The sequence below is a fragment of the Arthrobacter sp. 179 genome, from assembly GCF_052379645.1.
Taxonomy (GTDB): domain Bacteria; phylum Actinomycetota; class Actinomycetes; order Actinomycetales; family Micrococcaceae; genus Arthrobacter_H.
In genome coordinates this window covers 1-56,630 of record NZ_JBQSYU010000010.1, presented here as the reverse complement: position 1 = coordinate 56,630, position 56,630 = coordinate 1, and the positions used below count along the sequence as shown (strand labels likewise).

At 67.5% G+C, this 56,630-nt stretch carries 49 protein-coding genes, 1 tRNA gene and 1 other RNA gene (1 of these 51 running past the window's edge); 20 read left to right on the top strand and 31 right to left on the bottom strand.

Going from position 1 to position 56,630, the window contains the following annotated elements; all coding sequences use genetic code 11:
* The 3 genes in view from ACT3UE_RS08170 to ACT3UE_RS08160 are tightly spaced (at most 17 nt apart) and all read right to left on the bottom strand, a layout consistent with a single transcriptional unit that may run on beyond the window.
* Positions 1 to 234, bottom strand: partial view of an NAD-dependent succinate-semialdehyde dehydrogenase gene (locus ACT3UE_RS08170; RefSeq protein ID WP_444554522.1) — the beginning only. Its footprint begins 1,257 nt before the window's first position; the window shows 234 of its 1,491 coding nt (coding positions 1-234); the start codon lies at positions 232 to 234; its stop codon lies off the left edge, out of view.
* Positions 231 to 3,269: an FAD-binding and (Fe-S)-binding domain-containing protein gene (locus tag ACT3UE_RS08165; RefSeq protein WP_444566511.1), complete on the bottom strand. Its 3,039-nt coding sequence runs from the start codon at positions 3,267 to 3,269 to the stop codon at positions 231 to 233. Before ACT3UE_RS08165 ends, ACT3UE_RS08170 begins: the two co-directional genes overlap by 4 nt.
* A gap of 17 nt (positions 3,270 to 3,286) precedes the next feature.
* Positions 3,287 to 4,558, bottom strand: a complete 1,272-nt coding sequence (locus tag ACT3UE_RS08160; protein WP_444554524.1) for an aspartate aminotransferase family protein — start codon at positions 4,556 to 4,558, stop codon at positions 3,287 to 3,289.
* 65 nt (positions 4,559 to 4,623) lie between these two features.
* Between ACT3UE_RS08160 and ACT3UE_RS08155 the strand changes: the two genes are divergently transcribed.
* Positions 4,624 to 5,622 (top strand): D-2-hydroxyacid dehydrogenase, encoded by a 999-nt coding sequence (locus ACT3UE_RS08155; protein WP_444554525.1) that lies wholly within the window; start codon positions 4,624 to 4,626, stop codon positions 5,620 to 5,622.
* Between the two features lie 931 nt (positions 5,623 to 6,553).
* On the opposite strand, the gene ACT3UE_RS08150 is transcribed toward ACT3UE_RS08155, so the two are convergent.
* Entirely contained in the window at positions 6,554 to 7,090 is a 537-nt protein-coding gene (locus ACT3UE_RS08150) for a nucleoside deaminase (protein ID WP_444554527.1), read from the bottom strand.
* A gap of 74 nt (positions 7,091 to 7,164) precedes the next feature.
* Positions 7,165 to 8,451 carry an aspartate kinase gene (locus ACT3UE_RS08145; protein ID WP_444554528.1) on the bottom strand — a complete coding sequence of 429 codons (1,287 nt, stop codon included), beginning with the start codon at positions 8,449 to 8,451 and terminating at the stop codon, positions 7,165 to 7,167.
* Positions 8,452 to 8,687: 236 nt separating this feature from the next.
* Here ACT3UE_RS08145 and ACT3UE_RS08140 point away from each other — a divergent pair, with 236 nt between their 5' ends.
* Positions 8,688 to 9,707 (top strand): ABC transporter ATP-binding protein, encoded by a 1,020-nt coding sequence (locus tag ACT3UE_RS08140; RefSeq protein WP_444554529.1) that lies wholly within the window; start codon positions 8,688 to 8,690, stop codon positions 9,705 to 9,707.
* Complete coding sequence (locus ACT3UE_RS08135) at positions 9,704 to 10,921, top strand: ABC transporter permease (protein WP_444554530.1); 1,218 nt, start codon at positions 9,704 to 9,706, stop codon at positions 10,919 to 10,921. Before ACT3UE_RS08140 ends, ACT3UE_RS08135 begins: the two co-directional genes overlap by 4 nt.
* Before the next feature lie 97 nt (positions 10,922 to 11,018).
* On the opposite strand, the gene ACT3UE_RS08130 is transcribed toward ACT3UE_RS08135, so the two are convergent.
* The 4 genes from ACT3UE_RS08130 to ehuB form a co-directional block, all read right to left on the bottom strand.
* The gene (locus ACT3UE_RS08130; RefSeq protein WP_444554562.1) at positions 11,019 to 11,804 is read right to left on the bottom strand and encodes an amino acid ABC transporter ATP-binding protein; all 786 of its coding nucleotides are present in this window, start codon (positions 11,802 to 11,804) and stop codon (positions 11,019 to 11,021) included.
* A 46-nt stretch (positions 11,805 to 11,850) separates the two neighbouring features.
* Complete coding sequence (locus ACT3UE_RS08125) at positions 11,851 to 12,519, bottom strand: amino acid ABC transporter permease (protein ID WP_444566510.1); 669 nt, start codon at positions 12,517 to 12,519, stop codon at positions 11,851 to 11,853.
* On the bottom strand, positions 12,516 to 13,244 hold the full coding sequence (gene ehuC / locus ACT3UE_RS08120) for an ectoine/hydroxyectoine ABC transporter permease subunit EhuC (RefSeq protein ID WP_444554532.1): 729 nt from the start codon (positions 13,242 to 13,244) through the stop codon (positions 12,516 to 12,518). Before ehuC ends, ACT3UE_RS08125 begins: the two co-directional genes overlap by 4 nt.
* 83 nt (positions 13,245 to 13,327) lie before the next feature.
* Positions 13,328 to 14,272 (bottom strand): ectoine/hydroxyectoine ABC transporter substrate-binding protein EhuB, encoded by a 945-nt coding sequence (ehuB, locus tag ACT3UE_RS08115; protein ID WP_444554533.1) that lies wholly within the window; start codon positions 14,270 to 14,272, stop codon positions 13,328 to 13,330.
* A gap of 388 nt (positions 14,273 to 14,660) precedes the next feature.
* Here ehuB and ACT3UE_RS08110 point away from each other — a divergent pair, with 388 nt between their 5' ends.
* Positions 14,661 to 15,398 carry a GntR family transcriptional regulator gene (locus ACT3UE_RS08110; RefSeq protein ID WP_444566509.1) on the top strand — a complete coding sequence of 246 codons (738 nt, stop codon included), beginning with the start codon at positions 14,661 to 14,663 and terminating at the stop codon, positions 15,396 to 15,398.
* Positions 15,399 to 15,539: 141 nt separating this feature from the next.
* Here the strand turns inward: ACT3UE_RS08110 and recR are convergent, their stop codons facing one another.
* The 5 genes from recR to ACT3UE_RS08085 form a co-directional block, all read right to left on the bottom strand.
* Positions 15,540 to 16,136: a recombination mediator RecR gene (gene recR / locus ACT3UE_RS08105; RefSeq protein WP_444554535.1), complete on the bottom strand. Its 597-nt coding sequence runs from the start codon at positions 16,134 to 16,136 to the stop codon at positions 15,540 to 15,542.
* A 42-nt stretch (positions 16,137 to 16,178) separates the two neighbouring features.
* On the bottom strand, positions 16,179 to 19,310 hold the full coding sequence (locus ACT3UE_RS08100) for a DNA polymerase III subunit gamma and tau (RefSeq protein WP_444566508.1): 3,132 nt from the start codon (positions 19,308 to 19,310) through the stop codon (positions 16,179 to 16,181).
* A gap of 28 nt (positions 19,311 to 19,338) precedes the next feature.
* A complete protein-coding gene (gene gluQRS / locus ACT3UE_RS08095) occupies positions 19,339 to 20,265 on the bottom strand; it encodes a tRNA glutamyl-Q(34) synthetase GluQRS (protein WP_444561450.1) in 927 nt (308 codons plus the stop codon).
* Between the two features lie 31 nt (positions 20,266 to 20,296).
* An RNA gene (gene ffs / locus ACT3UE_RS08090) (signal recognition particle sRNA small type) lies at positions 20,297 to 20,393 on the bottom strand.
* 39 nt (positions 20,394 to 20,432) lie between these two features.
* Complete coding sequence (locus tag ACT3UE_RS08085; protein WP_444561451.1) at positions 20,433 to 20,999, bottom strand: hypothetical protein; 567 nt, start codon at positions 20,997 to 20,999, stop codon at positions 20,433 to 20,435.
* Positions 21,000 to 21,176: 177 nt separating this feature from the next.
* Between ACT3UE_RS08085 and ACT3UE_RS08080 the strand changes: the two genes are divergently transcribed.
* Positions 21,177 to 21,261 (top strand) — tRNA-Ser (locus tag ACT3UE_RS08080).
* 152 nt (positions 21,262 to 21,413) lie between these two features.
* A complete protein-coding gene (locus tag ACT3UE_RS08075) occupies positions 21,414 to 23,378 on the top strand; it encodes an aconitate hydratase (RefSeq protein WP_444566507.1) in 1,965 nt (654 codons plus the stop codon).
* Positions 23,379 to 23,460: 82 nt separating this feature from the next.
* Here ACT3UE_RS08075 and ACT3UE_RS08070 read toward each other — a convergent pair whose 3' ends face one another.
* From ACT3UE_RS08070 to ACT3UE_RS08055, 4 genes are all read right to left on the bottom strand, one after another.
* A complete protein-coding gene (locus ACT3UE_RS08070; RefSeq protein ID WP_444554539.1) occupies positions 23,461 to 25,179 on the bottom strand; it encodes a dipeptide ABC transporter ATP-binding protein in 1,719 nt (572 codons plus the stop codon).
* Positions 25,176 to 26,192 (bottom strand): ABC transporter permease, encoded by a 1,017-nt coding sequence (locus tag ACT3UE_RS08065; protein WP_444554540.1) that lies wholly within the window; start codon positions 26,190 to 26,192, stop codon positions 25,176 to 25,178. Before ACT3UE_RS08065 ends, ACT3UE_RS08070 begins: the two co-directional genes overlap by 4 nt.
* Before the next feature lie 2 nt (positions 26,193 to 26,194).
* Entirely contained in the window at positions 26,195 to 27,280 is a 1,086-nt protein-coding gene (locus tag ACT3UE_RS08060; RefSeq protein ID WP_444554541.1) for an ABC transporter permease, read from the bottom strand.
* Positions 27,281 to 27,390: 110 nt separating this feature from the next.
* Positions 27,391 to 29,025: an ABC transporter substrate-binding protein gene (locus ACT3UE_RS08055; RefSeq protein WP_444554542.1), complete on the bottom strand. Its 1,635-nt coding sequence runs from the start codon at positions 29,023 to 29,025 to the stop codon at positions 27,391 to 27,393.
* A gap of 245 nt (positions 29,026 to 29,270) precedes the next feature.
* Here ACT3UE_RS08055 and ACT3UE_RS08050 point away from each other — a divergent pair, with 245 nt between their 5' ends.
* The 4 genes from ACT3UE_RS08050 to ACT3UE_RS08035 all read left to right on the top strand — a co-directional run bounded on the left by ACT3UE_RS08050 (position 29,271) and on the right by ACT3UE_RS08035 (position 32,885).
* Positions 29,271 to 30,839 carry a fatty acyl-CoA synthetase gene (locus ACT3UE_RS08050; RefSeq protein WP_444554543.1) on the top strand — a complete coding sequence of 523 codons (1,569 nt, stop codon included), beginning with the start codon at positions 29,271 to 29,273 and terminating at the stop codon, positions 30,837 to 30,839.
* Positions 30,836 to 31,624 (top strand): enoyl-CoA hydratase/isomerase family protein, encoded by a 789-nt coding sequence (locus ACT3UE_RS08045; RefSeq protein ID WP_444554544.1) that lies wholly within the window; start codon positions 30,836 to 30,838, stop codon positions 31,622 to 31,624. Before ACT3UE_RS08050 ends, ACT3UE_RS08045 begins: the two co-directional genes overlap by 4 nt.
* 65 nt (positions 31,625 to 31,689) lie before the next feature.
* The gene (locus ACT3UE_RS08040; protein WP_444554545.1) at positions 31,690 to 32,184 is read left to right on the top strand and encodes a glutathione peroxidase; all 495 of its coding nucleotides are present in this window, start codon (positions 31,690 to 31,692) and stop codon (positions 32,182 to 32,184) included.
* A 212-nt stretch (positions 32,185 to 32,396) separates the two neighbouring features.
* A complete protein-coding gene (locus ACT3UE_RS08035) occupies positions 32,397 to 32,885 on the top strand; it encodes a DUF4188 domain-containing protein (protein WP_444566506.1) in 489 nt (162 codons plus the stop codon).
* A gap of 168 nt (positions 32,886 to 33,053) precedes the next feature.
* Here ACT3UE_RS08035 and ACT3UE_RS08030 read toward each other — a convergent pair whose 3' ends face one another.
* Positions 33,054 to 34,070: an isopenicillin N synthase family dioxygenase gene (locus ACT3UE_RS08030; RefSeq protein WP_444554547.1), complete on the bottom strand. Its 1,017-nt coding sequence runs from the start codon at positions 34,068 to 34,070 to the stop codon at positions 33,054 to 33,056.
* Positions 34,071 to 34,217: 147 nt separating this feature from the next.
* Here ACT3UE_RS08030 and ACT3UE_RS08025 point away from each other — a divergent pair, with 147 nt between their 5' ends.
* Both ACT3UE_RS08025 and ACT3UE_RS08020 read left to right on the top strand, forming a co-directional pair.
* Positions 34,218 to 34,517, top strand: a complete 300-nt coding sequence (locus tag ACT3UE_RS08025) for a type II toxin-antitoxin system VapB family antitoxin (RefSeq protein ID WP_444554548.1) — start codon at positions 34,218 to 34,220, stop codon at positions 34,515 to 34,517.
* Between the two features lie 4 nt (positions 34,518 to 34,521).
* Positions 34,522 to 35,265 carry a LytR C-terminal domain-containing protein gene (locus ACT3UE_RS08020; RefSeq protein WP_444554549.1) on the top strand — a complete coding sequence of 248 codons (744 nt, stop codon included), beginning with the start codon at positions 34,522 to 34,524 and terminating at the stop codon, positions 35,263 to 35,265.
* A gap of 27 nt (positions 35,266 to 35,292) precedes the next feature.
* Here the strand turns inward: ACT3UE_RS08020 and ACT3UE_RS08015 are convergent, their stop codons facing one another.
* From ACT3UE_RS08015 to ACT3UE_RS07995, 5 genes are all read right to left on the bottom strand, one after another.
* A complete protein-coding gene (locus ACT3UE_RS08015) occupies positions 35,293 to 36,024 on the bottom strand; it encodes a DsbA family oxidoreductase (RefSeq protein WP_444566505.1) in 732 nt (243 codons plus the stop codon).
* Between the two features lie 52 nt (positions 36,025 to 36,076).
* On the bottom strand, positions 36,077 to 37,150 hold the full coding sequence (locus ACT3UE_RS08010; RefSeq protein WP_444554551.1) for an alkene reductase: 1,074 nt from the start codon (positions 37,148 to 37,150) through the stop codon (positions 36,077 to 36,079).
* A gap of 78 nt (positions 37,151 to 37,228) precedes the next feature.
* Positions 37,229 to 37,915, bottom strand: a complete 687-nt coding sequence (locus ACT3UE_RS08005; protein ID WP_444554552.1) for a BRCT domain-containing protein — start codon at positions 37,913 to 37,915, stop codon at positions 37,229 to 37,231.
* A 36-nt stretch (positions 37,916 to 37,951) separates the two neighbouring features.
* A complete protein-coding gene (locus ACT3UE_RS08000) occupies positions 37,952 to 38,884 on the bottom strand; it encodes an NAD(P)-dependent oxidoreductase (RefSeq protein ID WP_444554553.1) in 933 nt (310 codons plus the stop codon).
* A 114-nt stretch (positions 38,885 to 38,998) separates the two neighbouring features.
* Positions 38,999 to 39,607: a phosphatase PAP2 family protein gene (locus tag ACT3UE_RS07995; RefSeq protein WP_444554554.1), complete on the bottom strand. Its 609-nt coding sequence runs from the start codon at positions 39,605 to 39,607 to the stop codon at positions 38,999 to 39,001.
* Positions 39,608 to 39,727: 120 nt separating this feature from the next.
* Here ACT3UE_RS07995 and ACT3UE_RS07990 point away from each other — a divergent pair, with 120 nt between their 5' ends.
* On the top strand, positions 39,728 to 40,045 hold the full coding sequence (locus tag ACT3UE_RS07990) for an XRE family transcriptional regulator (protein ID WP_444554555.1): 318 nt from the start codon (positions 39,728 to 39,730) through the stop codon (positions 40,043 to 40,045).
* 129 nt (positions 40,046 to 40,174) lie between these two features.
* Here ACT3UE_RS07990 and aceB read toward each other — a convergent pair whose 3' ends face one another.
* Both aceB and aceA read right to left on the bottom strand, forming a co-directional pair.
* The gene (aceB, locus tag ACT3UE_RS07985; RefSeq protein ID WP_444554556.1) at positions 40,175 to 41,812 is read right to left on the bottom strand and encodes a malate synthase A; all 1,638 of its coding nucleotides are present in this window, start codon (positions 41,810 to 41,812) and stop codon (positions 40,175 to 40,177) included.
* A 78-nt stretch (positions 41,813 to 41,890) separates the two neighbouring features.
* Positions 41,891 to 43,195: an isocitrate lyase gene (aceA, locus tag ACT3UE_RS07980; RefSeq protein WP_444554557.1), complete on the bottom strand. Its 1,305-nt coding sequence runs from the start codon at positions 43,193 to 43,195 to the stop codon at positions 41,891 to 41,893.
* Positions 43,196 to 43,346: 151 nt separating this feature from the next.
* On the opposite strand from aceA, the gene ACT3UE_RS07975 reads away from it, so the two are divergent.
* Positions 43,347 to 44,870, top strand: coding sequence for a helix-turn-helix domain-containing protein (locus ACT3UE_RS07975; RefSeq protein ID WP_444554563.1), 1,524 nt, complete (start codon positions 43,347 to 43,349; stop codon positions 44,868 to 44,870).
* Between the two features lie 88 nt (positions 44,871 to 44,958).
* On the opposite strand, the gene ACT3UE_RS07970 is transcribed toward ACT3UE_RS07975, so the two are convergent.
* Entirely contained in the window at positions 44,959 to 46,383 is a 1,425-nt protein-coding gene (locus ACT3UE_RS07970) for a nucleobase:cation symporter-2 family protein (RefSeq protein WP_444554558.1), read from the bottom strand.
* A 463-nt stretch (positions 46,384 to 46,846) separates the two neighbouring features.
* On the opposite strand from ACT3UE_RS07970, the gene ACT3UE_RS07965 reads away from it, so the two are divergent.
* Positions 46,847 to 48,103, top strand: coding sequence for an NAD(P)/FAD-dependent oxidoreductase (locus tag ACT3UE_RS07965; protein ID WP_444554559.1), 1,257 nt, complete (start codon positions 46,847 to 46,849; stop codon positions 48,101 to 48,103).
* A gap of 142 nt (positions 48,104 to 48,245) precedes the next feature.
* The gene (locus tag ACT3UE_RS07960) at positions 48,246 to 48,461 is read left to right on the top strand and encodes a PLDc N-terminal domain-containing protein (RefSeq protein ID WP_443382036.1); all 216 of its coding nucleotides are present in this window, start codon (positions 48,246 to 48,248) and stop codon (positions 48,459 to 48,461) included.
* A 16-nt stretch (positions 48,462 to 48,477) separates the two neighbouring features.
* Here ACT3UE_RS07960 and ACT3UE_RS07955 read toward each other — a convergent pair whose 3' ends face one another.
* Positions 48,478 to 48,990: a metallophosphoesterase family protein gene (locus tag ACT3UE_RS07955; protein ID WP_443382038.1), complete on the bottom strand. Its 513-nt coding sequence runs from the start codon at positions 48,988 to 48,990 to the stop codon at positions 48,478 to 48,480.
* 149 nt (positions 48,991 to 49,139) lie between these two features.
* Between ACT3UE_RS07955 and ACT3UE_RS07950 the strand changes: the two genes are divergently transcribed.
* Together ACT3UE_RS07950 and ACT3UE_RS07945 are read left to right on the top strand one after the other, a co-directional pair.
* A complete protein-coding gene (locus ACT3UE_RS07950; protein WP_443382040.1) occupies positions 49,140 to 49,730 on the top strand; it encodes a TetR/AcrR family transcriptional regulator in 591 nt (196 codons plus the stop codon).
* A 95-nt stretch (positions 49,731 to 49,825) separates the two neighbouring features.
* Positions 49,826 to 50,773 carry an AraC-like ligand-binding domain-containing protein gene (locus ACT3UE_RS07945; protein WP_443382042.1) on the top strand — a complete coding sequence of 316 codons (948 nt, stop codon included), beginning with the start codon at positions 49,826 to 49,828 and terminating at the stop codon, positions 50,771 to 50,773.
* A gap of 94 nt (positions 50,774 to 50,867) precedes the next feature.
* Here ACT3UE_RS07945 and ACT3UE_RS07940 read toward each other — a convergent pair whose 3' ends face one another.
* Together ACT3UE_RS07940 and ACT3UE_RS07935 are read right to left on the bottom strand one after the other, a co-directional pair.
* Positions 50,868 to 52,214, bottom strand: a complete 1,347-nt coding sequence (locus ACT3UE_RS07940; RefSeq protein WP_443382044.1) for an NAD(P)/FAD-dependent oxidoreductase — start codon at positions 52,212 to 52,214, stop codon at positions 50,868 to 50,870.
* 247 nt (positions 52,215 to 52,461) lie between these two features.
* Positions 52,462 to 53,451, bottom strand: a complete 990-nt coding sequence (locus ACT3UE_RS07935; RefSeq protein ID WP_443382046.1) for a TIGR00730 family Rossman fold protein — start codon at positions 53,449 to 53,451, stop codon at positions 52,462 to 52,464.
* 145 nt (positions 53,452 to 53,596) lie between these two features.
* On the opposite strand from ACT3UE_RS07935, the gene ACT3UE_RS07930 reads away from it, so the two are divergent.
* Both ACT3UE_RS07930 and ACT3UE_RS07925 read left to right on the top strand, forming a co-directional pair.
* Positions 53,597 to 55,099 carry an APC family permease gene (locus ACT3UE_RS07930; protein ID WP_443382048.1) on the top strand — a complete coding sequence of 501 codons (1,503 nt, stop codon included), beginning with the start codon at positions 53,597 to 53,599 and terminating at the stop codon, positions 55,097 to 55,099.
* Between the two features lie 95 nt (positions 55,100 to 55,194).
* Positions 55,195 to 55,449 (top strand): hypothetical protein, encoded by a 255-nt coding sequence (locus tag ACT3UE_RS07925; protein WP_443382050.1) that lies wholly within the window; start codon positions 55,195 to 55,197, stop codon positions 55,447 to 55,449.
* Between the two features lie 96 nt (positions 55,450 to 55,545).
* Here ACT3UE_RS07925 and ACT3UE_RS07920 read toward each other — a convergent pair.
* Positions 55,546 to 56,630: AAA family ATPase (locus tag ACT3UE_RS07920; RefSeq protein ID WP_444566504.1), on the bottom strand; the 1,085-nt coding region annotated here is incomplete at its 5' end.

Here is a 56,630-nt window from a genome sequence, read left to right as displayed (position 1 = left end):
GGCGGCCCAGTCCTTCTGGGCGGCGCCGGCGGCCTCGATGGCCCGCCGGGCGTCATCGGCGTTGCCGTTGGCCACGGTGGTGATGACTTCCTCGGTGGCCGGGTTCACCACGTCGAAGCGCCGCCCGGAGGAGGATTCGACCCATTCACCGTTGATGAACAGGTCGGTGCTGATGCCCGAGACGGCACGACGGGCTGACTCGGCGACGGATGAGCTGGAGGTCTCGGTGGTCATGGGTGCTCCTTCGGGTGGGTGGTGGTACGTGCATGGTCGGTGGGTGGGGCGGGGTCGAGCAGTTCGGCCAGATGCAGGCCGCGGCGGCCGGCGTCGAGCTGGGCGACCTGCATGGTGCAGGAGAAGCCGTCGGCCAGGACCGGGACCTCCGCCGTGCTGTCGGCCATGGCAGGGGCCAAGGCCAGATCGGCGACCTTCATGCTGACCTCGTAGTGGTCGGCCTCGAAGCCGAAGTTCCCGGCGACCCCGCAACAGCCGGTGGCATCGGTGACCTCGGCGACGCCCAGGGCGGCCAGGGCCCGGCGTTGGACGGCGGCGCCGAAGACCGAGTATTCGTGGCAGTGGGTTTGCAGGACCACCGAGGCCGGGACGGGGGCCGCCGGCTCGGGGGTCCACCCGTCGGCGGCCAGGGCGGCGACATGTCCGGCGAAGCTCCGGATCCGGGCCGCGACCCGGCGGGCCGCCTCGGTGTGGACGAGTTCGGGCAGGTCCTTGGACAAGGCGGCGGCGCAGCTGGGCTCGATGACGACGATCGGGCGTTCGGTGCCGTCATCCAGGACGCGGGCCGCTTTGCTCAACAGGCGGCGGGCGGTGCCCAGCTGGCCGGTGGAGATATAGGTCAACCCACAGCAGGCCTCCGCCGAGCAGGTCACCGGCTCCCCGGTGCCGACCATCACGCGGGCCGCGGCCCCGGCGACCTCGGGGCGGAAGCCACGGGTGAAGGTGTCCACGAACAAGACGGCACCCGCGGTGCCCTGCCCGGCCCCGGCGTCGTTCCCCGCCGCGACCCGGGATCCCGGGGATCCGGAACCGGAGAGCGTGCGGGGCGGGCCGATGCGCCGGCGCGGTCCGGCGGCCAGGGCGGCGTCGACCTCGCGGCGCCAGGCCGCCCCGGAGGCGAAACGCGGCAGCGCCCGCTTGGTCGTCAGCCCGCCGGCGGCGGAGACGAGCTTGCCCAGCGGGGAGCCCATGACGGCGTTGACCAGCGGGGCGACCCGTCCGGTGATCTTGAGCCACCGCGGCAGCCAGCCCAGCGAGAAGTGCGAGAGCGGGCGCATCCGCCCGGGGTAGTAGTGGGAGAAGAACTCGGATTTATAGGTGGCCATGTCCACCCCGGTCGGGCAGTCGGTGGAGCAGGCCTTGCAGGACAGACACAGGTCCAGGACCTCGCGGACCTCCTTGGACTTCCAGCCCTCCTCGACGGTCTTCGCGCCGCGGACCATGTCCTGCAGCACGCGGGAACGGCCGCGGGTGGAGTCCTTTTCATCCCCGGTGGCCCGGTAGCTGGGGCACATCACCCCGCCGGTGGCCGAACGGCAGCGCCCGATCCCGATGCACCCCTGGACCGCGTGGACGAACGGATCGAGTCCGTCCCCGGTGGCGCCCGAGGCGGGGGTCAGATCGAAGCTGGTCCGCCACTGGCGTGCGGGCACCCCGGCCAGCAGCAGATTCTCGTCGAAGGCGTCGGGACTGGTCATCACCCCGGGGTTCAGCAGCCCCGTCGGATCCCAGATGGCCCGGAAGTCCTCGAAGGCGGTGAGCATTGCCGGGGAGTACATCAACGGCAGGAACTCCGAGCGGGCCCGCCCGTCACCGTGCTCGCCGGAGAGCGAACCACCATGGGAGACCACCAGCGCCGCGGCGGCCGCGGTGAATTCGCGGAAGACCTTCCGGCCGGCGTCGCTGCGCAGATCGTAGGTGATGCGCACGTGCATGCATCCGGCGCCGAAGTGCCCATACATGACCCCCTGGAGCCCGTGCTCGGCCAACAGATCACGGAAGTCGGAGAGGTAGTCTGCCAGGCGTTCGGGGGCGACGGCGGAGTCCTCCCAGCCGGGCCAGGATTCCCCGCCGGTGGACAGCCGGGCCGAGAGCCCGGCCCCGTCCTCACGGACCCGCCAGAGCGAGGCGCGTTCGGTGGTGTCGGGGACGACCCGGCCGTCGACCATCCGCCCGATGCCGCGCAGCCTTTCGAGCAGTTCGTCGGCCTGGGCCTGGACCGAGGCGGGGTCGGTGCCGTCCAGATCGATGTAGAGCCAGGCTTTGCCCTCGGGCAGCCCCGTGACGGAGTCCTCCCCGCGCCGTGACTTCATGGTGGCCACGATGGCGTCGTCGATGCCCTCGACGGCCGCCGGGGAGAACTCCAGGATCGTTTCGATGTCCCGGGCCGCCTCGACGACGTCCGGATAGCCGACACAGAGCAGCAGCGCGCTCGCCGGTTTCGGCACCAGGGCCATCCGGGCGCGGACGACCAGGGCGCAGGTGCCTTCCGACCCGACGAAGGCCCGGGCGATGTTGAAGCCCTTCTCCGGCAACAGGTGCTCCAGGTGGTAGCCGGAGACCTGGCGCTGGATCCGTCCCAGATCGGTGCGGAACCCGGCAAGGTTCTCCTGCGCCAGACCCTCCAGTGCTTCGGTCATCCCCGCAGCGCGACGCACCGCGGCGACGTCGTCCGCGTTCGTGGCGCGGATCCCGGTGGCGGTGGCCGTGAGCCGGATTCCCTCGACGGTGACCAGATCGATCTCCACGACGTGGTCGCTGGTGCGCCCGTAACGCACCGAGTGGTTCCCGCAGGCGTCGTTGCCGATGGCACCGCCGACGGTGGCCCGATTCTTCGAGGACGGGTCGGGGGCGAAGGTCAGCCGGCCGGAGGTGTGGGCCTCAATGCGGGTCGAGAGCGTGGCCAGCACCATCCCCGGTTCCACGTCGACCCACAGGTTCTCCTCGTCGATGGCCAGTAGGTCGTTGAAGTAGGGCGTGGTGTCCAGCACCAGACCCGGGCCCACCGCGTTGCCGGCCATCGAGGTGCCGCCGCCCCGCCCTGTGAGCGGAGTGCCGGTCCCGTGGCAGGCCTGGACGATCGCGGCCACCTGATCGGCGTCGTGCGGGAACACGACGCCGATCGGCTCCACCCGGTAGTTGGAGGCGTCATAGGAGTATTCGGACAAACGCCTCGGCGAGGTGTCGACCTCGATTCCCGCCTCGTGCAGGATGGCCGTCACGGCCGGGGGGCTCGGTGGTGCGATCTGGGTCACGGGGGGTGGATTCCTGTCTACGTCCGGCTTAGGGAGCGTTCGGTTACGGCGGAAAGTGCTGCCTCGAAGCGTTCCAGTCCGAGGGTGATCTCCTCGGCGGTGGCGACGAGGGCCGGGATCAGCCGCACGACGTTTCCGTGCGGGCCACAAGTCAGCGTGAGCAGACCGTGTGCGGTGGTCTCCTGCTGCAGGGCCGCCGCCGTCGCCGCGTCGGGGGCACGGTCGGCGGTGCTGAATTCGATGCCCTGCATCAGACCCAGTCCGCGCACGTCGCCGATCGCCGGGAACCGGGCCTGCAGATCCTTCAATCCGGCCTGCAGCTGGTCCCCGCGGATCCGGGAGTTCTCCACGAGCGACTCGTCCTCGACCACGGCCAGGGTCGCGACCCCGGCAGCGGCGGAGACCGCGTTGCCGCCGTAGGTTCCGCCCTGGGAACCGGGCCAGCCCTTGGACATCAGCTCGGTGGAGGCGGCGATGGCGGAGATCGGGAAGCCCGAGGCGATGCCCTTGGCGGTGATCAGGATGTCAGGGGTCGCGGTGGAGTGCTGGTGGCCCCAGAACTTTCCGGTGCGTCCGACGCCGGCCTGCACCTCGTCGATGATCAGCAGGATGCCGTGCTGGTCGGCCCGGGCGCGCAGACCCTCAAGGAAGCGCGGCGGGGTGGGCAGATAGCCGCCGTCGCCCAGCGCCGGTTCGATGATGAAGGCCGCGGTGTCGTTGGGCGCGGTACGGGTGGCCAGCAGGTAATCCAGTTCCTGCAGGGCGAAGTCGACGGCGGTGTCCACATCCCAACCGTAGCGGTAGGCATACGGGAAGGGGGCCATGTGGACCCCCGCCATCAGCGGGGCGAAGCCCGCGGAGAACCGGGTGCCGGCGCTCGTCAGCGAGGCCGCGGCCACGGTGCGTCCGTGGAAGCCGCCCTGGAAGGAGACGATGTTCGGCCGAGCGGTGGCCATGCGGGCCAGGCGGAGCGAGGCCTCGACCGCTTCGGCACCGGAGTTCGCGTAGAACACCGAGTCCAGTCCGGTCGGCAGCTTTTCGCCGAGTTTTTCGGTCAGTTCCAATAATGGCTGATGCATGACCGTGGTGTTCTGGGCGTGGATGATCTTGCCGCACTGTTCCTGGGCGGCGGCCACCACGCGCGGGTGGCAGTGGCCGGTGCTGGCCACCCCGATGCCGGTGGTGAAATCCAGGTACTCGTTCCCGTCCGTGCCGTAGATCCAGGAACCGAGGGCGTGGTCGACCACTACGGGGGTCGCTTGCTTCAACAGGGGGCTCAGTGAGGTCATATGCTCATCGTGGAGGCCCCCTCGGTAGATTGTCAACAATCTTTCGGGCCGGTAGCGTAGGTGACGTGAAACACGATGATTCCCCCCGTCCCCGCCTGGCACTGCTCACTGCCGCCGGCGTTCCCGAACCCCATAATCTGGCAGAGATCCGGGAGCGCGCCGACGTCGTCGTCACCGACGCCGATGGCCTGGCAGCGGCGCTCGAAGGCGCCGATGCCGTCCTGCTCTGGGACTTCTTCTCCTCCGCCCTCAGCGACGCCTGGCATGCCGCCGGCACGGTGGACTGGGTGCATGTCGCCGCAGCGGGCGTGGACGCCATGCTCTTCGACGGGCTGCGGAAGGCCCCGGTGACGCTGACCAACGCCCACGGGACGTTCTCCCAGCCAATCGCCGAGTTCGTGCTGGCGTCAGTGCTCGCCCACGATAAGCAGTTGCACCGCAGCAAGGCCCTGCAGCGCGAACGGACCTGGAAACACCGTGAACTCACCCGCACCGCAGGGTCCCGGGCCATTGTGGTGGGCACCGGGGGCATCGGGCGGGCCACCGCGCGGTTGCTGCGGGCCGTGGGACTACAGGTCGAAGGGGCCGGACGCAGACCACGGGACAACGACCCCGACTTCGGCACCGTGTACACCAGCGACCAGCTGGCGGACCGGGTGGGGGAGGCCGATCATCTGGTCATGGCCGCACCGCTGACCGAGGCCACCCGGGGTATCGTCAACGCCGAGGTGTTGGCCGCGATGAAACCCGGCGCCCATCTGGTGAACATCGGACGCGGGGCTTTGGTGGACGAACCGGCACTGATCGAGGCACTCCGGGCCGGGGAAATCGCCGCCGCGTCCCTGGACGTCGTCGCCGTGGAGCCGATGCCGGTGGACCACCCGTTCTGGGACATGGACCACGTGCACATCTCGGCTCATATGAGTGGGGACGTGCACGGATGGCGCGATGAACTGGCGGACCAGTTCCTGGCCAACCTCGATGCCTTTATCGCCGGCAGGGACTTGGCGAACGTGGTAGATAAGGACCGGGGCTACGTATCCACCGCGCCGGCGTCGTCCTAACGGCAGCCAGGAGCGATCCTGTGACCCATAGCAGCGCCCACTGGGCCAAGAAGAGTTCCGGCTAGTCCGCGAGCGGGGCCGGGGAAGGAGCTCGGCTCGCGGCGCACTGCGAAGCCGTGGGGGATGAGGTCGCGGGGCAGCTCGTCGGCCAGGCCTGTCAGGACGGTCCTGGACTTCTCTTGTCCAGTGTCCCGGTCGTAGCCGATGATGCGGAATTCGGAGCCATCGTTGTTATCCACCAGTTGGACGACTTCCGTGGGGGTGAACACCACCGTGGACGAGGCCGAGTCAGTGCTTTTCCCCTCTACGTCGAAACGGCGCGTCGTTTCTCCGGTTTCCAGGTCGGTGGAGAGTAGGGCGTTCTCCAGGAGTGTCTGCTGATACTCTCCGGTCTTCGCATCCCCACTGGATAGCACCGGTTTCGGTTCCCCCCAGGGCAGCTGAACCGACGTTGGAGATGAAGTAGACGTCGCCGTCCACGCAGGGTGCATCAGCGGCCACTGCGTTCTCGTTGGCGATGTTGCTGGTACCTGCTCCGTGCTCGGTGTGGTCCTTCGTTCCCGGTAACTGCGCGAGGATCATGGGCTCGGTTTCAGGGTCCCCGGTGGGTGAACAGGGGGCGGTGGCGCGGCTGGCCCCATAGACGATTTCGTCGCACTGGGCCGTTCCAGAAGAGGTGCCCCAGGTCCACGCCGTGGGTTCCTCCAAGATCCGTGCTCTATCGGCTGAGAGAGACCACGAACGTGGATTACCCGAGGTTGTCGACCTCAGTGGATGCCAAATCCTGTTTCGCCGAGCCGCCGACGCACCCGGTCATGGTCAGGGCCAGTGCGGTTCCCAGGGCGATGTTCCTGGCTCGAACTCGAGTCTTCCGGTGATGGTGCCGATCTCTTGGTGTGTGGGCGGCCGTAGCGGAGGACCGGGGGAATCGTTACTCGGCGATACCAACCAGCCGCGCCTGCAGGGAGCGGATCTCCGCGGTGAATTCAGGGACCGGGCCGATCACTTCAACGCCCGGGGCGACGGTGTTGATCGGCAACGGTGCCACCGGGCCGGCGGGAATGCCCCATTCGCGGTGCCAGGCGGTGAGTTGTTCGGAGCTGGAGGCCATCACGATGGTCCCCAACCCCACCCAGGCGTGGGCTGCGCTGCACATCGCGCAGTGTTCGCCCGAGGTGTAGACCACCGCCTCACGGCGTTCGGCCGGGCTGAGGTGATTTGCTGCCCACCGGGCGATGGCGATCTCGGGGTGGCGGGTGTCGTCGCCGTCCTTCACCCGGTTGCGGTCCTCGAAACGGACGGTGCCTGCCGCGTCGACCAGGACCGAGCCGAAGGGGTGGTCGCCGTCGTCCAGCGCCTCACGGGCCAGCTCCACGCAGCGGCGCAGATGGCCACGGGCGGTCTCATCCAGCCCGGGGTCATTGGTTCCGGTGCCGCGGTGGTTGCCAGCAGAAGTATTCGCGTCCATGCCGCCAACCTAACAGGAAAGGCCCGGCCTCCCTCGTGAGGGGGGGAGGCCGGGCCCGTGACCTGCGGGAGGCTTTAGCGGCCGGAACCGCCGTGGACCGTTGCCTCGGTCTCACCATCGAGTTCGAAGGCTCCGTGGACGGCGCGCACCGCGGTATCGAGCAGCTCGGCGTCGGTGACCACGGAAATACGGATCTCCGAGGTGGAGATCATGTCCACGTTCACTCCGGCCTGGTGCAGGGCCTCGAAGAAGCGGTAGGAGACGCCGGGGTTCGACCGCATGCCGGCACCGATCAGCGAGAGCTTGCCGACCTGGTCGTTATAGGAGATCTCCTCGAAGCCGATATCGGCTCGGGCCGCTTCCAGAGCGGCCATGGCTTCGGCGCCCTCGGCGCTGGGCAGGGTGAAGGAGATATCCGTCTTGCCGGTTTCGGCCTTGGAGATGTTCTGCACGATCATGTCGATGTTGACGTTGGCGCCGGCGATCACGCCGAAGATCTCAGCAGCGGAGCCGGGGACGTCGGGGACGCCGACCACAGTGATCTTGGCTTCTGAACGGTCGTGGGCCACGCCGGAGATGATGGGCTGTTCCATGGTGTCTCCCTCTTGGAGCTTGATGTTGTCTTCGGGGCTGGGCAGCACCCAGGTTCCCTCATGGTCATTGAAGGATGAGCGCACGTGCAGTGGCACCCCGAAACGGCGGGCGTACTCGACGCAGCGCAGATGCAGGATCTTGGCTCCGTTGGCCGCCATCTCCAACATCTCCTCGCTGGAGATCACATCGATCTTCTGGGCGGCATGCACGATCCGCGGATCCGAGGTGTAGATCCCGTCGACATCCGTGTAGATCTCACAGGAATCGGCACCGAGGGCGGCGGCCAGGGCCACCGCGGTGGTGTCGGAGCCGCCGCGGCCCATCGTGGTGATGTTGTTGGATTCGCGGCTCATGCCCTGGAACCCGGCCACGATGGAGATGTAGCCGCGGTCGATGGCCTGGCGCACGCGATGCGGGGAGACATCGATGATGCGGGCCTTGCCGTGCACCGCATCGGTGATCATGCCGGCCTGGCTGCCGGTGAAGGACACCGCCTGGCTGCCGGAGGAGTTGATCGCCATGGCCAGCAGGGCCATGGAGATGCGCTCACCGGCGGACAAGAGCATGTCCATTTCGCGGGCGGGGGGTGAATCGGTGAGCTGATTGGACAGATCAAGCAGCTCATCGGTGGTGTCACCCATGGCCGAAACCACGGCGACGACGTCGTTCCCGGCCTCCTTGGTGGCGAGGATCCGGGCCGCGACGCGTTTGATGCCTTCGGCATCAGCGACCGACGAACCGCCGAACTTTTGGACAATCAGGCTCATGCGTTTGCACACTCCACGGTGTTGGGGACAAGACGGCCGGCCGCCGAGCCGGCCGGGCACATTCTTAACCAGTGTAACGAGGCTGCGGCGTGGTGCCGTGTTCGAGTGACTGTGAACCGTCATGATTCGCCCCGGGATCATCCCGTGGGGTGACTGCCCCTGCCACGAACCAACGTAGGATGATCGGCACGATCACGGGGCAGAAGCCACCGTGGCGCAGTCTGTCAGGAGGGGTGATGGGCATCCAGGAAACCCAGTACGACGGCGGTGCTCCGGCACGGACACCGGAGGCCGGAACGGGGGTGGTTGCCATCGGCTTGGCCCGCTCCTTCGGAACCATCCGCGCGGTCGAGGCCATGGATTTCACGGCGCGGCCCGGGGAAGTCACCGCATTGATCGGCCCCAACGGTTCGGGCAAGACCACTTTGCTGCTCATGCTTTCCTCGCTGCTGGCCCCCGATTCCGGGAGCATCAGCATCTGCGGCATCAATCCGGTCGATGATCCGCGGGCGGCCAGGGCCCGGCTCGGCTGGATGCCGGACACCCTGGGTGTCTGGGAGGAGCTGACCGTCCACGAGATCCTGGCGATGATGGGCCGGCTCTACGGAGCGTCCAAGGCCGATGCCGCCGCCCGGGCCCATGAGTTGTTGAAGCTGGTGAAGCTTGACGAATTCGCCTCCCGACCGGCCCGCGTCCTCTCCCGGGGACAACAGCAGAAACTTTCCCTGGCCAGGGCGTTGGTCAATGATCCACAGGTCCTGCTGCTGGACGAACCCGCCTCCGGGCTGGACCCGGGAGCCAGGATCGAACTGCGCACCCTGCTGCGTGAGCTGGCCGGGCGGGGACGCACCGTGGTGGTGAGCTCCCATGTGCTGGCCGAACTCGACGAGATGGCCGACCGGGCGGTCTTCGTTGCGGCCGGCCGGACCGTCAGCGAACAACGCGTCGACGATGCGGGGACCAGAGGGCGCCGCTATGCCATCGAAGCCCTGGACCGCGAAGCGCTGACCGACGCCCTGGAGCACGCCGGGATCGAATTCACCCTTCCGGCAGGAACCCGGCGGGCAGCGGCCGTGGTCCTCCTCGGGTCGGAGGCGGAAGCCGCGGCCCTGTTGCGCCAACTCGTCGCCGCCGGGGTGGCCGTAGTGGCCTTCGCGCCCGCCGCGGGGATCCTGGAGGAGTCCTATCTGCGCGCCGTGACCACCTCCTCGGATCCTTCCACCCGTCCAACACCAGCAGAGGAGCCCCGGCCATGAGTACCTCGACGACCACGCGCCGCCCCGACGACGAGGGCCGGGGCGGAGAACGGCGCAGTGGATCCGCACTGGGCTTCTGGGCGGGAGCCGGCACCGTCTTCCAACTGGAAAGCCGGCAGCGGATGCGCTCACGCGGCTGGTACGTGATGCTGGCCGTCTGGTTCGTCGTCACGGCACTGGTCGCCGGGCTGGCCGCGTGGACCGCCGGATCCGAAGAGGGTTTCGGGCAGGTCATGTTCGAGCTGGTCATCGGGTTCGTGCTGTTCTTCGGTCTGCTGGTGGCCCCGGCACTGTCGGCCAATACGATCACCGGCGACCGCGCCGGCGGGACCCTGGCCATCCTGCAGAACACCCTGCTCACCCCGGGGCAGATCCTCTGTGGAAAATGGCTGGCGGCCTGGGTTTCCTCGCTGGCCTTCCTGCTGGTCTCGGTCCCGATGATCATCTGGGCGATGACCTATGGGGACGTCTACCTTCCCGCCGTTCCGGTGCTGGTGCTGCTGACCGCGGTGGAACTGGGCATCGCCTGCGCGATCGGGGTGGGTATTTCCGCCCGCTCGGCACGGCCGCTGTTCGCGATCGTCGCCAGCTATCTGGTGGTGGCCCTGCTGGGGCTGGGAACGGTGATCATCTACGGGTTGAGCTTCCAACTGGTCAAGGGAACGGCCATGGCCTCCGAACAGATCTGGCCCGACGACCCCTGGGATGACGTCCAGTACAACGACCAAGGCGAAGCGGTGGACGCCCACGGGGAGGTCATCGAGGACCAGGAAGCCTACTTCGCCGAGATCGAGGAGAAGGCGGTGATGAACTACGACGGACAGGACTTCACCTGTGGCAAGTCACTGTCCCGGATCACCGTCTACCACACCGAACGGAACACGTGGCTGCTGGCGGCCAACCCCTTCGTGGTGGTCGCCGACGCGGCCCCGGTGAAGCCCCGGGCAGCAGCCGACGATTATTACGGGGAAGGGCCGATGGAGGCCGTCAGTTCCATCGTCCGTCAATCACAGCGCGGCGCCGCGGCGATGGACCCTTGCCTCGACGGGGTGAAACAGCCGGTGGTTGATGAGACCGACCTGGCCGGTACCGCCCCGCTTTGGCCGCTGGGTCTGGGAGTCCAGGTCGTGCTGGCCGCGGGGTTGCTGGAGTCGGGCCGTCGCCGGCTGCGTACTCCGGTGAAGAAGCTCGCGCGGGGGAGCCGGCTGGCATGAGAACGGCCGGGCCCCGTGAGGGGCCCGGCCGCAATGCTGCCGCGTGGGCGGTGGTATGGACGCGGGTGTTCCCATCCCCCCGGGAACACCCGCGCGACTAGCGGGTGCCGATGGTGTCTTCGCCGTCGCCGAGCACGGCGTGCAGGAAGTCCTTCGTGCGCTGGTGCTTCGGATCGCTGAACATGACCGAAGGCGAGGCCTCTTCAACGATCTTTCCACCATCGAACATCAGCACCCGGTTGGAGACATCACGGGCGAACTGCATCTCGTGGGTGACGATGAGCATGGTGATATCGGTGGTTTCGGCGATATTGCGCAGGATGCCCAGCACATCGCCGACGATCTCCGGGTCCAGGGCACTGGTGACTTCGTCCAACAGCAGGATCTCCGGGTCCATGGCCAGGGCCCGGGCAATGGCCACGCGCTGCTGCTGTCCACCGGAGAGCGACGTCGGGTGGGCGCCGGCCTTATCGGAGAGACCGACCCGTTCCAACAACTCCTTGGCCTTCAGCGTGGCCTCGCGCTTGGACTGTCCGAGCACATGCACCGGGGCTTCGATGATGTTCTCCACCACGGTCATGTTGGGGAAGAGGTTGAACTGCTGGAAGACCATGCCGATCCGTTGGCGGATGCGCTTCTGGTTCCTCTTGCTGACGGGGACCCGCTTGCCACCGCGTTCCTCGTGCGTCAGCGGCTCACCACCGACGAAGATGTATCCGCCGGTGAGCTCCTCCAACGTCATGACCAGACGCAGGATCGTGGTCTTGCCGGAACCCGAGGGACCGATGAGGGTGACCCTGTCGCCTTTCTGGACACTGAAGTTCAGGTCGTGCAGCACCACGTTGTCGCCGAAGGCCTTCTCGACATCGCGGAAGTCGATCACGGGGGAGCCAGCGCCGCCGGCACCTGCCGTCTGGGTGGCTGTTGACTCAGGTTTTGTAGGCAAGGCGCGTTTCCAATCTGCCAATGAGAAGTGAGGTCGGGTAGCTGGCCAGCAGGAAGATGATGCCCACCAGGGTGAACGCTTCGGTGTACCGGTAGGTGTCACCACCGTAGATCCTGGCGGCGTTGACCATGTCGACGACGCCGATGACCAGCAGATACGGGGTGTCCTTGAACATCGAGATCGCGTAGTTGCCCAAGGCGGGGATGGTCGCGCGCAGGGCCTGCGGGATGATGATCGCGGTCCAGGTCCGTAGCGTCGACATCGACAGGGCGGTGGTGGCTTCCCACTGCCCCTTGGGTACCGAATCAATGCCGGCCCGGTAGACCTCGGACATGTAGGTCGCGTAGTGGATCCCGTAGACGATCACACCGATCGTGATCAGATCCAAGGACAGGAAGGCGTAGGAGGCGAAGAGCAACTGGATGATGATCGGGGTCATCCGGATGACGTTCGCGATCCACTTCACCGCCTCGGACAGCGGACGGGGCAGAACCCGGATCGCCATGGCGATCACCAGCCCCAGGATCGAGGCGATCACGGTGCCCAGGACGGTGACCAACAGGGTCACCTTCACGAACTGCGTCAGCAGCGTGGGCAGGACTTCCGCGGCAGCGCTCCAGTGCCATTCGAAGGCGGCGGAAATGCCAATCATGAGGCACCTCCTGCCGGGGTGCTTGCCGGGGGCGCCGGGGAGAGTATCCGCCAGAGCGACTTGCCCTGGCCGAGCTTGTGCTTGGCCTGATGCTCCAGCGCGTTCATGAAGTACATGAGGACCAGGGCGAAGACGAAGTAACTCAGGATGCCGACCACTCCGTAGGTGAAGAGGGTTCCTGCCGTGCGTTTGACCTGTTCGAGCTGGTAGGTCAGATCGGCCAACGTGATGAATCCCACGATGGCGGTGCCTTTCATCAGGTGGACCAGCAGGCTGGATAACGAGGGGATCATCAGGGCCCAGGCCTGGGGGAAGATGATCCGGCGCATGCGTTGGATGGGACCGAGGCTCAGCGCGGTGGTGGCCTCCCACTGCCCCGTGGGTACTGCCTGGATCGAGCCGCGGACGACTTCGGCGGAGTACGCGCCGTAGTTCAGGCCTAGGGCCATCACCCCGACCAGCATCGGGTGGAGGTCAATGCCCAGCAGAGGCAGGACGAAGAAGAGCCAGAAGACCTGGACCACGAGGGAGGTCCCGCGGAAGAACTCGATGACGACGCGGGCGGGGATGCGGAATCCCTTGGCGGGGCTGGCTGCTGCCAGACCCAGGATCACGGCGAGGATGAAGGCGGCGATGGCGCCGAAGATCGTCAGCTCAATGGTGACTACGAGACCGTCGAGCAGGCGGGGCATGGCCTCGCCGATCGCGGCAAATTTCTCGTCCACGAGGGATGGGCTCCTTCTGGTGCGGGGGACGGGCTAGCAGCGCTGCGGCCGACCGAAAGGCCGGCCGCAGCGAGATGTTGCTATTACTCGTCGTCGGGAGCACCCTCACAGAGCTGTTCGGTGGTCATGTCCTTCGGCGGCAGGTTCTCTGCCGTGAAGCCGAATTCACCGACGACATCCAGGTAGGAGTCCTCGGATTCGGTGACCTTGGCCAGGCCCTCGTTGTAGGCCTCGCGCAGTTCGTCGTCGCCCTTGGCGAAGACGGTCGAGCCGGCACCGAGCTGCTTGACGCCGTCGATCTCCTGGACGAACGGGTCGCCGACGGAGATGTTGGCATCCGGGTTGTCCTTGGCCATGGTGGTCAGCGAGATCGCGGTCATGGCGAAGGCATCGGCGCGACCGTTGTCCACGGTGTCCATGCCCGTCTGTGCGTCGGGAACGGACTGGACCTTCAGACCCAGCGACTTCGCGTAGCCGGCTTCGATGCCGCCAGCGAGCACGGCGAGCTTGACCTTCTCACCGTTGTCCATCTTGGACTTGATCGTGTCGAGGTCGTCGAGACCCTTCGGGTTGTCCTTCTGGGTCATCACGGCCGTGGTGTACATGATTTCCGGATCGGCGAAGTCGGCCTCGGCGCAACGCTCGGGCAGGATCGACATGCCGGCACTGACGGCGTCGAAGCGTCCGGCCTTCAGACCGGGAATCAGTGAATTCCAGTCCACGAGCTTGGAATCGACCTTGTCGATGCCCATGTCGCCGAAGATCTTCTCGGCCAGCGCGATGGTTGCGCCGGTGGGCTTGCCGTTCTCTTCATAGGAATAGGGGACCTCGCCGGCGATGGCAACGGTGATGGAGCCCTGGTCCTTCAGCTCCTGCAGGTGGCCGGACCCGGCCTCCACGGCGCCGCTTTCGCCGCCTGCTTCGCTGTCGGTGGTCGTGGAACCGCCACAACCGCTCAGGGCGAGGGAAGCGGAAGCAAGGACGGCGCCGGTGGCCAGCAGGGACCTGCGACGGATACTGCGGATCATGGTGTACCTCTTTCAGGGATGCATTGACCGGAAGGCGACGGTCCAGCCTCCCCCTAGGAGAACGGACCGACGTCGGGCGGACCCGACCGGTTGGTACTGAGTGGTGTGAATCACGCTAGTCATGAAATAGTCAATTGACAATCCGATTTTCCAGACGTTGGATTGTCAACAATCAAGGTTCGATGATGCCTAAACCGCGGAAACCCGCGGAATTTGGGTCCTTCAGCTCAAGAAAAAGTCCGTGAAGTACTCCACAATCACGATTAAGTTACGATCGAACACCCGCGAATGCGGTGGCATGCCCCTCACAGGGACCAGTCGTCGCACTCCGAGGGCGGCAGAGAGGGAACTTCCAATGCCCATGGGGCACCACTCAACGGCACCGAACATGGCACGGGTGCAACGGTCTTCCACGGTCGACCTGATCACCACCGAGCTGCGCAATGCGATCTATGAAGGACTACTTCTGCCGGGAAGCCAACTCCATGAGTCGATCGTTGCCCAACAACTGGGCGTGAGCAGGGGATCCCTGCGTGAATCCGCCCAACGACTGGTCCAGGACGGGCTGCTGATCGCCCGCCCGGGACAGGGGCTGAAGGTGGCCACGGTCGGCGTCGACGATCTGGAGTCCCTCTACGCGGCCCGTCTGGTCATCGAAGGGGCCGCTCTACGCACCCTGGCCGGGCTTGCGGGCCGCGATGCCAGAAGGGGGCGCCTGGCTACCGTCATGGCGCTGCTGGAACGGCTGGAACATTGGGAAGCCGGGAAGGAGGTTCCCGGGTCCCCGCGCGCCATCGGGGACACGGACCTGGATTTGCATTTTGAAACAGTACGGGCCGCCGGGAATCTACGGATGGCCCACTACATGACGTCATTGGTCATGGAGACCCGGATCGCCAGCCTGGGACACCCGAGGGGCTATATCGTGCGCACCGACGTGGGGGAGGTGCATCGACAGCGTCTGGAGCTGGTGCTTTCGGGGCGGGGGGACGCCGCGGTGGAGCAGCTCAGCGAACACTTCCGGGACACCCTGGACCGGCTGACCGGGCGGGCAGCTGCGACGGTGGCCACGGCCGCCGTCGAACAGCCCGGAAAGGGCCAGCAGTTGGGACCCATCGCGACCTGAGCGCTTCCACGGGTGGAGCCGGTACCACCGGGCACCTATGCAGGAAACCCATGCCGAGCCGCGCCGGAACCGCTGCCGGGGATCCGGCCCCCGTGGCAGGAACCGACCAATCGGTCCAGGGGGTAGCCGGGACCGGGCAGGTCAGGACATGACGCGGCGGCCTTCGAAGGCCCGACCCAGGGTGACCTCGTCGGCGTATTCCAGATCCCCGCCCACGGGAAGCCCGGAGGCCAGACGGGAAATCTTGATGCCGATGGTGGAGAGCATGCGGGCCAGGTAGGTGGCCGTTGCTTCGCCTTCGAGGTTCGGGTCGGTGGCGATGATGACCTCGGTGATCTTGTCGTCGTGCAACCGTCCGAGCAGTTCGCGGATGTGCAGCTGGTCCGGCCCGATCCCCGCGATCGGGTTGATGGAGCCGCCGAGCACGTGGTAGCGACCGCGGAAGGAGCGCGTGCGTTCGACCGCCATGACGTCCTTGGACTCCTCGACCACGCACAACACGGTGTCCTCACGGCGCGGATCACGACAGATGCTGCAGGTCTCGGATTCGGTGACGTTGAAGCAGACCGTGCAGAACTTCACCTTGTCCTTGACCGCACGGATGGCATCAGCGAGCCGGTTCATGTCCTCCCGATCGGCTTCCAGGACGTGGAAGGCGATGCGTTGGGCGGATTTGGGCCCGATGCCGGGCAGCCGACCGAACTCGTCGATCAGCTCTTGGACTGCACCTTCGTACACGAAACCTCACACTGCAAAGTCGGATGACGGCTCCGGGGGAACCTAGATGATCGGGGTGCCGTCGTGGTTGCGCTCCTCGATCAGGCGGCCGTTGAGCAGGCGTTCGATCGCCGGACGGCCGACCATCCCGGATTCCTCGATGGAGATGTCATCGTCGCTGGGAATGTCCTCAACGTACGTCGATTCTACGTCCGTCCGGGGCTCCGGGGGTGTTGCCCCGCCGCCGGAGGCCATTCCTGGGGCGGACGGGGCGGACTGGTCCTTCATCCGGGCCTGGTTCAACAGCTGCTGGTACCGGCTCATCGGCTTATCGGAAACGGGCTGCGGAGCCTCCCGTTCGGGCACGGCAGGGGCCGAAGGCGGGGGGACGGCCCCGGGAGCCGGGGCCACTGGTGCCCCGAAGCCAGCCGGTGCCGGGGCTGCTGGTGTCACCGGATCGGTGGGGGCGGGGGCCGCGGGCGTGGCAGCACCTGCAGGTGCCGGGGCCGCCGGAGCAGGGGACTCTGCCGGTGTCGGGGCTGCCGGTGCGGGGGCGGCCGGAGCGCCGGCTTCCCGGGGTGCCGGTGCCGTCGCCGAGGGGGCGGCGTCGACGGGCGCAGGTGCAGGTGTGGCCGGCTCCGGACGCTGCCAGGTCTCGCCCTCCGGGGCGGTGGCCCGAGGAGTCGGGGGGTCGGCCGGTGGCGCGGCGGGTCCGGCGGGCTCGTCCCAGGGGGCCACCGGTACGGTGTCGCTGCCCCAGTCGTAGCCGCCGTCGTCCTCGGGCTCCGGGCCGAAGTCCGCGGGCCCCTCATCGGGGGTCTGCGAGGGGGCGCCGGGTGAAGGTCGGGGGCTCGGCGCTGCGGCTCGATGCTGGCGCAAGGCCGCGGCCGGGCCCGAGGCGGCCGGGGCCTGGGCCTGGGGACTGCTGTCCCCGGGAGAAGGTGCTGCCGGAGGTCGGGCCGCGGGGGCCGGCTCCGCGGATGCCGGGCCGGGGGTGTCCCGGCCCTGGGGTGCCTGCTGCGCGGGCGCGGGCCGGCTGGGCGTGGAGCGGGCGGGCGTGGGTGCTGCCGGAGCGCTGTTCGTCGCTACCGGGCCGCGGGACGCCGGCGCGGGCCGGCGCTCAGCTTTTGGGCCCGAACCACCCGCCGGAACGGAACCCCCGCCGGTGATGACGATCTCGGGTGCGACACCCAGGATGTGATTGATGGCGCCCCGGAGCAGGTCGGTGTTCTCCTGCTTGGCGGCAAAGGCCTTCATCGGTCCCGGGTTGGCGAAGGCGACCGTCAAGGTCCGTCCGTCGAATCCGGCCAGCGAGGCGTGCGGTTGGATCGTCATCCACACGAACTTCTTCTCCTGGCGCAAGGCGTCCATGATTTCCGGCCAGGCCCGGCGGAACATCTCCACCGTGCCGGCCGCGCCTCCGGCGGCGGGTTCCTCGGCGGCTGGTTCTTCAGTGGCAGGTTCCTGCGCGGCTGCCGGTTCGTTGACCGGCGCCGGGGGTTCTTCCGGAGCCCCGGAGGAGGCGGGTACGTGCTGTTCCGGGGCCGCGGAGGGCGGGGCAGCAGTTGTGGGCCCGGCGGGTGGCGCCTCGGCAGGCGGTGATGGTTGCTCGTCGACGGGACCCCAGGCACCCCAGTCGGCCGCAGACTCCTGCGGCGTGGTGGTGGATTCGGTGGCTGCCGCCGGGGCGTCCGGTGCCGGGGCAGCGGTTTGGGGCTCGGCCGGCGGCGGGGTGGCTGCCGGTTCGGTGGGGCGCGGTGCCGCGCCGTGCGGTTCGGTGGCCGCCGGCGTGGAGGCGACGGTGGGGGTCGGCTCCACGGCCTGGGGAGCGGCCTGGGCAGCGGCGGGTTGCTGGGGCTCGGGGGTGGCCGGCTGGTCCTTGCCGCGGGCGGCCCGCAATGCTTCGCGGGCCGCGGCCGCCCCCTGGGGGCCGGGTGTGAACTCGAAACCCGTGGCGGCCCGGGGCGTGCCGGCATCGGGGGCCGGGGCGTCGGCCGCTGGCTGGCCGGCCGGGACCTCGGGAACGTCCCCGGCGTAGCTGAGGCGGCGTTCGATCCGGTCCACCCGGGCATTGACGCCGCGCTCGGTGGCATCCGAGGCCGGCAGCAGCAGCCGGGCGCACAGCAGTTCGAGGTGCAACCGCGGGCTGGTGGCCCCGGTCATCTCGGTCAGGGCCTGGTTGGTGACGTCGGCGCTGCGGCTGAGTTCGGCATGGCCCAGCAGTGTGGCCTGCTGGGTCATGCGGTGCAACTGGTCCTCGGGCAACCCGCGGATGACGTGGGAGGCGTCTTCGGGCATCGCCTTGACGATGATCAGGTCACGGAAGCGCTCGAGCAGGTCCTCGACGAAACGGCGTGGATCATGCCCGGTCTGGATGACCCGGTCCACCGCCGAGAAGACGGTCGCCGCGTCCTGGGCGGCCATGGCGTCCACGACGTCGTCCAGCAAGGTGGCATGGGTGTACCCGAGCAGGGACACGGCCAGTTCGTAGTCCAGCCCCTCGACCCCGGCGCCGGCCATCAGCTGGTCCAGCACCGAGAGGGAATCGCGCACCGAACCGCCGCCGGCCCGAATGACCAGCGAGAGCACCCCGGGGGCCACGGGCATCTCCTCCTGGGCGCAGAGCCGCTCGAGGTAGGCCATCAGGGGTTCGGGCGGGACGAGCCGGAACGGGTAATGGTGCGTGCGGGATTTGATGGTCCCGATGACCTTGTCCGGTTCGGTGGTCGCGAAGATGAATTTGATGTGCTCCGGCGGCTCCTCGACGATCTTGAGCAGCGCGTTGAAGCCGGCCGAGGTCACCATATGGGCCTCGTCGATGATGAAGATCTTGTACCGGTCGCGGACCGGGGCGAAGGTGGCCCGTTCGCGCAGGTCGCGGGCGTCGTCGACGCCGCCGTGGGAGGCGGCATCGATTTCGATGACATCGAGTGAACCGGATCCGCCGGTGGCCAACTCCAGGCAGCTGTCGCAGGTGCCGCAGGGATCCGCCGTCGGACCCTGGGCGCAGTTCAGGCAACGGGCCAGGATCCTGGCCGAGGTGGTCTTGCCGCAACCACGCGGACCCGAGAAGAGGTAGGCATGGTTCACCCGGTTCTTCGACAGGGCAGCCATCAACGGGGTGGTGACATGCTCCTGCCCGATCACGTCCGCGAAGGCGTCCGGACGGTAACGACGGTAAAGGGCTGTACTCACGAGTCGAAGCCTATCCGTTCCGCCGGGCTCATTGCATCCCCGAGGTGTCCGCGGTGAACCCGCCGAACACCCACGGTTCGAGGGGAAGGCCGGCGGGGTCGAAGGAGTCCAGCGCGGCGGCCAGCGGACCACCGGGAAGCCCCAACGATTCCAACAGCAGGGACCGCACCCGGGGCGGGGGGACGCCGTCGTGGTCCAGCTGCGCCAACGTGACCGAACCGTCCCGTTTGGCCAGGCGTCGGCCCTGGTCGTTCAGGACCAGCGGCACGTGCCCGTACTCCGGCAGTTCCGTGCCGTGGAAGTCTCCGGCCAGCCCGGATAGCAGGGTGGCCAGGTACCCCTGCCGTGGGGTGGAGGGCAACAGATCGTCACCGCGGACCACCTGATCGATCCCCTGCAGGGCGTCGTCGACCACGACGGCGAGGTTGTAGGCGGGGACCCCGTCGTTGCGGACGACGACGAAGTCATCCACGACCCCGGTGTATTCCCCGTGCAGGACATCGGTGATGGTGAACTGCACGACGTCGGTGCGCAACCGCAGCGCCGCCGGACGCGTGGCCCGGCGGCTGGCCCGTTCGGCCCGGCCCAACCCGCGGCAGGTGCCCGGATAGGCCCCGGGGGCGGCATGGGGGGCCGAGGGGGCCTCGGCGATATCGCGGCGGGTGCAGAAGCATTCATAGAGCAGACCGGCCGCCTCCAGGGCGTCGATGGCCGCACGGTAGCCCTCGGGGCGTTCGCTTTGGCGGACCGCGGGGCCGTCCCAGTCGATGCCGATGGCGCGCAGATCGGCCAACTGGAGTTCCTCGGCGCCGGCCCGGGCACGGTCCAGGTCCTCCACCCGCAGCAGGAAGTCCCGGCCGGTGGAGCGGGCGAAGAGCCACGCGAGCACGGCGGTGCGCAGGTTCCCCACATGCAGTTCACCCGAGGGGCTGGGGGCGTAACGGCCGGCACCCATGGTGGCCTCCTCAACGCGCGGCGGTGGGAAAAGTAAAGACCCCTCATGCACCTGCCAGAGCCCACCTACCCTTGCTACCTTCCGGTCCTGGGGGAGTTCGACGGGATGACACCACATGAGGGGCCGACAAATAGTGTACCTGAAAACGGCTGCGACCCGAGCCGGGATCAGCCCTCCCCGTCGCGCTCGGACTTCACTGCGTCGGCCACGACCCGGGTTTCGGGGGAGTAGGCGTAGAGGTGCCCGCCGTCGAAGGAGACCCACCACTTCCCGCAGAGGTGCGTCGTCTCCTGCTCTTGTCCTGCCGGCCACCAGTCGACCTCCAACAGGGGGCTGCGGTGCAGCGCGTCGGCGTCGTCGGCGGCCTCGGCCTTCGAACGCCCCTCCCGGACCAGACCGCCTTCGATCTCGCTGGCCGTCGGCGATCCGGGGGTCTTCAGCCCGAGGCAGGATTCCGGCAGGGTGGTGTCGGGGACGTCCATGACGATGAGGCGTTCATGACCGGTGGTGCGCTGTTCCTCCTGGATGGCCGAAGCCTGCTCCGGGACCCACGAGGGCAGGACCTGCTCGGCGGAGGGCTCCTGGAGGTTGGTGAATTCGTAGCTCTCGGCTTTGTCGTATCGGTCGCCGCCCATCGAGGAGAGGTCGCTGCAGCCGGTAGCTGCACAGAGGACGACGCCGAGGCCTGCGGTGGCTCCGAGGAGCCGGGTGGTGGAGATCGGTGTGGATTTCATGCTCCCCACGCTATGGAGCGTCCCCGGGCCCGCGGATCGGGCCGTGGGCCCCATTGCCGCCTGCCGTGGTCATCCCGCCGGATGACCGTGGAGGGGCCGGCGCGGCAGGGGCCGGTACCCCGATTCGGCCTGTGGCGATTCTTCCGGTAGTCTGGAGCCTGCTCTTTTGGGCAATCTGGAGGATTCGCCTAGCGGCCTATGGCGCACGCCTGGAACGCGTGTTGGGTTCACGCCCTCGGGGGTTCAAATCCCCCATCCTCCGCGGATGCAGAAGCGGCCTCGACATCGAGAATGTCGGGGCCGCTTTTGTCTGCCCGGAAACCGGTTCCTGTCGCGGCCGTGCATTCGTGCTTACCATGGGCAGTAGGTCCGCTGCCGGGCCGGTGGCGGATAGTCAACCGGAGGGAGCCCACCATGGCCAAGCAGAGCACCAGCAGCCCAGCGCGCAATGTCGCCCAGAAGCTGATCTCATCGCATCTGGTAGACGGGGAGATGACCCCGGGGGCCGAAGTCGGCATCTCCATCGACCAGACGTTGACCCAGGACGCCACCGGGACGATGGTCATGCTGGAACTGGAAGCCATGGGGCTGGATCGGGTCAAAACCGAACTTTCAGCCCAATACGTCGACCACAACCTGTTGCAGACCGATGAAAAGAACCCCGAGGACCACCTCTTCCTGCAATCGGCGGCCGAGCGGTTCGGATTGTGGTTCTCCAAGGCCGGCAACGGCGTCTCCCACCCGGTCCACCAATCACGCTTCGGCAAACCCGGGGCCACCATGGTCGGTTCCGACTCCCACACCTGTTCCGCCGGAGCCATCGGGATGCTGGCCATCGGCGTCGGGGGCCTGGAAGTGGCCATGGCCATGGCCGGGGAACCGCTCTATGTGGCGATGCCGGAGATCTGGGGCATCGAACTGACCGGGGAACTGCCCGACTGGGTCTCGGCGAAGGACGTGATCCTGGAGATGCTGCGCCGCCACGGAGTGAAGGGCGGCGTCGGGCGGATCATCGAATACCACGGCCCGGGCCTGGCGGGCCTGACCGCCATGGACCGCCACGTCATCGCGAACATGGGCGCCGAACTCGGGGCCACGACCACCGTCTTCCCCGCCGATGAGGCGGTCCGCGAATATCTGGCGGCCGTGGGGCGGGAGGACGAGTTCCAGGAGCTGCTGGCCGACCCGGGAGCGGGCTACGACCGGACGGACTCCATCAACCTCTCCGAGCTGGAACCGCTCATCGCCAAACCCTCCTCGCCCGGCAACGTGGTCACCGTGGCGGAGGCCGCCGGCGAGGACGTGTTCCAGGTGGTCGTGGGCTCCTCGGCGAACCCCGGTCTGCGCGATTTCGCCGTGTTCGCCGAAATCCTTGCGGGCCGGCAGGCCTGCGAGCAGGTCTCGGTGGACGTGAACCCCACGTCCCGCGAGGTCCTGGCCGATCTGATCGGCGGCGGCTGGCTGACCCAGATGGTCGGGGCAGGAGCCCGGATCCACCAGTCGGGCTGCATGGGCTGCATCGGCATGGGCCAGGCCCCGGCCACCGGCCGGAACAGTCTGCGCACCATGCCCCGGAACTTCCCCGGACGCTCCGGAACCGAGGAGGATGCGGTGTGGTTGTGTTCCCCGGAGACCGCCGCGGCGGCGGCACTGACCGGCAGGATCACCGACCCGCGTGAACTCGGCCGCACCCTGGAGCTGGCCTACCCCCGCCCGGAAATGCCGAAGACGTTCAGCCAGAACACCGATATGCTCCAGGAACCGCTCCCGCCGAAGGAGGCAGCCGAGGTCGAATTGGTGAAGGGATCGAATATCTCCAGCCTCCCCGATTTCGATGCCATCGCCGATGATCTGGATCTGCCGATCCTGTTGCAGATGGCCGACAACGTCTCCACCGACGAGATCATGCCCGCCGGATCCAGGGTGCTGCCCTTCCGCAGCAACATCCCGAAGATCGCCGAGTTCTCCTTCTCCCGCATCGACACCAGCTATCCGGACCAGGCCCGGGAGCATGAAGGCGGCCATGCGGTCATCGCCGGGGAGAACTACGGGCAGGGATCCTCGCGCGAACACGCGGTCATCGCCCCGCGCTACCTCGGATTGCGGGTGGCCGTCGCCAAGTCCTTCGCCCGCATCCACTGGCAGAACCTGGCCAACTTCGGGATCCTTGCCCTGGAATTCACCGACGCCGCCGATTACGACGCCGGGACCACGGGGCAGCGGCTGGTCATCAACGGGCTACGGGACCAGCTGAAGGCAGGCAACGAGGTGGCGGCGACGTTGGGCGGCCGGGAGGTCACCCTGCGCCATAAGCTCTCCGACCGGCAGGTCGATATGGTGCTGGTCGGCGGACGCATCCCGTCGGTGGCGCAGGGATAGCGCCGGAACCACCGGCGGCCCGGCCGCTGGTCCGGCGACGACGGCGGGGCCGCCACCGCCACCGGACCAGCCGGGCCGGACCCTAGTCGGTGAGCAGTTCGCGGTTGGCGGCACGACGCCGGGCCTGCTCGGCCGGATCCGGGACCGGCAGCGAGGCGATCAGACGCCGCGTGTAGTCGTGGCGTGGGCTTCCCATGATCTGGCTGCCGATGCCCTCCTCGACCAGTTTGCCGCGGTAGAGGACCCCGACCCAATCGGCGAGCATGTCCACGACCGCGAGGTCGTGGCTGATGAACAACGCCGCGAATCCGTACTCCGTCTGGATCTCCTTGAACAGGTCCAGCACCGCTGCCTGGACGGATACGTCCAGGGCGCTGGTGGGTTCGTCGGCGATCAGCAGCTTCGGGTTCAGCGCCAGGCCCCGGGCAAGGCTGGCCCGCTGCCGCTGCCCGCCCGAGAGCTCGTGGGGGTAGCGGTCCACGAACCGGCCGGGCAGCTGGACCGCGTCCATCAGGTCCCGGACCCGGTCCCGGGCGCCGGAGGCCGTGGGATCCTGGTGGACCCATAAGGGTTCGGCCACGCATTCGCCGATGGTCAGATGCGGGTTGAACGAAGCCCCCGGATCCTGGAAGACGAAACCGATGTCCTTGCGCAGCGGTTTGAAGGTCCGTTCGCGGAAGTCGAGCATCTCGTAGCCGAGGACGTTGAGGCTGCCCCCGGTGATCTTGTTCAGCCCCGCGATGGACCGTCCGATCGTCGTCTTGCCCGATCCGGATTCGCCCACCAGCCCATAGACCTCCCCGGCGGAGATCTGGAAGGAGACCCCACCCACGGCGCGGAACGCGGATTTGCCGATCCCTCCGGGGAATTCGACCTCCAGATCCGTGGCGCGCACCAGGACCTCGGCCTCGGAGTGGGCCCGCTCCTCCAGTCCGGCCGAGGCGGAGTTCCGCCCCAGGTGGGGGACGGCGGCCAGGAGTTCCTTGGTGTAGTCCTGCTGCGGGTGGGCGAACAAGTCGGCCACGGGGGCCTCCTCGACGACATCGCCGCGATACATCACCACGACCCGGTCCGCCAGATCCGCGACGACACCCATGTTGTGGGTGATCAGCACGATCGAGGTCCCGTCCTTGCGCTGCAGCTCGCGGAGCAGTTCGAGGATCTCGGCCTGGACGGTGACGTCCAGGGCGGTGGTCGGCTCGTCCGCCACGATGAGCCCGGGATTCAGGGCCAGCGCCGCGGCAATGACGACCCGCTGCTTCTGCCCGCCGGAGAACTGGTGCGGATAGAAATCCACCCGGTGCCCCGGATCCGGGATGCCCACCTTGGCCAAGGCCTCGATGGCCCGGGCCTTGGCCTCCTTGCGGCTGATCCGGTGTCCGGAGCCCGCATGGGCGCGGATCCCCTCGATGATCTGCCAGCCGACGGTGTGGACCGGATTCAGTGCGGTGGAGGGTTCCTGGAACACCATGGCGACATCGCGGCCCCGCAGGTCCCGCAATTGGCTGGCGCTGACGGAGAGGACATCGGAACCATTGACCAGGACCACCCCGGCACTGGTCGCCGTTTCCGGCAACAGTCCCAGGATGGTCTTGGCCGTGACCGTCTTGCCCGAGCCGGATTCGCCGACGATCGCCACGACCTCCCCGGGACGTACGTCCAGGTTCACGTCGTTGACCGCGTGCACATCGCCACCATCGGTCGCGAAGGTCACCTCCAGTCCCGAGATGGACAGGACGGGTTTGCCGTCGTCCGGGGAGGCGGTGTTCGGGTCCTGCCCGGGTTCACGTTCGTGACTCATTTGGTGACCTCCAGTCCGGTTCCATTGACATAGGCGTCGGCGGGCATGTCGGGTCCGCCGCGCTTCTTCCTGCCGGCGCGACGCCGGCCGCGCAGCCGCGGATCGTTCAGGTCGTTCATGGACTCGCCCACCAGGGTCAGGCCCAGCACGGTCAGGACGATCGCGAGGCCCGGGAAGAGCCCGGTCCACCAGATGCCACTGGTGGCATCGGCGAGGGCCTTGTTCAGGTCGTAGCCCCATTCCGCGGCCGATGAGGGTTCGATGCCGAAGCCCAGGAAGCCCAGCCCGGCCAGGGTCAGGATCGATTCCGCCGCGTTGAGGGTGAAGATCAACGGCATCGTCCGGGTGGCGTTGGGGAAGACGTGCCGGGAGATGATGCGCAGGTTCGAGGTGCCGATCACCTTCGCGGACTCCACGAACGGTTCGGCCTTGAGCCGGATGGTTTCGGCGCGGGCGACCCGGAAGTACTGCGGGATGAAGACCACGGTGATCGAGATCGCCGCGGCCATGATCCCCCCGAAGAGGTTGGACTGGCCGCCGCTGATGACGATCGACATCACGATGGCCAGCAGCAATGCGGGGAAGGCGTAGATGGCATCGGCGATGACCACCAGCAGCCGGTCGACCCAGCCACCGAGGTAGCCGGAGACCAGCCCCAGGATCACCCCGGCGAAGATCGACATGAGCACTCCGAGGACGATGACCAGTGCCGCGGTCTGGGCGCCCCAGATCACGCGGGAGAAGACGTCGTATCCCCCGACGGTGGTCCCCCAGATATGGGCGGCGCTGGGGGCCATCTGCGCGCCGAAGTTGGCGCCGTCGGCGGAGGCCTGGGCGTAGCCGTAGGGGGCGATCAGGGGGGCGAAGATCGCGGTCAGGAACAAGATGCCCGACAGGATCAGCCCGATGATCAGCATCGTGCGTTGCAGCCCGACGCTCTTGCGCAGATGCGAGATGATCGGCAGTCGGGTCCAGCGCGGCTGCCGGGCGGGTTTCGATGTGGTGGTGTCCACGATCAGTACCTCACTCTCGGGTCGATCAAGGCGGCGATGACGTCCACCAGGAAGTTGGTCAACGCCACGATCACTGCGATGAGCATGACGATGCCCTGGACCGCGACGAAGTCCCGGGCGGTGAGGTATTCGGCGAGCATGAAGCCCAGTCCCTTCCACCCGAAGGTGGTTTCGGTCAGGATCGCGCCGCCCAGGGTCAGGGCGATCTGCAGGCCCATGACCGTGACGATCGGGATCAGTGCCGGCTTATAGGCATGTTTGGTGACCAGCCGGTATTCGCTGACACCGCGTGATCTGCCGGCCTCGACGAAGTCGGAGCCCAGGGTGCCGATGAGGTTGGTGCGCACCAGGCGCAGGAACACCCCGCCGATGAGCAGCCCCAGGGCAATGGCCGGAAGAACCGCGTGTTTGAGCACATCCAGGGCGATCGTCATGTTCCCGGCGCGGAGGGCGTCCAACAGGTAGAGGCCGCTGGGGTTGCGTAGCCCGGAGAGTTCGGACAGATAGTCGGTTCTGCCGGAGACCGGGAACCACCCGAGCCAGACGGAGAAGATCAGTTTCAGCAGCAGCCCGGCGAAGAAGACGGGGGTGGCGTAGCAGAGGATGGCGAACAGCCGCAGGAATGCGTCGGGGAGCCGGTCCCGCTTATAGGCGGCAATCATGCCGAAGGGGACCCCGATGATGAAAGCGACGATCAGTGCGTAGATCACCAGTTCCAGGGTGGCGGTGCCGTATTGGGCCAGGATGTCGGTCACCTCGCGGTTATCCGAGAGCGTGGTCCCGAAGTTGCCGCGCAGGATGTCGCCGAGGTAGTCGAAATACTGAATGAGGACGGGACGGTCGTAGCCGGCCGCGTGGATCCGGTCGGCCAGCTGATCCGGGGGGAGTCGGCCGCCCAGTGCCGCCGTGATCGGGTCACCGGTGATCCGCATCAGGAAGAAGACCATGCTGATCAGGATGAACATGGTGGGGATGATCAGCAGGAACCTGATCACCAGATAACGGGCCAGACCGAGACTCTGGCTCCGGGGTTTCTTCCCCTTCGCCAGACCGAATCCGGCCGGGACCTTGTCACTCTCTACTGTCATATCTACCTATACTCGTGCGGCCCGGATCCAGTGATCCCGGCGTTGGACGGCAAGCGGGGCGGGGCGGCCATATGTCCGAATGACCGCCCCGCCCCCATGGACCCGGTGTACTACTTCTTGGAGATGACACCGATCCGGAACTTATAGGAGGCGTCCAGGGTGCTCTCGACCCCGTCCACGTCCTCACCGGCGATGGCCACCGTCGCGCCCTGCAGGAGGGGCAACGTCGACAGGTCCTTGCCGACCTCGGTCTGGATCTCGCCGATCAACTCGGAACGCTTATCCTCGTCGGTGGTCACCTGCTGCTTCTGGACGAGCTTGGCGACCTCCTTGTTGTCGTAGTGGTTCGCCAGGAAGTTACCCGGTGCGAAGAACGGCGTCAGGTAGTTGTCCGCATCCGAGTAGTCCGGGAACCAGCCGAGCTGGTAGATCGGGTAGACATCCTGGGTCCGGTCCTTGTTGTACTGGACCCATTCGGTGGACTGCAGGTTGACCTTGAACAGATCGGTCTTTTCCAGCTGCGACTTCACCATGGCGTATTCCTCGCCGGAGGAGGGGCCGTAGTGGTCGGCGTTGTACTGGATGTTCAGTTCCACCGGGGTCTTGACCCCTGCATCCTTCAGGCGCTTCTTGGCCCGATCGACATCCGGGCCGCCGTCGCCGTCACCGTACATCTCCTTCAGCGGCTCGATCGCGCCGGGCAGGCCGGAGGGGACGAAGGAGTAGACGGGGGTGTAGGTGTCCTTGTAGACCTGCGTGGCGATGTCCTGCCGGTTGACGGAGTCCGCCATGGCCTGCCGGACGGCCAGGGCCTTATCCGGATCGGCATCCGAGGTCTTCGCCCCGAACGGCATGGTGTTGAAGTTGAAGACGACATAGCGCAGCTCGCCGCCGGGGCCCTTGAGGACCTGGACCTTGTCATCCTTCTCGAGGTCCTCGATATCGGTCGCCGCCAGGCTGCGGAAGGCGACGTCGATGTTGCCCTGCTGGATATCGAGCTTCAGGTTGTTGGCGCTGGTGTAGTACTTGTAGTCCACGGTCTTGGACTCGGGCTCACCGAGCAGGCCCTGGTAGCCGTCGAAGGCCTGATAGGACACCAGTTCGTTCTTGGTGTAGTTCGTGATTTCGTATTGGCCGGCGAAGGCCTTGCCCTTCACGATCTCGTCGTCGGGGGTGATCTTGTCCTTGGAGAAGACCTCCTCGTCCACGATCGGACCGGTGGCGCTGGTGAGGACCCCGAGGAAGGTCTGGTCGTTGCCGGCCTTCAGGTGGAACACGACGGTGGAGTCATCGGGGGCCTCGACGTGGTCCAGGTTGGTCAGCAGTGCCGCGGGACCCTGCGGGTCGTCGATGGAGACGACCCGGTCGAAGCTGAACTTCACGTCGGAGGAGGTGAGGTCGTTGCCGTTGGCGAACTTCAGCCCGTCCTTGAGCTTGACGGTGAATTCCTTGGGGGAGGTGAACTCCGCCGAGGTGGCGATGCCCGGTTCCGGATCGGCACTGCCGGGTTTGGAGTTGAGCAGGAACGGGTAGACCTGGGTCATCACGGTCAGCGAACCGTTGTCGTAGGCACCCGCCGGGTCGAGGGAGACGATCTTGTCGGTGGTCCCGACGGTGACCTTCTTGCCGCTGTCGCTGCTGTCGCCCCCGGAATCGTCGACGGGGCCGGTGCAGGCACTGAGCGACAGGGCGCCGATGCCCGCCGTGGCCAGTGCCAGCCTGAGGGCACGTTTGGATTTGGTCATGGTAGGTACTCCCTTTATTTGCCTCGTGGTGCAGGTGGGCTGCACGATGCAGTGCGTGTGACGTAACACACCATACTACTTATGATTCCTACCGGAAAACACTGGTCAGCGGCCCTCGGGGCCCCGTCCGTGACCGGATCGTCGCCCCGCGGGGCGGTATGGCGGCGCCCGGAGTCCCGGACTAGCCTGTGGGGTGAGTCACATCGTGGTCCGTGACCGGGCCGACCTGCGGGAGGAATGCCACCATGAACACCCCAACCACGCCCGGCAGGGCCAACACCATCGGTGCGGTCCTGCGCCGTTCCGTGGGACGCAATCCCGGGGCGACGGCCCTGCTCTTCGAGGACCGGCGGTGGACCTACGCCGAACTCGAACTGGCCGTCCACCGCGTGGCCCACCGGTTGGTCTCCAGCGGTCTTCCCCGGGGTGCGCGGGTCGCCGCCTACGGGATGAATTCCGACGCCTATGCCGTCCTGTATCTGGCCTGTGCCGCGACCGGACTGGTGCATGTGCCGGTGAACTTCGCGCTGAAGGGCGATGAACTCGGATACCTCCTGGACGACTCCGGGGCGGGCCTGGTCGTCGCCGATCCCGCCCTGCTGCCGCTGGTGGACCAGGTGCGCAGCGCCGGCAGGGCGGCGGAGGCCACCGAGGTGTGGCCGATGCTTCCCACGCAGGACGACGGCGGGGGGTCCGTCCTGGCGACCGCGATGGACCCCGGGGCCGATTCCACGCCCGTCGAGGTGGAGGTGGCGGGAGGCGACGTCGTGCAACTGCTGTACACCTCGGGAACCACCTCCGCCCCCAAGGGCGCGATGATGACCCACGAGGCCCTGGTCGCCGAATACGTCTCCTCGGTCATCGCCCTGGACTTCACCGCCGAGGACCGCCCCCTGGTGGCGATGCCGCTCTACCACTCGGCGGCGATGCACGTCTTCCTGCTGCCCTATCTTTCCCTCGGAGCCACCATCCGGTTGATCGCGCGTCCGGAGGTCGGGCAGATCCTGCGCCTGGTGGAGGAGGAACACATCGGCTCGTTGTTCCTGGCGCCCACCGTATGGGTGCCCTTGAGCAACCATCCGGAGATGGAGACCCGGGACCTGTCGTCCTTGGCCAAGGCCCAGTACGGGGCCTCCATCATGCCGGTGACCGTGCTGGCGCGACTGCGCTCGCGGTATCCACGGATCGGTTTCTACAACTGCTTCGGCCAATCCGAGCTGGGCCCGCTATGCACCGTCCTGCGCCCCGAGGACCACGAGGCCCGGCCCGCCTCCTGCGGTGTGCCGGTCTACAACGTCGAGGCCCGTGTCGTGACCGCCGACGGGGAGATCGCCGCCCCCGGCGAGCCCGGGGAGATCCAGTACAGGTCACCCCAACTGATGACCGGCTACTGGAATAAGCAGGAGGCCACCGAAGAGGCCTTCGTTGACGGCTGGTTCCGTTCGGGGGACCAGGTCACCCGGGATGCGCAGGGCTACATCCAGGTCGTGGACCGGATCAAGGACGTCATCAACACCGGGGGAGTGCTCGTGCCTCCACGGGAAGTCGAGGACTGCATCTACGAACTGCCCGAAGTAGCCGAAGTCGCCGTCGTCGGGGTTGCCGATGAGCGCTGGATCGAGGCCATCACCGCCGTCGTCGTCCTCAAGGAAGGTGCTTCCCTGACGGCCGAGGGGGTCCGCGCGCATGTGAAGGGCCGGATCGCCGATTACAAGGTGCCCAAACGGGTGGACTTCGTCGCCGAGCTGCCCCGGAACCAGTCGGGCAAACTCCTCAAACGCGAGCTGCGCGCGGAACGGAGCACCGGGCAGTGAGCGCCGGGACTGCCGGGCCGGAGCAGCCGGTGATCGGCATCGAACGCCGTCCCGGGGTCGTGCGGCTGGTCCTGCAACGGCCGGAGGGCGGAAACGTCCTGGACCTGGCCCTGGCCCGCCAACTGCTGGCCGCCGTTCGTGCCGCCGAGGCCGACCCCGAGGTGTACGTGCTCACCCTGACCGGGACCGGACGGTTCTTCTGCGGGGGAGGGGACGTGGGGAACATGGCGGGATCCCCGCCCGCCGAACGCTCCGCCTTCATCGCCGCGTTGGCCGAGGCGGCCCACGAGTTGGCGCTGGCCCTGGTTCATTCCCGGCTCCTGGTGCTCGCCGGGGTCAACGGGGTGGCCGCGGGGGCCGGCCTGGGGCTGGTGCTCAACGCCGATTGGGTCCTGGTGGCGGAGGAAGCGACGCTGATGGCCGCCTACGCGGGCATTGGATTCAGCCCCGACACGGGGGTCTCCTATCTGCTGCCCGCGACCGTGGGCCACCAGCGCGCCGTGGATCTGACCCTGGGCGGACGCCGGCTTGCGGGTAACGAGGCCGTCGACTGGGGGCTGGCGAACGCCTCGGCCCCCTCGGCCGTCTTCGAAGGCGAGCTCACCGTGGCCGAGGACGGGTTCCTGCAAGGCGCCGTCCAGACCCTGGGGCCGACGAAGGCGTTGCTCCGGGCGGGGATGTCCACCGGCTACGCGGCACATCTGGCCGCGGAAACGAGAAGCATCTCGGCCCTGGCCGCGCACCCGGATTCGGTGCAGCGGGTCAACCGCTTCGCCGGTCGCTGAAGGACAGGGGAAAGCCGGGCCGGATGGCTAGGCTGAAGGCAGGAACCCCTGAGCGAGAGGACATCATGAGCACGCCCGATTCGACCCTGCAGGATGTGGCCATCACCTTCAACGACGGAACGACGTCGACCTTCGGGGAGGCGTTCGCCGGCCGGCCGGTCCTGGTGGTCAACGTCGCTTCCAAATGCGGATTCACCCCGCAGTATGAGGGTCTCGAGAAGCTGTATGCGACGCATCGGGACCAGGGCCTGGTGGTGCTGGGGGTGCCCAGCAACCAGTTCATGGGCCAGGAGCCGGGAACGGATGCGCAGATCGAGGAGTTCTGCCAGATCAACTACGGGGTGACCTTCCCGTTGGCCACGAAGACCAACGTCAACGGCCCCGACGCCCACCCGCTCTACCGCGAGCTCACCGCCTACCCCACCGGAGAGGTCCAGGATATCGGCTGGAACTTCGAGAAGTTCCTCGTCGGGGCCGATGGCCGGATCCTGGGCCGGTTCGCGTCCAGTGTCGAGCCGCTCTCCGACGAGCTCGTCGGGGCGGTGCGGGCGGCCCTGTAGCGCTCGCCGTAGAGGCTGACGAGGCGGGGTGAAACTGCTTCATAAGCCTCGTCCCACGGGGTGTTCCCGGGCAAAAGACACGGAAACCATGCTGCTGACCGCTGTGAGGAGCCGGGGGGCGGCGCAATATCGCATCATGGGTTAAAGGTCTTGCCAAGGTGCCAAGCATCCATATCATCGTTCCATAGCAGTGTGATGCGCGATGAGAGACGATGGTCGTGGCAGCAACCGTGGATCCGGGCAGATATACAGCGGCCCCCGATCAGGAGCACGTGACCGTGTTCCTGATCGGGATGCGGGCCAACAGATGGTGGAAGCTGGCCTCGGTGCTCCCGACCGTGGCCGCCATGCCACGGAAGTTGGCTCATCTGGCGAAAGATCCTGAAACCGGTCTGCTGGGCTACCACCAATGGCTGGGTCGGACCACGATTCTGCTGAGTTATTGGCGCAGCCCGGAGGACTTGCAGCGCTTTGCCTCCGCCCAGGATGCTCCGCATCTGGGGGCCTGGCGCCAGTTCACGAAGAAGTCGGCAGGCAGCGGCGACGTGGGCATCTGGCACGAGACCTACCAGGTGAGGGTCACCGACCAAGAGACGGTCTACACCGATATGCCGGCGTTCGGGCTCGGGGCCGCCACGCGACGTGTGCCCATCGGGCGGGGTACGCACACCGCGCGCCAGCGACTGGGACGCGAGGGCTAGAACTGGATTGATCGACTGGGCTTGGGCGGTCAGGTCTCAGGGGTTGGAGCGCGAGAGGGCATCGCGCGCTCGGTGGCCTGCCCAGGGGGTAATTCCTCGTCGGCGCATTCGGTGCAGGCACCGCAACGTGGCAGGAAGACCATGAACATGCGCCGCCCGATGGCCGGATCACAGCCCCGGATAGTGCCGGGCGGCGGTTTCCGGATGAGCGCGCAACCACCCCTTGAGGACGTTGGCGCCGTAGGAGGAGAGCATCGGATTGGTCGGATCGTCGGAGACGCCACGGGCCTGGGCCGCCAGCTCCGGTGGCAGCGGGACCGTATCGATGACCGAATCCAGCCGCGGGGACCAGAAGAAGGGTACCGAATAGCGGTCGACGCCGGCCGGTGGTGCCGTCACGCGGTGGATGGTGGCCATCAGGTAACCGTTGGTGGCGACCTCGAGCATCTCCCCGAGGTTGACCACCAGAGCCCCGGGGATCGGCTCGACGGGAATCCAGTTCTGATGCCCGTAGGGCTGGACCTCCAGCCCGCCGACCTGGTCCTGGAGCAGCAGGGTCACGAAACCGTAATCGGCGTGCAGGCCCACCCCCTGGTTGCCGGCCTCCGGGACCTGGCCGCCGACGTAGTGGACCAGTTTGCCCATCCAGGCCGGGTCGTGCCGGAACGGGGCCTCGAAATGATCCTCGGGCAGACCCAGTGATACGGCGATCGCCGCGAGGAGTTCGGTCCCGACCCGTGACATCAGCTCGGCCCAGGCCATGGCCACGCGCTCGAGTTCGGGGAAGGACGCGGGCCATTGGTTGGGGCCCTGCAGGTTCAGGTAGGGGCGGTCCTGCGGGTAGCCCTCCAGCGCCTCCCGGTCCGGGCCGTAGTCGATCTGTTCCCGGGAGTCGGCCCGGCCCCGGGTCATTTCCTTGCCCAGCCGGGTGTAGCCACGGAACTGGGCCGAGGTGCGGTTGTCCAGCTCCAACCGTTCGGCCAGGGGCAGGGCGAAGAAGGCCTCCATGGTCTGCAGGAGTTCCTGCGCCTGGCCTTCGGCGGCGCCGAAACCGGTGAGTTGGAAGAAGCCGACCTGATGGCTCGCCGCACGCAGGGCGTCGATGAATTCGGGGTTGAAGCAGCCGTCGGCCCGACGGGCCGTGGAGAAATCAAGAACGGGCACTGAGGTTCGCACAAGGTTCATGGCCGTAACGTTAGGGCGCGGCGGCCCCGCGACGACAGCAACGGTTACGCCGGGTTCCGTCATATTGCCCCGGATGTCGGAACCCTTGACAGGTCTCCCCGGCAGGTCGTCGCTCCACATCGGGCTGGCGTTCCCTAAGCTGGAACAGTGATCTTCAAAGCAGTCGGCGAATCCCGCCCGTACCCCGACCACGACCTTGTCACTCCCAAGGACTGGGCCGTCGTCGCCCCCCGTCAGGTACGCCTCGATGAATTGGTGACCACCAAGGCGACCCTGGACCTGGCAGCGCTGTTGGCGGAGGACTCCACGTTCTTCGGTGACCTCTTCCCCCACGTGGTGCAGTGGCAGGGCACCATGTATCTGGAGGACGGGCTGCACCGGGCCGTGCGGACCGCCCTGCACCAGCGTTCGGTCATGCACGCCCGCGTCCTGATCCTGGATTCGTGATCCCATGAGCGATGAACGAGACCCGACCGACTGGCATGGCCAACGGATCGTCACCGAGGAGGACCTGGACGAGGGGTTCTCCGATCACGACCCCGAACGCGTGGAGAACCCGCGCTACTACCGGCGCCGGCTGCTGCACGGGATGGTGCTGGGCCTGCTGGTCGCGCTGGTGATCGCCGCGCTCGTGCTCGCCTACCTGGTCAAGACCGGGCAGGTGGTCATCCCCGCCCTGGAACCGGCGCCGACGCCCACGGCGACGGCCCAGGCGGAGGATCCGGCCGCCGCCGTCTGCCCGCAGGAGGAACTGGAGTACGCGAAGCCGAAGGACGTCACCGTCAACGTCTACAACGCCACCACCAGCGCCGGGCTGGCCGCGGCCACGGCCGAATCGCTGAAGAAGCACGGTTTCACGATCGGGAAGGTGGCCAATGCGAAGTTGAAGAACGCCGACATCGTGGGCACCGTGGTCTCCGGGACGAAGGGCCGGGCCAACGCCCTGACCGTCCAACGCCATATCAAGGGCACCGAATACGTGAAGAAGCCCAAGCGCAGCGCCGACACCATCGATTTCGTCATCGGCAAGAAGTACAAGGCCGGGTCGATCGTCCCGAAGAAGAAGGTGGATACCTCCGACGGCCAGCTCAGCTGCCCGATCGCGGTGAAGGAAGCCCGCAAGAAGGCCAAGGAATCCGCGGCGGCCTCCGGGAAGGCGGACCCCTCACCGGCGAAGGATCAGGACGGGAAGTAACCCGGGACGGCGGCGGGTGGGCCGCTGCTAGTCGCAGCCCTCGGGGCCGCAGGCGGGGGCCTGGGTGCCGGAGGCCGGGTCCTGTCCGGCGTTGACCATGGATAGCGGGGAGACCTCACCCCAGGCGGTGGTCAGGGCCTCGGCGAACACCTCGGGTGGCTGGGCCCCGGAGATTCCGTACTTCATGTCCAGGACGAAGAACGGCACCCCGGTCACCCCCAGGGCGCGGGCCTGGGCGATGTCGGCCTCGACCTCGGCGGTGTACCGATCCGATTCCAGGACCGCCACGACGTCGTCCTCGGCCAGTCCGGCGTCGGTGCCGATCCGGCGCAGCACCGTGGTGTCCCCGGTGTCCAGGCCCTTTTCGAACTGGGCGGAGAGCAGCGCCTCCTTGACCTCGCCGGCCAGGCCATGCGCCTCGGCCAGATGCAGCAGGCGGTGGGCGGTGAAGGAATTGGCGACCTTGAGGTTGCCGAAATCGTAGTGCAGCCCCTCGTCGGCGGCCTGGCCGGTGACGTGTTCGAGCATCTGCTTCACCTGCGCCGGGTCCATGCCCTTCTTCTGCGAAAGATACTCGAATTCGGTGCCGTCGTAGTGGGCCGGCAGCGAGGGATCGAGCTGGTAGCTGTGCCAGGTCACGTCCACCTGGTCACGGAAGGAAAGGGTGGCCAGGGCCGCTTCGAAACGACGTTTGCCGATGAAGCACCAGGGGCAGGAGATGTCGGACCAGATATCGACGGAAAGGCGCGGAGAAGTCATGGATGCTTCAACCTCCCCGCGCCGAGGACTATTCCCGTCCGGTGTCCGGGGGCTAGTTCTGCCAGAACGGGTAGTCGATGTACCCGGTGGGCCCCTCGGTGTAGAAGGTCGCCTGGTTCGGTTCGTTCAGCGGCAGGTCCTCACGCCAGCGCCGCACCAGATCCGGGTTGGCGATGGCGGGCCGCCCGACGACGACCGCCTCACCCCAGCCGCTGGAGGTCAGCTCCCGGGCGTCCTCGACGGTGGTGATCTCGGCGAACCCCGAATTCAACAGCACGGGGCCGCCGAAACGCGAGCGCAGATCCTGGGCCAGTTCCCCGGTCGGCTGCCGGTGCAGGATGCTCAGCGCCGATAATCCCAGCGGGGCGATCCCGTCGATGAGCGCACCGTAGGTGGCCGCGACGTCGTCGCGGTCCTCCTCCAGGGTGCTTTGGACATTGTGTTCGGGGGAGATCCGCAGGCTGGTGCGGCCGGAACCGATGGCCGCGGCCACCGCGGTGGCCACCTCGATGACCAGGCGGGCCCGGTTTCCCGGGGACCCGCCGTAGGCATCGGTGCGTGTATTCGTCGAGGAGGCCAGGAACTCATGGAGCAGGTAGCCGTTGGCGCCATGGAGTTCCACCCCGTCGAAGCCGGCGGCGATCGCATTGGTCGAGGCCCGGACGAACTCCTCCACGATGCCAGCCAGCTCGGAGGTCTCCAGGGCGCGGGGGACCGGGTAGGGGTGCTTGCCGGTGTAGGTGCGGGTGCTTCCCTCGACGGCGATCGCACTGGGGGCGACGACCTCCTGGACCCCGGTGATCTCCGGGTGGGTGACCCGGCCGGCATGCATGACCTGGGCGATGATCAGCCCGCCCTCGGCATGGACGGCGTCGGTGACGCGTTTCCACCCGGCGACCTGCTCCTCGGTGGCCAGTCCGGGCTGGCGCACGAATCCCTGGCCCGTCTGGCTGGGATAGGTTCCCTCGCTGACGATCAGCCCCATCGAAGCCCGTTGGCGGTAGTACTCCACGACGTCGTCGTTGGGCACCCCGTCAACGCGGGACCGTGATCGGGTCAGCGGGGCCATGACCAGCCGGTTGGGCAGGTCGAGGTCGCCGAGGGTGAGCGGGGCAAACAGATCCATGGAAAGGCTCCTGTGGTCGGGGATGCCTGGTGCAACACCGACCGGCGCCCGGGGTATTCCCCGGCGCCGGCCCGCAGCTCAATCCCGGCTGTGGACCCCACCGCGGATCCAGGGGCCGACCAGGTCCAGCCCGGCCTGGTGGCGGAGGGGGCCATAGACGCTGAACTGCCCGTAGGTGGGGTGGTTGACGTCCAGCCGTTCGAGGTCGTCCTGCGGTGCCGATTCATCACCGCCGGCCAGGCCCAGGGCGCGCACGATCTTATCGGGGGTCCCGGTGGAGCCGGCGACGGCGACGCCGCCGACCATCCAGGCCTCGCCGAGGGCCGAATGGCGGGCGGGACCGCGGACGACGAAGACCCCGGCCTCCGGGGTCTTGACCAGGGCCTGGACGGGGAGTTCCTCGCGCAACGCAGCGCAGGCGAGCTTCACGGCGGGAAGATCACGTTTGGCATTCGGGGGCAGGTCGTCCAGCGAGGCCGGGGCCGAGAGCTCGGGGGCCTCCGCCGTGGCCGGGAGGACCCCGCCGAGGAAGCGTTGAACGAAGTCGTGCTCGCCGATGACGGGGATGCCGTAGTCGCGGGCCTTGCGCGACTTGGTTGAATCCACGTCGGGGTCCCCGGCCACCAGCAGGGCGGTCTTCTTCGAGACCCCGGGACCCACGAGGTAGCCGGCGTCCGTGACTGCCTGGGCGAGATCGTTCTTATCGAGTGCTTCCAGGGAGGTGAAGACGACCTGGTCGCCGGGCTTGAGCGTGATGTTCTCCATGGTTCCCCAGAGTACCGGGCGGGGACCGTCGAGGGGCTACCCGGCCCCCGGTCCGGCCACGAGGTGGATCGGGGCCCGGCCCTGCGCCAGACGCTGGACCTGCTCCACGGCGCCCTCGGTGGACAGGCGGATGAATTCGTTGGTGTTCCCGGCCATATGCGGGGTCAGCAGGCAGCCGGGGGCCTCCCAGAGCCGGTGGCCGGCCGGGAGCGGTTCCGGGTCGACGACATCCAGGGCGGCCCGTAGCCGTCCGGACTGCAACTCGGCGACCAGTGCCTCGGTGTCCACGACCGCGCCGCGACCGATGTTCACCAGCAGGGCCCCGTCGGCCATGGCGGCCAGGAAGGCGCCATCCACGAGCCGTTCGGTGCCCGCCGCGTGGGGCAGGGTGACGATGACGACGTCGGCCCGGGGCAGGAGCCCGGGCAGCTCCTGGACCCCGTGGACGTGGACCCCGCTCTCGGTGGTGCGTTCCCGGCGGGCCACGGGGAGCACGGCTGCCGGACGGAAGGGCGCCAACCGGGCGGCCACTTCCCGGCCCACCCCGCCATGGCCCAGGAGGACGACCACCGAACCATGCAGGGACGTGGTCCACAGCGGTGTCCAGTCGTGGCGGTGCTGTTGGGTGGCGGCGACCGGCAGATCGCGCAGTGCCGCCAGGGTCAGGGCGAGCCCGTGTTCGGCGGTGGCATCCTCGACGGCGCCCCGCGAATTGCTCAGCGTGGCCCCGGGCGGCAGATGGTCCAGGACCCATTCGTAGCCGATGGACAGCAGATGGACGTGGCGCAGGCCGGGGATGCTGTTCACCCGGGAACGGTGGGCCTGGACGCGGGGACGCTCGGTGATCAGGACATCGGCTGCCGGGGCCGGGGAGGCCTCGGAATCGATATGCCAGATGATGGCTTCGATCCCCGGACCGCTGATGGCGTGGGCCAACGCGGGGGAAGGGACCAGAACACGAAGTGCCATGGGTGCTCCGTTCGCAGGTGTCGGGGGCGGGCCTGGGCCCTCGCCGGTGGTCCCCGCCATCCTATAAGCGGTCGACGGGCAGGAACCGCGGGAGCCCCTGGCCGGACGAGCGGTTCAGGGCAGGGCCAGCCCGCCGGCGAACACGATGCAGCCCACCAGCGCACCGGCGAGCACCTGGCCCGGGGTATGCCGTCGCAGCTCCAGACGCGACCAGCCGACCAGCAAGGTCAGGAAGAGGGCGGCGGCCGCACCCCAGTCCGGGTCGGAGAAGACCTCGAGCCAGATGAAGGCGGCGACCGCCGTATGCACGGAGATCTTCCACCGCAGGTTCACCACCAGGCAGATCAGCAGTCCGGCCAGGATCAACCCCAGCGCGCTGAAGACCGCCGCCGGGGCCCGCAGCAGCACCAACGCGCCGCCACCGATCAGCAGGGATGCCCCGGCGAGGACGAACACGGGCCGGCGCTGCGACCGCTCACGGACATGCAGATCGGTGACCCGGCCCCGATGCTTCATCCACACCACGCCCAGCCAGGGCAGTCCCGTGGTGAAGACCAGGGCCACGATGGCCTGCAGCCAGGTGGTGTCCGGACTCCGCAGCGGCAGCACCAGCAGGTAGGCGCTGACCAGGACCACGGGGGAGAGGAGGGTGGTGACGGTCCGGGCCGCCGGCGATCCCCGGCGAGGGGCCGTGTCGACGTCGTTCCCCGGATCGATGTCCATCGGTTTGCTCCCCGCCGTCTCCACTCATCCGGGCCCTCCGGAACCGGTATCCAGCCTACTGGTGCACCCGTCCCGGTCGGGTCGCCTGACTTCGCGCGCGAAGACTGGGATGATCAAGGCATGAAGAACCCATCAACATTCATACCCGCCGATCTGGCCCGGGCCGCCCGCGCCATCACCCAGGTCTCGAGCAAGGTCATTGGTCGGGCCGCCGGACTGGAGAAACAGCAGATCCGGGCCTTCGAAAAAGGCAACCACGATCTGACCGTCGAGCAGAACGCCATGCTGCGCCACGCCCTGGAACAGTACGGCGCCGTCTTCGTCGAGGAGGACGAGGATGCCGGCCGCGGGGTCCGCCGCAAATACAACGCCTCCAAGGTCCGCCGGCTGGAGACCTGGGAGGGCGAGGGCGGCCCCGCCTACGAGGACGACATCTAGACCCCGACCTCAAAAAGACGACGGACCCCGGCAGCTCTGCCAGATGGGGTCCGTCGTGGTGTGGGGGCCGACCGCCCCGGCCCGGGATCCAATGGAGGAAGAACCCCCGGCGGGGCGGTCGGTGGCTGGTCAGGCGTCGATCATCTGCCGCGCCTTGGACTGGCAGAGGAACCGCGTGTAGGACGGCACGGTCAGGAAGGCCGGGTAGTCATCCTGCAGGGCACACTCATCGAAGATCTCCCGGGCATCGGCGAACCGGTCCCCCTCGAAGCGTTCCATCTTCGCGTACTCCTCCTCCACGATCTCCTCGACGAACTCGGCGGTGATCAGCTCACCGTCGTCGGTCACCGCACCCTGGTGGATCCACTGCCAGATCTGCGAGCGGGAGATCTCGGCGGTGGAGGCGTCCTCCATCATGTTCTTCAGGACCACGGCCCCGTTGCCCCGCAACCAGGACTCGATGTAGCGCAGCCCGATGACCACGTTCATCCGGACCCCGCCCTCGGTGATCAGCCCCGGGGTTCCGGCGATGTCCAGCAAGGCCCGGTCATCGACGGCGACGTCTTCGCGCAGACGGTCGATCTGGTTCGGTTTTCCGCCCATCTCCCGATCGAAGATCCGCTGCACCACCGGGACCAGATCCGGGTGGGCCACCCAGGCGCCGTCGAAACCGTCGGCGGCTTCGCGGGATTTCTCGACCCCGACGGTCTCGAAGGCCACCGCGTTGGCGGCCTCGTCGCGCCGGTTCGGGATGAAGGCGCTCATGGAACCGATGGCCGTGGCCCCGCGGCGGTGGCAGGCCCGCACCAGCTGTTCGGTGAAGGACCGCATGAAGGGGGCGGTCATGGTCACCATCGCCCGGTCCGGCAGCACGAACCGCGGTCCGCGGGTGCGGAAGTTCTTGATCACTGAGAAGATGTAGTCCCACCGGCCGGCGTTCAGGCCCGCGGAGTGCTCCCGCAGTTCGTAGAGGATCTCCTCGAGTTCGAAGGCCGCGGTGATGGTCTCGATGAAGACCGTGGCGCGGATGGTCCCCCGGGGGATGTCCAGCAACTCCTGGGCCCTGATGAACACGTCGTTCCAGAGGCGGGCCTCCAGATGGTTCTCGATCTTGGGCAGGTAGAAGTAGGGGCCACGTCCGCCGGAGATCAACCGCTGCGCGTTGTGGAAGAAGTAGAGGCCGAAGTCGACCAGCGCCCCCGAGGTGGACTTGCCGCCGATGGTCAGGTGCCGCTCGGGCAGGTGCCAGCCGCGCGGCCGGACCATGATGGTCGGCAGCTCGGTCAGCGTCCGTCCGGTGACCGTGTACTCCTGGCCCTCCTCGGAGGTGAAGTCGAGGTCGTTCTCGAGCGCGGCCCGCAGGGTCAGCTGCCCGTTGATGACGTTCTGCCAGGTGGGGGTGGTGCAGTCCTCCAGATCCGCCAGCCAGACGTTGGCACCGGAGTTCAGTGCGTTGACGGCCATCTTGCGTTCCGGCGGTCCGGTGATCTCCACCCGGCGGTCCTCCAGGCCGGGGGCGATGGGGGCGACCGTCCAGGAGTCGTCTTCACGGATGGGCCGGGTCTCTTCCAGGAAGTGCGGATCCTGGCCGCCGGCGATCTCGCGGCGGCGCGTTTCGCGCAGGGCCAGCAGTTCCTTCCGGCGCGGCTCGAACTCGTGATGCAGCTGCGCCAGGAAGTCCATGGCCCGGGGGGTGAGGATCTGCTCCTGGCCGCGGACCGGCGAAGCATTCGGCGTGGTGCCGTTCAGGGTGATGGGGTCGTTCATGGCGGATCTCCTTAAAAATGGTGGGGGACGACGCCGGTGCCCGGGTGGGTGGGCCCCGGCACCGGCGTCGTGTGGTGCCTAGTGGAACTGGCCGGCTTCGGTGGATCCCACCAGAGCCAGGGTGGATGCTTCGGGGTTCAGGGTCGTGGCGATCTGGTCGAAGTAGCCGGTGCCGACCTCGCGCTGGTGCTTGGTGGCGGTGTAGCCGGCGGCCTCGGAGGCGAATTCGCGTTCCTGGAGTTCGACGTAGGCGCTCATGCCGTTCCGGGCGTAGCCGGAGGCCAGATCGAACATCGAGTGGTTCAGGGCGTGGAACCCGGCCAGGGTGATGAACTGGAAGGTGAATCCCATGGCGCCGAGTTCGCGCTGGAACTTGGCGATCGTGGCGTCGTCGAGGTGCTTCTTCCAGTTGAAGGACGGCGAGCAGTTGTATGCGAGCATCTGGTCGGGGTGTTCGGCCTTGACTGCTTCGGCGAACTTCTTGGCCATCTCCAGGTCAGGGGTCCCGGTCTCCATCCAGATGAGGTCGGAATAGGGGGCGTAGGCCTTGGCCCGGGCGATGCAGGGTTCGATCCCGTTGCGGACCTTGTAGAAGCCTTCGGCGGTGCGCTCGCCGGTGACGAACTGCGCGTCACGCTCATCGACGTCGGAGGTGATCAGGGTGGCGGCTTCGGCATCGGTGCGGGCGATGATCACGCTGGGGGTATCGGAAACGTCGGCGGCCAGGCGGGCGGCATTGAGGGTGCGGATGTGCTGGCCGGTGGGGATGAGGACCTTGCCGCCGAGGTGGCCGCACTTCTTCTCCGAGGCGAGCTGGTCTTCCCAGTGCACCCCCGAGGCGCCGGCGGTGATCATCGACTTCATCAGTTCGTAGGCGTTCAACGGGCCACCGAAGCCGGCCTCGGCGTCGGCGACGATCGGGACCAGCCAGTCCTCGACGGAATGGATGTCCTCGGCGAATTCGATCTGGTCGGCGCGCTGGAGGGCGTTGTTGATGCGGCGCACCACCTGGGGGACCGAGTTGGCCGGGTAGAGCGACTGGTCGGGGTAGGTCTGGCCGGCGAGGTTGGCGTCGGCGGCGACCTGCCAACCGGAGAGGTAGATGGCCCGCAGGCCTGCCTTGACCTGCTGGACCGCCTGGTTGCCGGTCAGGGCGCCCAGGGAGTTGGTGTAGGCGCCGGTCGTGGCTTCGGTGGTGAGCTGGTCCCAGAGCTTTTCGGAACCGCGACGGGCCAACGTGTTCTCTTCGACGACGCGTCCCTGCAGCCGAACGACCTCCGCCGCCGTGTATTCGCGGGTGATGCCTGCCCAGCGGGGGTTGGCGCTCCACTCCATCTCCAGGGCCTGTTCGCGCTCTGCGGCGGAATTCTGCTTCTGCGTCATGGCATTCTCCTTGGTGTCGCTCCGGGTGTCCCGGGGATCCGACGACGTTCCCGGCGCCTCTGCCGGTCGGTCGATGTTTCCGTGTTTTTGTTCGTAGTCATGACTCTTCGCGATCCGCAAGGGGTTTTCTAGGGGGTTGGGGTGGAAAGATTTGCACTTCTTGAGCTATTCTCAAGAAGTGACGACTCCCACATGGAACCGGCCCTCCGGCGGACAGTCCCCGCAGGGCGCCTCGACCCACGACGACCCCGAACTGGATGCCATTGCCCTGGGCCGCCGGGTGCGCCACCTACGCAAGGGCAAGGCGCTGACCCTGGATGGGTTGGGTGCCCTGGTCTCGGTGGCCCCCTCGCAGCTGAGCCTGATCGAGAACGGAAAACGCGAGCCCAAGGTGGGGCTGTTGCGGCAACTGGCCGCCGCCCTGGATACCGGCGTGGACGACCTGCTCGGATCCGAGCCTCCGAGCCGGCGGGCCGGGCTGGAAATCGAGTTGGAAAGGGCCCAGCGCGGACCGCTCTACGGATCCTTGGGGCTGCCCAAGGTCCGGGTGTCCTCACGGTTGCCGATGGATGTGCTTGAATCCATGGTCGGCCTGCAGCATGAGCTCGAACGGCGGCTCGAGGAGCAGGCGGCGACCCCCGAGGAAGCGCGTCGGGCCAATACCGAGATCCGCACCGAAATGCGTGAATGCAACAACCACTACCCCGAGCTGGAGAAGCAGGCCCAGGGTCTGCTCGACGCCGTCGGGCACACCTCGGGACCGTTGTCCCACCATGTCGCCGCCGATCTGGCCGAGCATCTGGGATTCGGGCTGCGCTTCGTCGGGGACCTGCCGCATTCGACCCGGTCGGTGACCGATCTGAAGAACCGCAGAATTTATCTGGTGCAGGGGACCCGAAGCGATCATGACGCCCGGTCGGTGCTGCTGCAGGCGCTGGGCCACTACGTCCTGGGTCATGAGGCCCCCCGGAACTACAGCGAGTTCCTCCGTCAGCGGGTCTACACCAACTACTTCGCCGCGGCCCTGCTGATGCCGCAGAAGACCACCGTGGGTTTCCTCGAGGAGGCCAAGAAGTCCAAGTCGTTGGCGATCGAGGACCTGCGTGATGCCTATGCGGTCTCCTACGAATCGGCGGCCCACCGCTTCACGAACCTGGCCACCGAACACCTGGGCATCACCTGCCACTTCCAGAAGGTCCACGAGTCGGGCATCCTGCACAAGGCCTACGAGAACGACGACGTGAACTTCCCCGCCGACCACACCGGCGCCATCGAGGGGCAGTCGATCTGCCGGTACTGGACCAGCCGCGAGGTCTTCGAGGTCCCGGATAAGTTCCGGGCCTTCGAGCAATACACCGACACCGTGGTGGGGACCTTCTGGTGCACCGCCCGCACCGAACGCCACTCCTCGGGGATGTACTCGCTGAGCATCGGGGTCCCCTACGAACACGTGAAGTGGTTCCGCGGCCGTGACACCACCGAACGGTCCAAATCACGCTGCCCGGATGAGTCGTGTTGCAAGCGTCCGCCGGAGGCGCTGGCCCGCTCCTGGGCCGGTCAGGCCTGGCCGGCGGCCCGGGCGAACTCCCACCTGTTGGCCGCCATGCCTTCGGGGGCGTTCCCCGGGGTCGACGAAACCGAGGTGTACGAGTTCCTGCAGGCACACGGGGGCTGAGACCCGGTCACGAAATGCGAGGGAGCAGCCCCGGTGTCCCGGAGCTGCTCCCTCGCTTTTCTACTGGTGTCGGTCTGGTGTCCGGGGCCTAGACCTCGGAGACTTCGTGGGTCTCGAAGTCCTTTTCGGTGGCCGGCCGGACCGGGGCCTTGGCGAAGACCGAGGGGTCCGTCGGGGTTCCGACCTTGATGTGGTTGAACAGGATGTTCAGCAGGATCGCGGCGACCGCGGCCGAGCTGATGCCCGAGTGGAAGATCGTGCCGACCCAGGTCGGGAACTCGTTCCAGAAGGCCGGGGCGGCGATCGGGATGATGCCGAAGCCGACGCCGGTGGCCACGATGATCAGGTTCATATTGTCCTTGTAGTTGACCTTGGCCAACGTGCGGATGCCACTGGCGGCCACGGTGCCGAAGAGCACGATGCCGGCTCCGCCGAGGACCGCGGTAGGCACCGCCGCGACGATGCGTCCCATGACCGGCAGCAGGCCCAGCAGCACGAGGATCAGGCCGCCGGCGCTGACCACGAAACGGCTCTTGATGCCGGTGATGGCCACCAGCCCGACGTTCTGGGCGAAGGCGCTCTGGGTGAAGGAGTTGAACACCGGCGAGATCAGGCTGGAGATCATGTCGGCGCGCAGACCGTTGCCGATGCGCTTGGAATCGACCTCGGTTTCGACGATTTCACCGACGGCCAGGATATCCGCCGTGGTTTCGGTCAGGATGACCAGCGTGACGATCAGCATCGAGATGATGGCCGGCAGTTCGAAGGTCGGCCAGCCGAAGGCGAAGGGGGCCGGGAAGGCGAAGACCGGGCCGTTGCCGACCCCGGAGAAGTCGGCCATGCCGGTGAAGACGGCGACCAGCGTACCGATGACGATGGCCAGCAGGATGGACAGGCGGGAGATCGTCGCATTGCCGAGCTTGCTCAGCAGCAGGACGATCAGCAGGGTCGCGCCGGCCAGGCCGATGTTGGCCATGGAGCCGTAGTCGTCGGCCTTGTCATTGCCGCCCATGGCCCAGTTGGCGGCCACCGGCATCAGCGACAAGCCGATGACGGTGATCACCACGCCGTTGACGACCGGTGGGAAGAATCTGATCACCTTGGAGAACACCGGGGTGATCAGCAGCCCGACGGCTGCGGAGACCATCACCGCTCCGAAGACCGCTTGGATGCCACCGCCGCCACCGATGATGGCCGTCATGGTGGCCACGCCGGCGAAGGAGACGCCCTGGACCAGCGGCAGCTGGGACCCGAAGAACGGAATGCCGATGGTCTGGAGCAGGGTGGCCAGGCCGCCGACGAACAGGCAGGCGGCAATGAGCAGGCCGACGTCGGAGGAGCTCATGCCCGCTGCGGTGCCGACGATCAGTGGCGGGGCGATGATTCCGCCGTACATGGTCAAAACGTGCTGGAAGCCGTAAGCGAAGGTGCTACCGATGGGCAGACGCTCGTCTTCGGGACGTGCAGGCGCGGTGCGGCGGCCTGCCGCGGCGCTTGATGCGTTCTTGTTCATGGAGTTTCCCTTGTGTGCGGATGATCGGAAGCAGGTCCGGGCGACAGCTGTTCCTTGTACTGGGGTCCGGATCCCTGGCTGATCACCTGGGATTCCGTATAGCGGAAACTGAATTCCGTTATGCAATATAGTGAACTGGGTCACACGGGCAATGTCAAGGGTTGTGTCGAGGCCCTGTCATGGCGGCGATGGGTCGGCGGTCGAAGATCCCCGGGTCCGGACCGCGTCGGACCTGGGCCTGGGGGAGCCCGGCGGTCGCGGCTGTGACATAGTCCCGGTGGACCAAGGAATAAAGTAGGGCAAAGACCGAAGTAAATGCTGAATTACCGTCTGTGCCCGTGATTAATTCATGATTTGGCCTCCGGGTGCCAGCGCTACCGTGGAAACCTCCCGAGGGGTTGAGGTTGGCGGCGGGCTCGGGCATCCTTACGGTGCGAGTCTGATCGAGCCAACGGGAGAAACCATGGGCATGCAACATCCTGAACACGTCGTCGTCGTCGGCGCGGGCATCGTCGGTCTGTCGACCGCCTGGCACCTGCAGGAGCGGGGGGTCCGGGTCACCATCGTCGACCGGACCGGAGTCTCCGCCGGCTCCTCCTGGGGCAATGCCGGCTGGCTGACCCCGGCCCTGACCCTGCCATTGAGCGAACCCTCCGTGTTCGCCACCGGAGCCAAGGCCATGCTGGACCCTGCCTCGCCCCTCTACATCCCGTTGACCACCGATCCTTCGTTGATCAGGTTCCTGGCCGGATTCGCCCGGCACTGCACCCCGGGCAAATGGCGCGAAGCCATGAAGGTGTTCAGTGAGATCGGCAGCACCGGTCTGGATGCCTTCGCCGAGCTGGCCGAGGGCAGCAACGCGGTCACCGAACCCACCAAACCGGCCGAGCCCTTCCTGGCCGCCTTCGCCACCGAGAAGGACCGCGAGGGACTGGTGCACGAGTTCGAGGGCATCCGCGAAGCCGGAGGATCCGTGGACTTCGATCTGATGACCGGCGCGGAGATCCGCGCACTGGAGCCCACCTTGGGTTCGGGGGTCACCGCCGGCGTGAAGATCCACGACCAGCGTTTCCTCAACCCGCCGAACTTCATGGAATCGCTCGCCGAGTCGGTACGCCAGCGCGGCGGGGAGATCATTGACGGCTTCGCCGTCTCCGACGTCCGTGACTCCGGGAACTCCGTGACGGTGATCGGTTCCAGCGGCAGGAGCATGACCGCCGATTCGGTGGTCCTGGCCACCGGAGCCTGGTTGAACTCGCTGACCCGCAAATTCGGCGTCCGCCAGATCGTCCAGGCAGGGCGTGGCTACAGCTTCACCGTCAAGCCCGAGTCCATGCCGACCCACCCCATCTACTTCCCCGCCCAGCGGGTCGCCTGCACGCCGCTGGGGGATCGCTTCCGGGTCGCCGGCATGATGGAATTCCGCGACGCCGATGCGCCGTTGGACGAACGCCGGATCCAGGCGATCATCAAGGCCGCCTCCCCGATGTACACCGGCATCGATTGGGAGGACCGCCAGGAGGAATGGGTGGGAGCCCGTCCCTGCACCGCCGATGGCCTGCCGTTGATCGGCGCCACCAAGTCCCCGCGCGTGCACGTCGCCGGCGGCCATGGCATGTGGGGCGTCGCCCTCGGCCCGCTGACCGGCAAGATGCTGGCCGCCGAGATGACCGGCCAGGGCACGGCCCCGCTGATGCGCCACTTCAGCCCGCTGCGCTAGTAGGAAGCAGGCAGGGCACTGCCACCGGCAGTGCACGACGGCGGTACCCCCTGCGGGTGCCGCCGTTTCCTTGTTCTGGCGGTGTGTCGGGCGGGCTACTCGTCTAGGCTGGTCCCATCAACGAACGTCGGGAGTGATGATGATGGCCAGGAAGCATTTCAAGGACCTCAGCACGGGACGCAAGTTCTGGGTCATGCTGCTGGGAGCGGCCCAGGTCGCATTGCAGGGGGCGGCCCTGAAGGACCTCGCGACGCGGCCCTCGGCCGAGGTCAACGGGCCCAAGACCGCATGGTTCTTCGCGAGCTTCTTCAATTTCATCGGCCCGCTCAGTTACTTCGCGGTCGGACGCAAGAAGTAGTCCAGTCCGGGCCTCGTCAGGCCCCGACCCGCTCCACCGGAATGACGGATACCTCGCCCAGGACGCCGTCGTCCACCACTGCGCTCATGTAGGTGCACACCGGCTGGCGCCGCCGATCCGTCGGTGATCCGGGATTGAGCAATCGCAGGCCATTGGCCGCCGTGGTGTCCCACGGGATGTGGCTGTGCCCGAAGACCAGCACGTCGGTGTCCGGGAACTGCTGCGCGCACCGCTTTTCCCGGCCCGCGGAGGCCCCGGTTTCGTGGATCATCGAAAAGCGCAGTCCCTCGATCTCCACGTGGGCGATCTCGGGAAGCCGGGAACGCAATTCCTCGCCGTCGTTGTTCCCGTGGACGGCGACCAATGTCCGGCAGCGCCGCTCCAGCTCGTCCAACAGCTCCGGTTCCACCCAGTCCCCGGCGTGGAAGACGATATCGGCCGCCTCGATCTGCTCCCACAGGCTCGGGTGCAGTCCGCGGGCCCGTTTGGGCAGATGGGTATCGGCGATCAGGATCAGGCGCGTGCTCATGGGGGCATCCTTTCATGAACCGCCTGGTCATCTGGGCGGGGTGCCGCCAGGCCGCGTAGCACCCTGGCTCCAGGGCTGGAGGGTTGCCGGTCGCCTAAGCTGGTGGCAGGACCCTCGGATCGGGAGGGATGGCAGAAAGGTGCCGGTACATGCCCAAGATCGTCGATCACGAACGACGACGGATCGAGCTGGTGGAAGCAACCTGGCGGATCATCGCCAGACTCGGCCTGCAGCGCGCCACCATGCGTGAGGTGGCCGAGGAGGCCGGCTTTTCCAACGGTGCGCTCAAACCGTATTTCCCCACCAAGGATGCCCTGCTCCAGGCGACCTTCGAGCACGTCTTCCACCGGACCAGCGAGCGGATTGCCGAGGCGGCGGCCTCGCTGGAGGGACTCGACGCGCTGCGGGCCTTCGGCCGGGAGGTGCTGCCGTTGGATGCGACCCGCCTGGATGAGGCGCGGACGGTGGTGCCGTTCTGGCATGTGGCGATCCACGACCGCGAGAAGGCGGCGCTCAATGACGATTCGATGGTCATCTGGCGTGGGTGGATCCTGCAATGGCTCGCCCAGGCCCGGGAGTCCGGCGAATTGCGTGCGGGGGTCGAGGTCGGCCCGGCCGCCGAAGGGCTGTTGACCTTCCTGCTGGGCGCCCAGGTGGCGGCCACCCTGGATCCGGGGCATGCCGGCCCGGAGCAGTTGACCCGTCAACTCGACGTTCATTTGGGCTTGCTGTCCGCCTGAGGTTTTTCGACACTCGGAGAAAATAGTGACTTCCGCGGGGAACTGGCGTATTTTGACTGGTGTGTGACAGCTGTCACCAGAGGAGGAGGGGATCGATGACCATCGCGATGAGCCACCCGGCAGCCCAGCGGGCGGAGACCTTCACCAGATGGCGTGAACTCGTCTCCGCTTCCTTCGTTCCGCTCGAGGCCGATCCGGTGGCCCCGGGGCCTTTTGCCGGGCAGGTCTCCGGACATGGGCTCCAGGACCTGGCGGTCTTCGAAGTCGATGCCATGGCCCACCGTGTGCGCCGTACCCCGGCGCTGATCAACCCCGCGGACCCCGGCTACTACAAGGTGAGCCTGCAGATGAGCGGTCACGGGATCCTCATCCAGGATGGGCGCGAAGCCGTTCTGTCCCCCGGTGACCTGGCCATCTACGACACCCAACGCCCCTATACGCTGAGTTTCCATGAGGACTTCTCCACGCTGGTGCTCATGTTCCCCAAGCAGCTGATCGGGCTCGATGATGCCGACATGTCGATGTTGACCGCCCGTCGGCTGGGGTCCTCCGACGCCGTGGGCCGGGCCGTGGTCCCCTGCATCGCGCGCATCGGGGACCTGGTGCCCGAGGTCGGGGACGGGCTCGGCTACCTGCTGGCCCGCAATGCCGTGGATCTGCTGGGCACCGTGCTGGCGGCGGAGGTGCAGGTGGGGCCGCGGGCCGCCGATGCCGAGCAGGTGTTGCAGCTGAACAGGATCAAGCAGCACGTCGAGGCCCATCTGGCCGATCCCGCGTTGACGCCCGGCTCGATCGCCGCCGCCCACTACATCTCGCCCCGCACCCTGCATAAGCTCTTCGAGCCCACGGGAACCACCGTGTCGGCCTGGATCAGGGCGCGCAGACTGGATCGGTCCCATCGGGAGCTGTTGGACCCGCTGTTGGCGCATCTGCCCGTCGGGGTCATCGGGGCCCGCAACGGGTTGCCCGACGCCGCCCACTTCAGCCGGTGCTTCCGCGCCGCCTATGGTTCCGCCCCCAGCGCCCTGCGCGCGCGGAGCTGACGGCAGGGCCCCCGGGAGCCCTGGCGCCGGGTTTCCCACGGGCCGGCCGGTCGCCGGAGCGCGGCGTCGACACCTCGACGCCGCGCTCCGTATCTCAGGCGTGCCCGGTGGGCCCGGCCTCCAGCTCCTGCAGGATGGTCCGGGCCGTGGTGATCCCGGACTCGATGGCGCCATCGACCACGACACCGTTCCAGCCCTTGGCCCAATCCGCGCCGGCGAAGTGCAGCCGGGTGCCCGTGGAGCGGAAGTGGTGCCAGCCGTCGGTGAACTGCTCGGAGGCAATGGTGGACCAGGTCTGCCCGCTCCACTTATCGGCCACCCAGTCGTGCCCGGTGGTTTCGAGCACCTCCAGATCCGGCCGCCACCGGCGGATGATCTCCTGCACCTGCTCCGCATCCTGCAGGTCGATCCGCGTGTGGTCCGGCCCGAATCCCACCAGGACGGTCGTGCCGTCCTCCAGGAAGTACTCGCTCTTCATCATCGCCAACGGATTCCCCGACGGGGCGGTGGCCAGGAAGTTGTGGTGGCCCTTGACCTTGATCCAGATCTTGAACCCGGTGGAATTCGATCCTTGGCCCACCAGCCGCTGCTGGTCGGCCGAAAGCCCGGGGGAGAAGTCGAGGTTCTTCAGTGCGCCCCACGGCACGGTGACGATGCCCGCGTCCGCCGCGTGCACCGCACCGTCGGCGGTCGTCAGGCGGACGCCGGCGCCGTCATGGACGATCTGCTCCACAGCCGTCTCCAGGTGGATGGGGCAGCGCAAATCCGCGGCCAGAGGCTCGTAGATCCCACGCATGCCGTTCTTGAGCTTGAACTTCAGCGTCTGCTCATCGAGCAGGGACAGACGGTGATCGCTGAGTGCGGCCCAGTGCTTGGCCATGAGCGGAGAGGCGGTGGCCGTATGGCCGTTGTAGCCGGCGGACCAGTAGGCGTCGGCCAGATCGATTTCCTCCTGGCTGAAGTCCCCGTCGCGCAGGGTATCGAGGACACTGCCCCGATCGGCCTGGCGGAAGCGTTCAGCCACCTCGGGGGAGCCGTCGTAGTCCGGGCTGAGCACGTGCAGGGGCTCATGCGGGTACGGGAAGAACTCCTGCGAGCCCTCGAAGATCCGTGCCTGGGGGCGCTGCAGTTTGGCATCCAACTCCGCCTCGGTCCCCTCGTGGACCGTTCCGCAGGTCAACCAGTAGGCACGATCGTAGTCCGGGCTGGGATAGATCTCCTGGCCGTAGCGGATGATCTCGGTCCAGACGAACGGTTGCATCCAATGGACCCAGGTCGCGCCGATCTCCAGGGGGAGGCCCATGCGCTCCTCGGTCCAGGCCCGGCCGCCGATCCGGTCCCGGGCCTCGAAGATCTCCACCTCCACACCCGCGGTTTGCAGTTCGCGTGCAGCGACCAGGCCGGCGAAACCGGCTCCGACAATCAAGACCTTGGCAGACATGGGGACCGCTTTCTGGAGGCAGGGTGGGGCAGCGGCAACGCGGAGGCCCTGGGTGGGCCCGTCAGGGCCGGAGCCCCGGGCGCTGCCGAGCGATGATGCCGTGCTGTGGAGCACGTCACACCTTTTTTCTATGTCTGTAGAATATACGGTCGGCATCGCGTTGTGGCAAGCCCCTGCTGCCCGGGCTCGGCTGCGGGAAGGGTCGCGGACCCGGGAGCACGGACCGGTCAGAGGGCGGCGGGACCGGCTATTCGGACCATTTGGGGGTCGGGGGTCGCCAGGTGCCGAGCTGGTCCAGCAGGTCGTCGGGATCGTCGCTGACGATCAACGTGTCCCGGTACAGCGGAGCCAGGAACCCGCGCTCGACCATGGTCTCGATCATGGCCAGGAGTGGATCCCAGAACCCCGCGACGTTGTACAGGGCCACGGGCTTGGCATGGATGCCCAGATGCTGCCAGGTCCTGGCTTCGAAGAACTCCTCGAGCGTTCCCGCCCCGCCGGGCAATGCGACGAAGGCGTCGCAGAGGTCGGCCATGCGTTGCTTGCGCTCATGCATGGTGGCCACGACCTCCAACCGCGTCAACGACGCATGGGCCGTCTCGCCCTCGAAAAGCGCTTCCGTCGTGATGCCGGTGACCGTTCCGCCGCGGGCCAGGGCGGCGTCGGCGAGGACCCCCATGAGCCCCACCTGCCCGCCGCCGTAGACGATGCCGACACCGGTTTCGGCCAGCCGGGAGCCCAGCGTGGAGGTGGCCTCGAGGTAGGTGCCTCCGTGGCCGGTCCGGGAACCGGTGAATAAGGCGATCCGGCCGATGGGCCTCCGGCCCCGGTCCTGCAGGGCGGGGATGACCTGCTCGGCCAGCAGCGGGGCCAGGTCCCCGGGCAGGGGGACCGCCGTGGGGTCCAGCCAGCGCAATTCGGCGATCTCGGCGGCGGGGTATGCCGCGACCAGTTCCGGATGTTCGAAGACGGTCGCCTGGACCTCGTGGCCCGGCTCGTTGGCGGCGCGGCAGCGGAAGACCCCGAGTTCACGAAGGTCCGCGGGGTCCAGCTCCACGCCCAGCTCCTCGGAACATTCACGCAATGCCGTGATGGCGGGACTCTCGCCCGCCTCGGGCTTGCCTCCGGGGAGCATGAACCGGCTGGTGCCTGCCTTGCGCACGGTCAGCAGCGCCCCGGAGGAATCCCTGAGGACGACGGCGCTGACATGGATGACGGGGGTATTCGATGGCTTCACGCTGATCACGCTACTCCGTTGCGTCCTGCCTGCGCCCGGGGACAAGGGGGCGTCGCGCAAAGCCAAGCCCACCGGCTGTGATCCGGGGCACAGTGGTCTGTAATGCCGGTCCCATCACGCCGTGCTGTCATCACCAGGAGGAACCATGACCACCACCAAGACCCAGCAACAGGCCGGACGGGACCCGTCCGCCGGAACCGGGTTGGGGCAACGCCGACTCGGGATCCCGGCCCTGGTCTTCATGATCATCGCCGCCTCCGCCCCGTTGACCGTCGTCGCCGGCGGGGTGACCAGCAACTTCGCGGTCACCGGTCTGCTGGGGGTCCCGCTGTCCTTCATCCTGCTCGGTGCGGTCCTGGTCATCTTTGCCGTCGGCTATCTGGCGATGAGCCGACACGTCCGCAACGCCGGGGCGTTCTACGCCTATATCTCCCGCGGGCTGGGCAAGCCGGCGGGAGTCGGATCCGCCTGGGTGGCCCTGCTGTCCTACAACGCCATGCAGATCGGCATCAACGGCCTGTTCGGCTTCGCCTTGTCCTCGTTCCTGGCAGGGTCGATGGGGCTGGAAATCCCCTGGTGGGTCTGCTCGCTGGCCGGATGGCTCATCGTGGGCATCCTGGGGGTGAACAAGGTCGACCTCTCGGCCAAGGTGCTGGGCGTGCTGGTCGCGCTCGAATTCGTCGTGGTCATCATCTACGACGTGTTCGCCTTCGGCACCGCCCCGGAAGGAATCAGCACCGCCTCGCTGGAACCGGGATCGCTGTTCACCACCGGTGTCGGGGCGGCCCTGGCCTTCAGCGTCGCGGCCTTCATGGGCTTCGAATCAGGGGCCATCTACAACGAAGAGGTCAAGGATCCGCGCAACACCGCCCGCCGGGCGACCTATATCGCCGTCGTCGTCATTGCCGCCTTCTACGCCTTCTCCGCCTGGGCGATGACCATTGCCGAAGGCGAGAGCCAGGTGATCGGCCGGTCGGAGGAATTCGGGCCGGACCTGATGTTCGTGTACTTCGCCGACCACGCAGCCGTCTGGTTCGTCGATCTGGCCAACCTGCTGTTCATCACCAGCCTGCTGGCCGCCCTGGTGGCCTTCCACAACGTCGTGGCCCGCTACATCTTCTCGCTGGGACGCGAAAACGTCCTGCCGGCGAAACTGGCCGCGGTGTCCGCCCGGACCCGGGCCCCCTTGGCCGGTTCGATCGCACAGTCGGTGCTCGCACTGGTCGTCCTGGTGGTCTTCGCCGTGGCAGGAACCGGCCACGAATACGGGGAGCTGTTCCCGGTCCTGACCCTGTTCACCTGGCTGACCAACACCGGCGCGTTCGGTCTGGTGCTGCTGATGGCCCTGACGTCCTTCGCCGTCATCGGCTTCTTCCGCCGCCAGCCCACCAGACCCGGGGCCTGGACGACGATGGTCGCACCGCTGCTGGCCGGGGTATCGCTGACCGCGGTGTTCGGAATGATCGTCGCGAACTTCGATGTGCTCATCGGGTTGGAGGAACCCGGGATGCTCAGCTGGCTGCTTCCGGCCATCATCGTGGTCCCGGGGCTCCTCGGTGTCCTCGGTGCCTACTGGTTGCGATCGGCCCGGCCGGGCGTCTATGCCGGCATCGGCCGCGGGGGTCTGGACCCGGAGGAACTGGACTAATACCGTCACGGTCGTAGGCTGGAAGAAGAGCCCGAAACGTCGTCACGGGGGCAGGTGGCACCGCGGGCCCGGACCGATATGTCGAGGAGGACACGATGGGTACCCACGAACACCACCACCAGGACGCCGTCTCGCAAGCCGGGATGGGCATGGACGGGACGCAGCTGCCCCAGCCGGAGGCCACCGAGCACGAGAGGCGCCGCGACGTCGACGGCCCCACCGAGATCGACTCCGAGTCCATTCCCGTCCACGGTGACGAAGACACCGCCGACGAGCTGGCGATGGAGGCCTACGGCGATGAGGACGAGGACGGGAATCCCGACATCCCCAACGCGCCGTTCCCCGGCTGAGCCCCCGGACAGGACCTGTCACGACAACGCCCCCGGACCATGGAAGCCATGGTCCGGGGGCGTTCGTCGTCCCGGCGGGAGCCCGGGGATACCTACCTAGGCGGCCAGCGCCGGGCGGGTGGAGGAGGCCGCGACGCGCAGTGCGCCCTCCTCGACCCGGAGGGTGATCCTGCCACCGTCCCGGACCGCTTCGGCGACCAGCAGGTCGGCGATCGGGTCATCGACCTCGCGCTGGATCACCCGACGCAGCGGACGGGCCCCGTATTCGGGCTCGTAACCGTGCTCGGCAATCCACCCGATGGCCGCATCCTCCACGTCCAAGCCGATTCCCTGGGCTTCGAGCCGGGCTTCGGTGTCACGCAGTTGGATGGACACGATCTGGCGCAGCTGCTCCTGCTCGAGCTTGCGGAACAACACGATCTCGTCGATGCGGTTCAGGAATTCCGGACGCATGGTCTCGCGCAGCCGGCCCATGACCCGATCGCGGAGCGCCTTCTCGGAGCCGAAACCGCCGGCCCCCTCGCCGGACTGGGCGTTGAAGCCCAGGGCGCCGGTCTTGCTGGCCAGGAACTCGGAGCCCAGGTTGGAGGTCATGATGACCACCGTGTTGCGGAAGTCCACGGTCCGGCCCTGCCCGTCGGTGAGCCGGCCGTCGTCGAGCACCTGCAGCAACAGGTTGAACACGTCGGGGTGCGCCTTTTCGATCTCGTCGAGCAGCAGCACCGAATACGGGTTGCGGCGCACCCGTTCGGTCAGCTGTCCAGCCTCGCCGTAGCCGACGTAGCCCGGAGGGGCCCCGACCAACCGCGAGACGGTATGCCGTTCACCGAATTCGCTCATATCGAAGCGCAGCAGCGCCTCCTCGCGGCCGAACAGCGACTGGGCCAGCGACTTCGCCAACTCGGTCTTGCCGACCCCGGTGGGCCCCAGGAACATGAAGCTGCCCACGGGACGGGAGGCATCGCCCATGCCCGTGCGGTTGCGCCGTACGGATTTGGCGATGACGCCCACCGCATCGTCCTGCCCGATGACGCGCTCATGCAGTTCCTCCTCCAGCTTCGCCAGCCGGGCCCGATCGCCCTCGGTCAACCGGGCTGCGGGGATGCCGGTGGCCCGGGCGATGATCTGGGCGATCTGCTCCTCGTCCACCACGCTGGTGCCGTCGGTGTCGTCGTCGGTGC

Bases quoted from the DNA above. Each gene is read 5' to 3' on its own strand.
- ehuB (WP_444554533.1), bottom strand. From the start codon at position 14,272: ATGATCCGCAGTATCCGTCGCAGGTCCCTGCTGGCCACCGGCGCCGTC.
- ACT3UE_RS07990 (WP_444554555.1), top strand. From the start codon at position 39,728: ATGAAGAACCCATCAACATTCATACCCGCCGATCTGGCCCGGGCCGCC.
- ACT3UE_RS07965 (WP_444554559.1), top strand. From the start codon at position 46,847: ATGGGCATGCAACATCCTGAACACGTCGTCGTCGTCGGCGCGGGCATC.
- ACT3UE_RS08020 (WP_444554549.1), top strand. From the start codon at position 34,522: ATGAGCGATGAACGAGACCCGACCGACTGGCATGGCCAACGGATCGTC.
- ACT3UE_RS07950 (WP_443382040.1), top strand. From the start codon at position 49,140: ATGCCCAAGATCGTCGATCACGAACGACGACGGATCGAGCTGGTGGAA.
- ACT3UE_RS08070 (WP_444554539.1), bottom strand. From the start codon at position 25,179: ATGAGTCACGAACGTGAACCCGGGCAGGACCCGAACACCGCCTCCCCG.
- ACT3UE_RS08005 (WP_444554552.1), bottom strand. From the start codon at position 37,915: ATGGAGAACATCACGCTCAAGCCCGGCGACCAGGTCGTCTTCACCTCC.
- ACT3UE_RS07925 (WP_443382050.1), top strand. From the start codon at position 55,195: ATGGGTACCCACGAACACCACCACCAGGACGCCGTCTCGCAAGCCGGG.
- ACT3UE_RS07955 (WP_443382038.1), bottom strand. From the start codon at position 48,990: ATGAGCACGCGCCTGATCCTGATCGCCGATACCCATCTGCCCAAACGG.
- ACT3UE_RS08160 (WP_444554524.1), bottom strand. From the start codon at position 4,558: ATGACCTCACTGAGCCCCCTGTTGAAGCAAGCGACCCCCGTAGTGGTC.
- ACT3UE_RS07995 (WP_444554554.1), bottom strand. From the start codon at position 39,607: ATGGACATCGATCCGGGGAACGACGTCGACACGGCCCCTCGCCGGGGA.
- ACT3UE_RS08150 (WP_444554527.1), bottom strand. From the start codon at position 7,090: ATGGACGCGAATACTTCTGCTGGCAACCACCGCGGCACCGGAACCAAT.
- ACT3UE_RS07930 (WP_443382048.1), top strand. From the start codon at position 53,597: ATGACCACCACCAAGACCCAGCAACAGGCCGGACGGGACCCGTCCGCC.
- ACT3UE_RS08000 (WP_444554553.1), bottom strand. From the start codon at position 38,884: ATGGCACTTCGTGTTCTGGTCCCTTCCCCCGCGTTGGCCCACGCCATC.
- ACT3UE_RS08140 (WP_444554529.1), top strand. From the start codon at position 8,688: ATGGGCATCCAGGAAACCCAGTACGACGGCGGTGCTCCGGCACGGACA.
- aceB (WP_444554556.1), bottom strand. From the start codon at position 41,812: ATGAACGACCCCATCACCCTGAACGGCACCACGCCGAATGCTTCGCCG.
- ACT3UE_RS07960 (WP_443382036.1), top strand. From the start codon at position 48,246: ATGGCCAGGAAGCATTTCAAGGACCTCAGCACGGGACGCAAGTTCTGG.
- ACT3UE_RS08085 (WP_444561451.1), bottom strand. From the start codon at position 20,999: ATGAAATCCACACCGATCTCCACCACCCGGCTCCTCGGAGCCACCGCA.
- ACT3UE_RS08035 (WP_444566506.1), top strand. From the start codon at position 32,397: ATGGTCGTGGCAGCAACCGTGGATCCGGGCAGATATACAGCGGCCCCC.
- ACT3UE_RS08135 (WP_444554530.1), top strand. From the start codon at position 9,704: ATGAGTACCTCGACGACCACGCGCCGCCCCGACGACGAGGGCCGGGGC.
- ACT3UE_RS08125 (WP_444566510.1), bottom strand. From the start codon at position 12,519: ATGATTGGCATTTCCGCCGCCTTCGAATGGCACTGGAGCGCTGCCGCG.
- ACT3UE_RS08015 (WP_444566505.1), bottom strand. From the start codon at position 36,024: ATGACTTCTCCGCGCCTTTCCGTCGATATCTGGTCCGACATCTCCTGC.
- ACT3UE_RS08010 (WP_444554551.1), bottom strand. From the start codon at position 37,150: ATGGATCTGTTTGCCCCGCTCACCCTCGGCGACCTCGACCTGCCCAAC.
- gluQRS (WP_444561450.1), bottom strand. From the start codon at position 20,265: ATGGGTGCCGGCCGTTACGCCCCCAGCCCCTCGGGTGAACTGCATGTG.
- ACT3UE_RS08110 (WP_444566509.1), top strand. From the start codon at position 14,661: ATGGCACGGGTGCAACGGTCTTCCACGGTCGACCTGATCACCACCGAG.
- ACT3UE_RS07945 (WP_443382042.1), top strand. From the start codon at position 49,826: ATGACCATCGCGATGAGCCACCCGGCAGCCCAGCGGGCGGAGACCTTC.
- ACT3UE_RS08075 (WP_444566507.1), top strand. From the start codon at position 21,414: ATGGCCAAGCAGAGCACCAGCAGCCCAGCGCGCAATGTCGCCCAGAAG.
- ACT3UE_RS07970 (WP_444554558.1), bottom strand. From the start codon at position 46,383: ATGAACAAGAACGCATCAAGCGCCGCGGCAGGCCGCCGCACCGCGCCT.
- ACT3UE_RS08030 (WP_444554547.1), bottom strand. From the start codon at position 34,070: ATGAACCTTGTGCGAACCTCAGTGCCCGTTCTTGATTTCTCCACGGCC.
- ACT3UE_RS08040 (WP_444554545.1), top strand. From the start codon at position 31,690: ATGAGCACGCCCGATTCGACCCTGCAGGATGTGGCCATCACCTTCAAC.
- ACT3UE_RS08060 (WP_444554541.1), bottom strand. From the start codon at position 27,280: ATGACAGTAGAGAGTGACAAGGTCCCGGCCGGATTCGGTCTGGCGAAG.
- ACT3UE_RS07940 (WP_443382044.1), bottom strand. From the start codon at position 52,214: ATGTCTGCCAAGGTCTTGATTGTCGGAGCCGGTTTCGCCGGCCTGGTC.
- ACT3UE_RS08145 (WP_444554528.1), bottom strand. From the start codon at position 8,451: ATGAGCCTGATTGTCCAAAAGTTCGGCGGTTCGTCGGTCGCTGATGCC.
- aceA (WP_444554557.1), bottom strand. From the start codon at position 43,195: ATGACGCAGAAGCAGAATTCCGCCGCAGAGCGCGAACAGGCCCTGGAG.
- ACT3UE_RS08050 (WP_444554543.1), top strand. From the start codon at position 29,271: ATGAACACCCCAACCACGCCCGGCAGGGCCAACACCATCGGTGCGGTC.
- ACT3UE_RS08055 (WP_444554542.1), bottom strand. From the start codon at position 29,025: ATGACCAAATCCAAACGTGCCCTCAGGCTGGCACTGGCCACGGCGGGC.